This is a genomic window from Streptomyces sp. NPDC057002 (assembly GCF_042673825.1).
Classification (GTDB): domain Bacteria; phylum Actinomycetota; class Actinomycetes; order Streptomycetales; family Streptomycetaceae; genus Streptomyces.
On record NZ_JBHURZ010000008.1, the window covers coordinates 402,574 to 459,357 of the forward strand.

General features: G+C 70.1%; 52 protein-coding genes and 1 tRNA gene (1 of these 53 only partly in view). 17 read left to right on the forward strand and 36 right to left on the reverse strand.

The window, feature by feature from the left end:
- Positions 1-294: 294 nt before the first annotated feature.
- Both meaB and ACFT32_RS34985 read right to left on the reverse strand, forming a co-directional pair.
- Positions 295-1,251 (reverse strand): methylmalonyl Co-A mutase-associated GTPase MeaB, encoded by a 957-nt coding sequence (gene meaB / locus ACFT32_RS34980; protein ID WP_382497435.1) that lies wholly within the window; start codon positions 1,249-1,251, stop codon positions 295-297.
- Positions 1,252-1,321: 70 nt separating this feature from the next.
- Positions 1,322-2,521: an acetyl-CoA C-acetyltransferase gene (locus ACFT32_RS34985; RefSeq protein ID WP_382497284.1), complete on the reverse strand. Its 1,200-nt coding sequence runs from the start codon at positions 2,519-2,521 to the stop codon at positions 1,322-1,324.
- A gap of 148 nt (positions 2,522-2,669) precedes the next feature.
- Here ACFT32_RS34985 and mce point away from each other — a divergent pair, with 148 nt between their 5' ends.
- The 7 genes from mce to ACFT32_RS35020 all read left to right on the forward strand — a co-directional run bounded on the left by mce (position 2,670) and on the right by ACFT32_RS35020 (position 12,648).
- On the forward strand, positions 2,670-3,110 hold the full coding sequence (mce, locus tag ACFT32_RS34990; protein WP_367320744.1) for a methylmalonyl-CoA epimerase: 441 nt from the start codon (positions 2,670-2,672) through the stop codon (positions 3,108-3,110).
- Positions 3,111-3,320: 210 nt separating this feature from the next.
- Positions 3,321-7,235: a polarized growth protein Scy gene (scy, locus tag ACFT32_RS34995; RefSeq protein WP_382497286.1), complete on the forward strand. Its 3,915-nt coding sequence runs from the start codon at positions 3,321-3,323 to the stop codon at positions 7,233-7,235.
- Positions 7,236-7,465: 230 nt separating this feature from the next.
- Positions 7,466-8,401: a cellulose-binding protein gene (locus tag ACFT32_RS35000; protein WP_189723252.1), complete on the forward strand. Its 936-nt coding sequence runs from the start codon at positions 7,466-7,468 to the stop codon at positions 8,399-8,401.
- Positions 8,402-8,486: 85 nt separating this feature from the next.
- On the forward strand, positions 8,487-9,449 hold the full coding sequence (locus ACFT32_RS35005) for an ABC transporter ATP-binding protein (RefSeq protein WP_382497289.1): 963 nt from the start codon (positions 8,487-8,489) through the stop codon (positions 9,447-9,449).
- Between the two features lie 2 nt (positions 9,450-9,451).
- Entirely contained in the window at positions 9,452-10,222 is a 771-nt protein-coding gene (locus ACFT32_RS35010; protein ID WP_382497290.1) for an ABC transporter permease, read from the forward strand.
- Positions 10,223-10,375: 153 nt separating this feature from the next.
- Positions 10,376-11,716, forward strand: a complete 1,341-nt coding sequence (locus tag ACFT32_RS35015) for an ABC transporter ATP-binding protein (protein WP_382497292.1) — start codon at positions 10,376-10,378, stop codon at positions 11,714-11,716.
- A complete protein-coding gene (locus tag ACFT32_RS35020) occupies positions 11,713-12,648 on the forward strand; it encodes an ABC transporter permease (protein WP_382497294.1) in 936 nt (311 codons plus the stop codon). Before ACFT32_RS35015 ends, ACFT32_RS35020 begins: the two co-directional genes overlap by 4 nt.
- Before the next feature lie 6 nt (positions 12,649-12,654).
- Here the strand turns inward: ACFT32_RS35020 and ACFT32_RS35025 are convergent, their stop codons facing one another.
- Positions 12,655-12,987 carry an ATP/GTP-binding protein gene (locus ACFT32_RS35025; RefSeq protein WP_382497296.1) on the reverse strand — a complete coding sequence of 111 codons (333 nt, stop codon included), beginning with the start codon at positions 12,985-12,987 and terminating at the stop codon, positions 12,655-12,657.
- A gap of 252 nt (positions 12,988-13,239) precedes the next feature.
- Between ACFT32_RS35025 and ACFT32_RS35030 the strand changes: the two genes are divergently transcribed.
- Positions 13,240-14,268 (forward strand): LLM class flavin-dependent oxidoreductase, encoded by a 1,029-nt coding sequence (locus ACFT32_RS35030; protein WP_382497298.1) that lies wholly within the window; start codon positions 13,240-13,242, stop codon positions 14,266-14,268.
- Between the two features lie 84 nt (positions 14,269-14,352).
- On the opposite strand, the gene ACFT32_RS35035 is transcribed toward ACFT32_RS35030, so the two are convergent.
- Positions 14,353-14,745, reverse strand: coding sequence for an SCO5389 family protein (locus ACFT32_RS35035; protein ID WP_382497300.1), 393 nt, complete (start codon positions 14,743-14,745; stop codon positions 14,353-14,355).
- A 253-nt stretch (positions 14,746-14,998) separates the two neighbouring features.
- On the opposite strand from ACFT32_RS35035, the gene nucS reads away from it, so the two are divergent.
- A complete protein-coding gene (gene nucS, locus ACFT32_RS35040; protein ID WP_184590411.1) occupies positions 14,999-15,670 on the forward strand; it encodes an endonuclease NucS in 672 nt (223 codons plus the stop codon).
- Between the two features lie 83 nt (positions 15,671-15,753).
- On the opposite strand, the gene ACFT32_RS35045 is transcribed toward nucS, so the two are convergent.
- The 4 genes from ACFT32_RS35045 to ACFT32_RS35060 all read right to left on the reverse strand — a co-directional run bounded on the left by ACFT32_RS35045 (position 15,754) and on the right by ACFT32_RS35060 (position 20,621).
- Positions 15,754-18,261: an ATP-binding protein gene (locus ACFT32_RS35045; protein ID WP_382497302.1), complete on the reverse strand. Its 2,508-nt coding sequence runs from the start codon at positions 18,259-18,261 to the stop codon at positions 15,754-15,756.
- 268 nt (positions 18,262-18,529) lie between these two features.
- Positions 18,530-18,853 (reverse strand): STAS domain-containing protein, encoded by a 324-nt coding sequence (locus tag ACFT32_RS35050; RefSeq protein WP_003993003.1) that lies wholly within the window; start codon positions 18,851-18,853, stop codon positions 18,530-18,532.
- A 149-nt stretch (positions 18,854-19,002) separates the two neighbouring features.
- Positions 19,003-19,851, reverse strand: coding sequence for a 3-hydroxyacyl-CoA dehydrogenase family protein (locus ACFT32_RS35055; protein ID WP_382497304.1), 849 nt, complete (start codon positions 19,849-19,851; stop codon positions 19,003-19,005).
- A gap of 128 nt (positions 19,852-19,979) precedes the next feature.
- Positions 19,980-20,621, reverse strand: coding sequence for a TetR/AcrR family transcriptional regulator (locus tag ACFT32_RS35060; protein ID WP_382497306.1), 642 nt, complete (start codon positions 20,619-20,621; stop codon positions 19,980-19,982).
- Positions 20,622-20,730: 109 nt separating this feature from the next.
- On the opposite strand from ACFT32_RS35060, the gene ACFT32_RS35065 reads away from it, so the two are divergent.
- Genes ACFT32_RS35065 through ACFT32_RS35075 form a run of 3 tightly spaced genes read left to right on the forward strand, consistent with a single transcriptional unit; the run spans position 20,731 to position 22,875 of the window.
- Entirely contained in the window at positions 20,731-21,513 is a 783-nt protein-coding gene (locus ACFT32_RS35065) for an ATP-binding cassette domain-containing protein (protein ID WP_382497308.1), read from the forward strand.
- Positions 21,514-21,539: 26 nt separating this feature from the next.
- Positions 21,540-22,289, forward strand: coding sequence for an ABC transporter permease (locus ACFT32_RS35070; RefSeq protein ID WP_382497310.1), 750 nt, complete (start codon positions 21,540-21,542; stop codon positions 22,287-22,289).
- Between the two features lie 13 nt (positions 22,290-22,302).
- The gene (locus ACFT32_RS35075) at positions 22,303-22,875 is read left to right on the forward strand and encodes a cob(I)yrinic acid a,c-diamide adenosyltransferase (RefSeq protein ID WP_382497312.1); all 573 of its coding nucleotides are present in this window, start codon (positions 22,303-22,305) and stop codon (positions 22,873-22,875) included.
- On the opposite strand, the gene ACFT32_RS35080 is transcribed toward ACFT32_RS35075, so the two are convergent.
- Positions 22,872-23,060, reverse strand: coding sequence for a DUF5708 family protein (locus ACFT32_RS35080; protein ID WP_382497314.1), 189 nt, complete (start codon positions 23,058-23,060; stop codon positions 22,872-22,874). The genes ACFT32_RS35075 and ACFT32_RS35080 overlap by 4 nt on opposite strands.
- Positions 23,057-23,641, reverse strand: a complete 585-nt coding sequence (locus ACFT32_RS35085; protein ID WP_382497316.1) for a hypothetical protein — start codon at positions 23,639-23,641, stop codon at positions 23,057-23,059. Before ACFT32_RS35085 ends, ACFT32_RS35080 begins: the two co-directional genes overlap by 4 nt.
- Before the next feature lie 152 nt (positions 23,642-23,793).
- Here ACFT32_RS35085 and ACFT32_RS35090 point away from each other — a divergent pair, with 152 nt between their 5' ends.
- From ACFT32_RS35090 to ACFT32_RS35100, 3 genes are all read left to right on the forward strand, one after another.
- Positions 23,794-24,987, forward strand: a complete 1,194-nt coding sequence (locus tag ACFT32_RS35090; protein WP_382497318.1) for a sensor histidine kinase — start codon at positions 23,794-23,796, stop codon at positions 24,985-24,987.
- A complete protein-coding gene (locus ACFT32_RS35095) occupies positions 24,984-25,634 on the forward strand; it encodes a response regulator (RefSeq protein WP_382497320.1) in 651 nt (216 codons plus the stop codon). Before ACFT32_RS35090 ends, ACFT32_RS35095 begins: the two co-directional genes overlap by 4 nt.
- A gap of 123 nt (positions 25,635-25,757) precedes the next feature.
- Positions 25,758-27,581: a glycosyl hydrolase family 18 protein gene (locus ACFT32_RS35100; RefSeq protein WP_382497322.1), complete on the forward strand. Its 1,824-nt coding sequence runs from the start codon at positions 25,758-25,760 to the stop codon at positions 27,579-27,581.
- A 14-nt stretch (positions 27,582-27,595) separates the two neighbouring features.
- Here ACFT32_RS35100 and ACFT32_RS35105 read toward each other — a convergent pair whose 3' ends face one another.
- The 26 genes from ACFT32_RS35105 to ACFT32_RS35230 all read right to left on the reverse strand — a co-directional run bounded on the left by ACFT32_RS35105 (position 27,596) and on the right by ACFT32_RS35230 (position 55,548).
- Positions 27,596-28,042, reverse strand: coding sequence for a DUF2550 domain-containing protein (locus ACFT32_RS35105; RefSeq protein ID WP_382497324.1), 447 nt, complete (start codon positions 28,040-28,042; stop codon positions 27,596-27,598).
- A gap of 130 nt (positions 28,043-28,172) precedes the next feature.
- Entirely contained in the window at positions 28,173-28,550 is a 378-nt protein-coding gene (locus ACFT32_RS35110) for a F0F1 ATP synthase subunit epsilon (protein ID WP_184590438.1), read from the reverse strand.
- Between the two features lie 116 nt (positions 28,551-28,666).
- Positions 28,667-30,103, reverse strand: coding sequence for a F0F1 ATP synthase subunit beta (gene atpD, locus ACFT32_RS35115; protein ID WP_382497326.1), 1,437 nt, complete (start codon positions 30,101-30,103; stop codon positions 28,667-28,669).
- Positions 30,104-30,105: 2 nt separating this feature from the next.
- Entirely contained in the window at positions 30,106-31,044 is a 939-nt protein-coding gene (locus ACFT32_RS35120) for a F0F1 ATP synthase subunit gamma (protein ID WP_382497328.1), read from the reverse strand.
- A 20-nt stretch (positions 31,045-31,064) separates the two neighbouring features.
- Complete coding sequence (atpA, locus tag ACFT32_RS35125; RefSeq protein ID WP_382497330.1) at positions 31,065-32,654, reverse strand: F0F1 ATP synthase subunit alpha; 1,590 nt, start codon at positions 32,652-32,654, stop codon at positions 31,065-31,067.
- Positions 32,655-32,777: 123 nt separating this feature from the next.
- Positions 32,778-33,593: a F0F1 ATP synthase subunit delta gene (locus ACFT32_RS35130; protein ID WP_382497332.1), complete on the reverse strand. Its 816-nt coding sequence runs from the start codon at positions 33,591-33,593 to the stop codon at positions 32,778-32,780.
- Positions 33,590-34,138, reverse strand: a complete 549-nt coding sequence (locus ACFT32_RS35135) for a F0F1 ATP synthase subunit B (protein ID WP_382497334.1) — start codon at positions 34,136-34,138, stop codon at positions 33,590-33,592. The genes ACFT32_RS35130 and ACFT32_RS35135 overlap by 4 nt, the downstream gene beginning before the upstream one ends.
- A gap of 38 nt (positions 34,139-34,176) precedes the next feature.
- On the reverse strand, positions 34,177-34,416 hold the full coding sequence (locus ACFT32_RS35140; protein WP_030246434.1) for an ATP synthase subunit C: 240 nt from the start codon (positions 34,414-34,416) through the stop codon (positions 34,177-34,179).
- A 68-nt stretch (positions 34,417-34,484) separates the two neighbouring features.
- On the reverse strand, positions 34,485-35,252 hold the full coding sequence (atpB, locus tag ACFT32_RS35145; RefSeq protein WP_382497437.1) for a F0F1 ATP synthase subunit A: 768 nt from the start codon (positions 35,250-35,252) through the stop codon (positions 34,485-34,487).
- A gap of 273 nt (positions 35,253-35,525) precedes the next feature.
- On the reverse strand, positions 35,526-35,963 hold the full coding sequence (locus ACFT32_RS35150) for a hypothetical protein (RefSeq protein ID WP_382497336.1): 438 nt from the start codon (positions 35,961-35,963) through the stop codon (positions 35,526-35,528).
- 297 nt (positions 35,964-36,260) lie between these two features.
- Positions 36,261-37,580 (reverse strand): MraY family glycosyltransferase, encoded by a 1,320-nt coding sequence (locus ACFT32_RS35155; protein WP_382497338.1) that lies wholly within the window; start codon positions 37,578-37,580, stop codon positions 36,261-36,263.
- Positions 37,581-37,709: 129 nt separating this feature from the next.
- Positions 37,710-38,948 (reverse strand): serine hydroxymethyltransferase, encoded by a 1,239-nt coding sequence (gene glyA / locus ACFT32_RS35160; protein ID WP_382497340.1) that lies wholly within the window; start codon positions 38,946-38,948, stop codon positions 37,710-37,712.
- Between the two features lie 71 nt (positions 38,949-39,019).
- A complete protein-coding gene (locus tag ACFT32_RS35165) occupies positions 39,020-39,700 on the reverse strand; it encodes a protein-tyrosine-phosphatase (protein ID WP_382497342.1) in 681 nt (226 codons plus the stop codon).
- On the reverse strand, positions 39,697-40,344 hold the full coding sequence (locus ACFT32_RS35170; protein WP_193480933.1) for an L-threonylcarbamoyladenylate synthase: 648 nt from the start codon (positions 40,342-40,344) through the stop codon (positions 39,697-39,699). The genes ACFT32_RS35165 and ACFT32_RS35170 overlap by 4 nt, the downstream gene beginning before the upstream one ends.
- Positions 40,345-40,414: 70 nt before the next feature.
- On the reverse strand, positions 40,415-41,260 hold the full coding sequence (gene prmC, locus ACFT32_RS35175) for a peptide chain release factor N(5)-glutamine methyltransferase (RefSeq protein ID WP_311127758.1): 846 nt from the start codon (positions 41,258-41,260) through the stop codon (positions 40,415-40,417).
- A gap of 33 nt (positions 41,261-41,293) precedes the next feature.
- Entirely contained in the window at positions 41,294-42,370 is a 1,077-nt protein-coding gene (prfA, locus tag ACFT32_RS35180; RefSeq protein WP_382497345.1) for a peptide chain release factor 1, read from the reverse strand.
- A 106-nt stretch (positions 42,371-42,476) separates the two neighbouring features.
- A complete protein-coding gene (gene rpmE / locus ACFT32_RS35185) occupies positions 42,477-42,698 on the reverse strand; it encodes a 50S ribosomal protein L31 (RefSeq protein WP_003992975.1) in 222 nt (73 codons plus the stop codon).
- A 170-nt stretch (positions 42,699-42,868) separates the two neighbouring features.
- On the reverse strand, positions 42,869-44,002 hold the full coding sequence (locus ACFT32_RS35190) for an LCP family protein (protein WP_382497347.1): 1,134 nt from the start codon (positions 44,000-44,002) through the stop codon (positions 42,869-42,871).
- 210 nt (positions 44,003-44,212) lie between these two features.
- Positions 44,213-46,000 carry a trypsin-like serine protease gene (locus ACFT32_RS35195; protein WP_382497439.1) on the reverse strand — a complete coding sequence of 596 codons (1,788 nt, stop codon included), beginning with the start codon at positions 45,998-46,000 and terminating at the stop codon, positions 44,213-44,215.
- Positions 46,001-46,130: 130 nt separating this feature from the next.
- Entirely contained in the window at positions 46,131-48,155 is a 2,025-nt protein-coding gene (rho, locus tag ACFT32_RS35200) for a transcription termination factor Rho (protein ID WP_382497349.1), read from the reverse strand.
- A gap of 402 nt (positions 48,156-48,557) precedes the next feature.
- Positions 48,558-49,487 carry a homoserine kinase gene (gene thrB, locus ACFT32_RS35205; RefSeq protein ID WP_382497351.1) on the reverse strand — a complete coding sequence of 310 codons (930 nt, stop codon included), beginning with the start codon at positions 49,485-49,487 and terminating at the stop codon, positions 48,558-48,560.
- 340 nt (positions 49,488-49,827) lie between these two features.
- Positions 49,828-50,886, reverse strand: coding sequence for a threonine synthase (gene thrC / locus ACFT32_RS35210; RefSeq protein WP_382497353.1), 1,059 nt, complete (start codon positions 50,884-50,886; stop codon positions 49,828-49,830).
- Positions 50,887-50,892: 6 nt separating this feature from the next.
- Complete coding sequence (locus ACFT32_RS35215) at positions 50,893-52,185, reverse strand: homoserine dehydrogenase (protein ID WP_382497355.1); 1,293 nt, start codon at positions 52,183-52,185, stop codon at positions 50,893-50,895.
- 157 nt (positions 52,186-52,342) lie between these two features.
- On the reverse strand, positions 52,343-53,734 hold the full coding sequence (gene lysA / locus ACFT32_RS35220) for a diaminopimelate decarboxylase (protein WP_382497357.1): 1,392 nt from the start codon (positions 53,732-53,734) through the stop codon (positions 52,343-52,345).
- An 11-nt stretch (positions 53,735-53,745) separates the two neighbouring features.
- A complete protein-coding gene (nrtL, locus tag ACFT32_RS35225; RefSeq protein WP_382497359.1) occupies positions 53,746-54,930 on the reverse strand; it encodes an ArgS-related anticodon-binding protein NrtL in 1,185 nt (394 codons plus the stop codon).
- Positions 54,931-55,035: 105 nt separating this feature from the next.
- Positions 55,036-55,548: a response regulator gene (locus ACFT32_RS35230; RefSeq protein WP_382497360.1), complete on the reverse strand. Its 513-nt coding sequence runs from the start codon at positions 55,546-55,548 to the stop codon at positions 55,036-55,038.
- A 116-nt stretch (positions 55,549-55,664) separates the two neighbouring features.
- Here ACFT32_RS35230 and ACFT32_RS35235 point away from each other — a divergent pair.
- Positions 55,665-55,736 (forward strand) — tRNA-Arg (locus ACFT32_RS35235).
- Positions 55,737-56,079: 343 nt separating this feature from the next.
- Positions 56,080-56,784, forward strand: partial view of a pentapeptide repeat-containing protein gene (locus tag ACFT32_RS35240; protein ID WP_382497362.1) — the 5' portion only. 468 nt of this gene lie beyond the right edge of the window; the window shows 705 of its 1,173 coding nt (coding positions 1-705); it begins with the start codon at positions 56,080-56,082; the stop codon falls past the right edge of the window.

The window sequence follows — 56,784 nt, forward strand, 5'->3', positions numbered from 1 at the left end:
GGCTGGCGCCCGTAGCCAGCGCCCGCAGCCGCTGAGCGGGGCGTGCGAGCGCAGGTGGGCCGCACGGCGCTGAGCCGAACGCGCCCGCACCCGCCGGCTCACGCAAGGGGACGTGTCGGGGGGTGTCCGCCCGCAGCGGTTGTCGCGTCAACGAACAGTCAGTCGGCGTCCAACCCCGTCGCGACGTTCCGAGGACGGACACCCCCCGGCGCGGCCCCGACCCACCACCCGGCGATAGGCGCTACGCGCACCCCCACCACACCCGCACAGGCGCCGCAGGCACCCGCCCGCCGCTCAGCCCTCCGTCAACCCCGCCACCAGCTCATCAGCCGCCCGATAAGGATCCAGTTCCCCGGCCACGATCCGCTCGGCCAACGCCCCCAGCCGCCGGTCACCGTGCAGATCCCCGATCCGCTCCCGCAACGCCGTCACCGCGATCGTCTCGACCTCCCGCGCCGCCCGGGCCGCCCGCCGCTCCGCGAGAACCCCCCGCTCCTCCATCCAGGCACGGTGCTTCTCCAGCGCCTCGACGACCTCGTCCGTGCCCTCCCCCCGCGCGGCGACCGTCTTCACGATCGGCGGACGCCAGTCACCCGGCCCCCGCGACTCCCCGAGCCCCAGCATGTGGTTCAGCTCGCGGGCCGTCGCATCGGCCCCGTCCCGGTCCGCCTTGTTCACGACGTACACGTCACCGATCTCCAGGATCCCGGCCTTGGCCGCCTGGATCCCGTCCCCCATCCCGGGCGCCAGCAGCACCACGGACGTGTCCGCCTGCGAGGCGATCTCCACCTCGGACTGCCCGACCCCCACCGTCTCGACGAGGACGACGTCACAGCCCGCCGCGTCCAGCACCCGGATCGCCTGCGGCGCGGCCCACGCGAGCCCGCCCAGATGCCCCCGCGTCGCCATCGAACGGATGTACACCCCGGGATCCGACGCGTGCTCGGACATCCGCACCCGGTCCCCGAGCAGCGCCCCGCCCGAGAAGGGGGACGACGGGTCGACGGCGAGCACGCCGACCCGCTTCCCCTGCTTGCGATACGCCGTCACCAGCGCCGACGTGGACGTGGACTTGCCGACCCCGGGCGACCCGGTCAGCCCGACCACATACGCCCCACCCGTCAGCGGCGCCAACGCCGCCATGACCTCCCGCAGCTGCGGAGACGCCCCCTCCACCAGGGAGATCAACCGGGCCACGGCCCGCGGCCGGCCCTCCCTGGCCTGGGCGACCAGCGTGGAGACGTCCTGCATCACAGCTCCGTTCATGTCCTGAAGGCGAAGGCAAAGGCGAAGGCAAAGGCGAAGTGCCAAAACCCGCTGCTCAGCCCTTCGGCACCCGCACGATCAGCGCGTCACCCTGACCACCACCACCGCACAGCGCCGCCGCACCCACGCCACCGCCCCGCCGCTTCAGCTCCAGCGCGAGATGCAGCACGAGACGCGCACCGGACATCCCGATCGGGTGACCCAGGGCGATGGCACCACCGTTGACATTCACCTTTTCGGTGGACACCCCAAGATCCTTCATTGACTGCACGGCCACCGCCGCGAACGCCTCGTTGATCTCGACGAGATCGAGATCCTCGACGCCCAGCCCCTCCTTCTTCAGCGCGTGCAGGATCGCGTTGGACGGCTGGGACTGCAGCGAGTTGTCCGGACCGGCCACGTTCCCGTGCGCCCCGATCTCGGCGATCCACTCCAGGCCGAGCTCCTGGGCCTTGGCCTTGCTCATCACCACGACGGCCGCCGCGCCGTCGGAGATCTGCGACGCCGAGCCGGCGGTGATCGTGCCGTCCTTGGCGAACGCCGGACGGAGCTTCCCGAGGGACTCGGCAGTCGTGTCGCCCCGGATGCCCTCGTCCTTGCTGAACAGCACCGGGTCGCCCTTGCGCTGCGGGATCTCGACCGGCGTGATCTCGGCGTCGAACAGGCCGTTCTTCTGCGCGGCCGCGGCCCGCTGGTGCGACTGCGCGGCGATCTCGTCCTGCTCGGGCCGGCCGATGCCCAGCCGGGTGTTGTGCTTCTCCGTCGACTCGCCCATGGCGACGTTCTCGAAGGAGTCGGTCAGCCCGTCGTAGGCCATGGCGTCGATCATCTCGACGGCGCCGTACTTGAAGCCCTCACGGGACTTGGGGAGCAGATGCGGGGCGTTGGTCATGGACTCCTGGCCGCCGGCGACGACCACGTCGAACTCACCCGCGCGGATCAGCTGGTCGGCCAGCGCGATCGCGTCCAGGCCCGACAGACACACCTTGTTGATCGTCAGCGCGGGCACGTTCATCGGGATGCCGGCCTTGACCGCGGCCTGGCGCGCCGGGATCTGCCCCGCCCCGGCCTGGAGCACCTGCCCCATGATCACGTACTGCACCTGGTCGCCGCCGATTCCCGCACGGTCGAGGGCGGCCTTGATCGCGAAGCCGCCGAGGTCGGCTCCGGAGAAGGACTTGAGCGATCCGAGCAACCGTCCCATGGGCGTACGCGCCCCCGAGACGATCACCGAGCTGGTCGTTGCAGAAGACATGAGCCGCAATCCCCTTACCGGCTGCACAGCCGAGGAGTGAACGAGGGTTTACTTCGAATGTACTGACCGGTACTCCACCCCGTCATCGGGCTGTCGGTGTGATCGCGCGCACGTTGCGTAACCACCTCCGGAGCGCTGCACTGAATCCATGCTGACGCGAATCGACCACATCGGAATCGCCTGTTTCGACCTCGACAAGACCGTCGAGTTCTACCGTGCCACCTACGGCTTCGAGGTGTTCCACTCCGAGGTCAACGAGGAGCAGGGCGTGCGCGAGGCCATGCTCAAGATCAACGATACGTCCGACGGCGGCGCCTCGTACCTGCAGCTTCTCGAACCCACCCGCCCGGACTCCACCGTCGCGAAGTGGCTCGACAAGAACGGCGAGGGCGTCCACCACATCGCTTTCGGTACGGCGGATGTGGACGGAGAGGCAGCCGACATCCGCGACAAGGGCGTACGCGTGCTGTACGAAGAGCCGCGACGCGGTTCCATGGGGTCACGGATCACCTTCCTGCACCCCAAGGACTGTCATGGCGTACTGACAGAACTGGTCACTTCGGCGCCTGTTGAGTCACCTGAGCACTGACCCTCGTACATAAGGGCCGGTAGGGTTGGGTGCGGTCACCGCTCAATCTGCGGCGACCGCATTCCGGGGTCCGGGTTTCGGGGGACGAGCGTCGGGGCAGCAGCCCATGCTCCGCCGATGATCTGACACCATTCCCCGGGGGCCCCGTTCGGCGGATGGACGGAGCTCGTTTGGAGAGAGTTGCGACCAGGGGACGGATGGGACCGCGCAGTGCGGGGCTACGAGAGCCAGGAGCGAGAGCCGGCGGCTGACGTCGACCACCTCTCTCGGTTCGAAGCCGAGATGAAGCGGCTGAAGACCGAGCGGGAAAAGGCGATCCAGCACGCCGAGGACCTCGGCTACCAGGTCGAGGTGCTGCGTGCCAAGCTGCACGAGGCACGGCGCACCATCATGTCCCGGCCCTCCTTCGAGGGGGGCGACATCGGCTGGCAGGCCGAGCAGTTGCTGCGCAACGCTCAGATGCAGGCCGACCAGATCCGGACGGACGCCGACCGTGAGCTGAGCGAGGCGCGGGCGCAGACCCAGCGGATCCTCCAGGAGCACGCCGAGCAGGCGGCCCGGCTCCAGTCGGAGCTGCACCAGGAGGCGGTGACCCGCCGCCAGCAGCTCGACCAGGAGCTGGCCGAGCGCCGCCAGACGGTCGAGTCGCACGTCAACGAGAACGTGGCCTGGGCCGAGCAGCTGCGGGCCCGCACCGAGCAGCAGGCCCGGCGCCTGCTGGAGGAGTCCCGGGCCGAGGCCGAGCAGGCCATGGCCACGGCCCGCGCGGAGGCCGAGCGGCTGGCCGGCGAGGCCCGGCAGCGGCTGACGAACTCGGCCGAGGAGGCCCGGGCCGAGGCCGAGCAGATCCTTCGGCGTGCCCGCACGGACGCCGAGCGGCTCCTCAACGCGGCCTCCTCGCAGGCCCAGGAGGCCACGGACCACGCCGAGCAGCTGCGGACGTCCACCGCCACCGAGTCGGAGTCCGCGCGCCGCGAGGCCACGGAGCTGAGCAAGGCCGCCGAGCAGCGGATGGCCGAGGCCGAGGAGGCGCTGCGCAAGGCGCAGACCGAGTCGGAGAAGCTGGTCACGGAGGCCAAGGAGGCCGCCGCCAAGGCCCTGTCGAGTGCCGAGTCCGCGAACGAGACGCGTACGCGCACCGCCAAGGAGCAGGTCGCCCGGCTGGTGCAGGAGGCCACGAAGGAGGCCGAGAACACCAAGTCCGAGGCCGAGCAGCTCGTCGCCGACGCCCGTGCCGAGGCCGAGAAGATCGTCGCGGAGGCCTCCGAGAACGCCCGTACGTCCACCGCCGAGGAGACCGCGACCCAGCTGTCCAAGGCGGCCAGGACCGCCGAGGAGGTCCTCAACAAGGCGTCCGAGGACGCCAAGAAGACCACCAAGGCCGCGGCCGAGGAGGCCGAGCGGATCCGCTCGGAGGCCGAGGCCGAGGCGGACCGGCTGCGCGCCGAGGCGCACGACATCGCCGAGGAGCTCAAGGGCACGGCGAAGGACGACACCAAGGAGTACCGCGCCAAGACGGTCGAGCTGCAGGAGGAGGCCCGCCGGCTGCGCGGCGACGCCGAGCAGCTGCGGGCGGACGCCGTCGAAGAGGGCGAGAAGATCCGTGCCGAGGCCCGCAAGGAGGCCGTGGCGCAGATCGAGGAGGCGGCGAGGTCCGCCGAGGAGCTGCTCGCCAAGGCCAAGGCGGACGCGGACGAGCTGCGCACGAACGCCCAGGGGGACAGCGAGAAGGTCCGCACCGAGGCCATCGAGCGGGCGACGACGCTGCGCAGGCAGGCCGAGGAGACCCTTCAGCGCACCCGGCAGGAGGCCGAGCGGCACCGCGAGGAGGTCGTCGAGCAGGCCGAGGGCCTCAAGGCGGACGCCGAGCGCGCGGCGGTGGAGCTGCACGAGGAGACCGAGCGCGCCATAGAGGCCCGCCGCGAGGAGGCCGCCGGGGAGCTGACGCGGCTCCAGACGGAGGCCGAGGAGCGGCTGACGGCCGCCGAGCAGGCGCTGTCGGACGCCCGTGAGGAGGCCGACCGGATCCGCCGCGAGGCCTCCGAGGAGAACGAGCGGCTGCGTGCCGAGGCCGCGGAGCGGATCCGTACGCTCCAGCAGCAGGCCGAGACGGAGGCCGAGCGGCTGCGCGACGAGGCCGCTTCCGACGCGTCCGCGTCGCGTGCCGAGGGCGAGGCCGTCGCCGTACGCCTGCGCTCGGAGGCTTCGAACGAGGCCGAGCGGCTGAAGTCGGAGGCGCAGGAGAGCGCCGACCGGATGCGCGCGGAGGCACAGGCCGCCGCCGAGCGGCTCGGCACGGAGGCGTCCGAGACGCTGGCCGCCGCCCAGGAGGAGGCCAATCGCCGGCGCCGCGAGGCCGAGGAGCTGCTCGGCAGCGCCCGGCAGGAGGCCGACCAGGAGCGCGAGCGGGCCCGCGAGCAGAGCGAGGAGCTGCTGGCCTCGGCGCGCAAGCGCGTGGAGGAGGCGCAGGCCGAGGCCGTACGGCTGGTCGAGGAGGCGGACCGGCGGGCCACGGAGATGGTGTCGGCCGCCGAGCAGCACGCCCAGCAGGTACGAGACTCCGTCGCGGGGCTGCACGAGCAGGCGCAGGACGAGATCGCCGGGCTGCGCAGCGCCGCCGAGCACGTCGCGGACCGCACGCGGCGGGAGGCCCAGGAGGAGGCGGACCGGGTCCGCACCGACGCCTACGCGGAGCGGGAGCGGGCGAGCGAGGACGCCGGCCGGCTGCGGCGCGAGGCGCACGAGGAGACCGAGGCCGCCAAGGCCCTCGCCGAGCGCACGATGTCCGAGGCGATCTCCGAGGCGGAGCGCATCCGTACGGAGGTCTCCGAGCATGCCCAGCGGGCGCGCACGGAGGCGTCGGACGCCATCGCCGAGGCCGAGCAGAACGCCTCGCGCACCCGGGCGGACGCCCGTGAGGACGCCAACCGCATCCGGTCGGACGCGGCGACGCAGGCGGACACCCTCATCACCGAGGCGCGCAACGAGGCGGAGCGGCTCACGACCGAGACGGTCACCGAGACGGACCGGCTGCGGATGGAGACGGTCGCCGAGGCCGAGCGGGTCCGCACCGAATCCCTGAACGAGGCCGAGCGGGTCCGCGCCGATTCGGTCGCCAAGGCCGACCAGCTGGTCGGGGAGGCCACCGGCGAGGCGGAGCGGCTGCGGGCCGAGGCCGCCGAGACGGTCGGCTCGGCGCAGCAGCACGCCGAGCGGGTGCGCAGCGAGGCCGGCCGCGTCAAGGCCGAGGCCGAGGCGGAGGCGGAGCGGCTCGTCGCCACCGCGCGCGAGGAGGCCGACCGCACGCTGGACGAGGTCCGCAAGGACGCCAACAAGCGGCGCTCCGAGGCGGCCGAGCAGGTCGACAAGCTCATCACGGAGACCACGGCCGAGGCCGACAAGCTGCTGAGCGAGGCGCAGCAGCAGGCGCACAAGACCACGGCGGAGGCCGAGTCGCAGGCCGACACGATGGTGGGCGCGGCCCGCACGGAGGCCGACCGGCTGGTGTCCGAGTCGACGGTCGAGGGCAACTCGCTGGTGGAGAAGGCCCGTACGGACGCGGACGAGCTGCTGGTCGGCGCGCGTCGGGACGCCACGCAGATCAGGGAGCGCGCCGAGGAGCTGCGCGACCGCATCACGGGTGAGATCGAGGAGCTGCACGAGCGGGCCCGCCGGGAGTCGGCCGAGACGATGAAGTCGGCGGGCGACCGCTGCGACGCGCTCGTCAAGGCCGCCGAGGAGCAGCTCGCGAAGGCGCAGGCGAAGTCGAAGGAGATCGTCTCGGAGGCCAACTCCGAGGCGGGCAAGGTCCGTATCGCCGCGGTGAAGAAGGCCGAGGGGCTGCTCAAGGAGGCCGAGCAGAAGAAGTCCACGCTGGTCCGGGAGGCCGAGGAGCTCAAGGCCGAGGCGATCCGCGAGGCGAAGCGCACGGTCGAGGAGGGCAAGCGCGAGCTGGAGGTCCTGGTCCGCCGCCGCGAGGACATCAACGCCGAGATCTCGCGTGTCCAGGACGTCCTGGAGGCGCTGGAGTCCTTCGAGGCACCGGCCGGGGGCAAGGACAACGGAGTCAAGGCGGGCGCGACGGTCGGCGCACCCCGTTCGGGTGGCAAGTCCTCGGAGAGCTAGGGCCGTCGGGCGGCCCGTGCCACACTTGGACGGACGCTTCGGGCATGGCTGCGCGGGGGTGTTGGGGCGCCCCTGCGGGGCTTTGACCGAGTTTTGGCAAGCCCTCTGCCGCTTAGCCACCCAAAAGGGGTCTCATTTTCCAGATCAAACGCGCATCCGCTCGATGACACACCGTTTCGGCCCCTAGGATTCCACCTATCACCTCACCGGTCTCATTCGACAGGAACCCCATGAGCGACACTTCCCCCTACGGCTTCGAGCTTGTGCGGCGTGGATACGACCGCGCTCAGGTGGACGAACGTATCTCCAAGCTCGTCTCCGACCGTGACAGCGCTCTCGCCCGCATCACCGCTCTGGAAAAGCGCATCGAAGAGCTCCACCTCGAGACGCAGAACGCCCAGGCCCAGGTCACCGACGCCGAGCCGTCGTACGCGGGTCTCGGTGCGCGCGTGGAGAAGATTCTCCGCCTCGCCGAGGAGGAGGCGAAGGACCTGCGCGAGGAGGCCCGGCGGGCGGCCGAGCAGCACCGTGAGCTCGCCGAGTCGGCGGCCCAGCAGGTGCGCAACGACGCCGAGGCGTACTCGTCGGAGCGCAAGGCCAAGGCCGAGGACGAGGGCCTGCGGATCGTCGAGAAGGCCAAGAGTGACGCCTCCCAGCTGCGTTCCGAGGCGCAGAAGGACGCGCAGTCGAAGCGCGAGGAGGCGGACGCCCTCTTCGAGGAGACCCGCGCCAAGGCCGCGCAGGCGGCCGCGGACTTCGAGACGAACCTCGCCAAGCGCCGGGAGCAGTCCGAGCGCGACCTGGCGTCCCGTCAGGCCAAGGCCGAGAAGCGCCTCGCCGAGATCGAGCACCGCGCCGAGCAGCTGCGCCTGGAGGCGGAGAAGCTGCGCACGGATGCCGAGCGCCGCGCCCGCCAGACGGTGGAGACGGCCCAGCGCCAGGCCGAGGACATCGTGGCCGACGCCAACGCCAAGGCCGACCGCATCCGTTCGGAATCCGAGCGCGAGCTGGCCGCCCTCACCAACCGCCGCGACAGCATCAACGCCCAGCTGACGAACGTCCGCGAGATGCTCGCGACGCTCACGGGCGCCGCGGTCGCCGCCGCCGGTACGCCGGCCGAGGACGAGCCGATCTCCCGTGGGGTCCCGGCCCAGCAGTCCCGGTAACACCGGGGCATACGGAGTCTGAATCTCCGCAAAGCCCTCTGCCGCTCGGGTGGCAGAGGGCTTTGTCACGTTCTAGCGTGGCGGCATGATTGAGCTCGAGGGGCTGACCAAGCGTTACGGCGAGAAGGTGGCGGTCAACAACCTGTCCTTCACCGTCAGACCAGGCATCGTCACCGGCTTTCTCGGGCCCAACGGCGCGGGGAAGTCCACAACCATGCGGATGATCCTCGGTCTTGACCACCCCACCGCCGGCGACGTCCGTATCGACGGCAAGCACTACCAGCAGCTCAAGGACCCGCTGACGTACATCGGCGCCCTGCTGGAGGCGAAGGCCTGGCACGGCGGGCGCACCGCCTACAACCACCTGCTGTGCCTCGCACAGAGCAACGGCATTCCGAGCGGCCGGGTGCGGGAGGTGCTGGAGACGGTCGGGCTGACGGCGGTCGCGAAGAAGAAGACCAAGGGCTTCTCCATGGGCATGGGGCAGCGGCTCGGCATCGCGGCCGCGCTGCTCGGCGACCCGCGGATCCTGATGTTCGACGAGCCGGTCAACGGCCTCGACCCCGAGGGCATCCACTGGATCCGCACCCTGATGAAGTCGCTGGCCGCGCAGGGCCGGACCGTGTTCGTCTCCTCCCATCTGATGAGCGAGATGGCCCTGACGGCCGAGCACCTCGTCGTCATCGGGCAGGGGCGGCTGCTGGCGGACACCTCCATGGCCGACTTCATCGCGCGCAACTCACGGTCGTACGTCCGGGTCCGCAGCCCGCAGCGGGAGCGGCTGCTCGATGTGCTGCACCAGGCCGGGATCGTGGCCGTGGAGAGCGGTGACGGGGTGCTGGAGGTGGACGGCGGCAAGGCCGAGCACGTCGGCGAGCTGGCGGCGCAGCACGGCCTGACGCTGCACGAGCTGAGCCCGCAACAGGCCTCGCTGGAGGAGGCGTTCATGCAGCTGACCGCGGAGTCGGTGGAGTACCACGCACACAGCGAGACGAGCCCTCAGCCGCCACAGCAGCAGCAGTGGGGCGACGGCTGGAAGAGGGGCTGAGCATGGCGACGACCCAGGTCGTACGGTCGGAGTGGACCAAGATCCGGTCAGTGGCGTCCACGGTGTGGACGCTCTCGCTGGTGGTGGTCGTGACGGTCGCCCTCGGCATGCTGATCTCGGCGCTGTCGAAGAACGAGTTCGACAGCATGAACGCGCAGGCCCGGGCGGAGTTCGATCCGACGTTCATCAGTTTCGCGGGTATGAGCCTCGGCCAGCTCGCGATGATCGTGTTCGGCGTGCTGGTGGTGTCGAACGAGTACAGCACCGGAATGATCCGCACCTCGCTGGCCGCCGTACCGCAGCGCGGCTCCTTCCTGTTCAGCAAGATCGCGGTGGCCACGGGGCTGGCCTTGCTGGTCGGGCTCGTCACCAGCTTCGCCGCGTTCTTCCTCGGGCAGGCGATGCTCGGCGAGCACGCGGCGGAGATCGGTGACCAGGGTGTGCTGCGGGCCGTCTTCGGCGGCGGCCTCTACATGGCCCTGATCGCGATGTTCTCCATGGGCGTCGCCGCGATGCTGCGCTCGCCGATGCTGTCGCTGGGCATCCTGATGCCGTTCTTCTTCCTGATCTCCAACATCCTCGGCAATGTCGACGCGACGAAGAAGGTCGGCCGGTTCCTGCCCGACCAGGCCGGCAGCAAGATCATGCAGGTGGTCACGCCGATCGACGACGACACCCCGTACGGGCCCTGGGGCGGCCTCGGGATCATGGGGCTGTGGGTGCTCGCGGCCCTGATCGGCGGGTACGTGCTGCTGAAGAAGCGCGACGCCTAGGCTGGACAGAGTCCGGGTGGGGAGGCTGTCGGGCCCCTTCGGGGCCCCACCCTTTACTTTGATTTGGGCGGAACCGTCAGCGCCTCGATATCCTCCTAACCCTTACGGGGGGCGTGTGCCCCGCTGTCCTGAACCTTGCGATGGGTGCGGAGCATGATCGAAGCAGTCGGCCTGACGAAGCGCTACGGCGACAAGACCGCTGTGTACAACCTTTCCTTCCAGGTGCGGCCCGGAGCCGTCACCGGCTTCCTCGGGCCGAACGGCTCGGGCAAGTCGACGACGATGCGGATGATCCTCGGCCTGGACAACCCGACGGCCGGGCAGGTGACGATCGGGGGCTATCCGTACCGCAAGCTGCCCAACGCCCCCCGCCAGGTCGGCGCCCTGCTGGACGCCAAGGCCGTGCACGGCGGCCGGGCGGCCCGCAACCACCTGCTCTGCCTGGCCCAGCTGTCCGGCATCCCGGCCCGGCGCGTGGACGAGGTGCTCGGCGTCGTCGGCCTGCAGGACGTCGCCAGGAAGCGGTCCAAGGGCTTCTCCCTCGGTATGGGGCAGCGGCTCGGCATCGCCGCCGCGCTGCTCGGCGACCCGCAGGTGCTGCTGTTCGACGAGCCGGTCAACGGCCTCGACCCCGAGGGCATCCTCTGGGTGCGCAACCTGATGAAGGCGCTGGCGGCGGAGGGCCGTACGGTCTTCGTCTCCTCCCATCTGATGAGCGAGATGGCGCTGACCGCCGACCACCTCATCGTGATCGGGCGCGGACAGCTGCTCGCCGACATGAGCATCACCGACTTCATCTCCGCGAACTCCGCGGACTTCGCGCGGGTCCGCACGCCCGACACCGAGCCGCAGCAGCGCGAGAAGCTGTCGGCCGCGCTCACCGAGTCGGGCGGGCACGTGCTGCCCGAGCAGGACGGCGCGCTGCGAGTGACCGGGCTGCCCCTCCCCCGCATCAGCGACATCGCGCACAACGCCGACGTACGGCTGTGGGAGCTGTCGCCGCACCAGGCCTCGCTGGAGGAGGCGTACATGCGGATGACGCAGGGCGCCGTCGACTACCGCTCGACCATCGACCAGAAGGAAGGCCTCCAGCAGCCCCTGCCGCCCGGCGCGCAGCCGCCGATGCCGGTGCCGGGGCAGGGCCAGCCGGACTGGTACGCCCCGCCGCCGCCCCAGCAGGGCGGGCAGCCGCTCCCGATGCCGCCGCAGGGCGCACCGGGTCAGGCTCCGGCGGGCCCGTACGGGGCTCACGGGACTCCCGGCGCGCCCGGGTCCGCTCCGGGCGCCCCCGGCAGCTCCGGCGCGGGAGCACCCAACCCGTACGCCCAGCCCGCGCCCCAGGCGCCGCAGGCTCCCCCGCAGGCCCCCGCTCAGCCCGCCGCCGCTCCGGCCGCGCAGGCTGCCGCACAGCCGTCCATGCCCCCGCAGGCGCCCGCCGCCGCGCCGGCTCCCGCCCCGACCTCCGACCTGACCAAGCCCGAGGACGCCCGATGAGCAGCCCCCAGCCCCAGACACCGCAGGCCGCGCCCGGCTGGCAGGCGGCGGCACCCGGTACCGCGCTTCCCGGCTCCGGCCCTGCTCACCCCGCCTCCGGCCCTGCTTACCCCGCCTCCGGCTCGGCGTACCCCGGCTACACCTCCCCGATCCCGGTCGTGCGCACGCACCTCGGGCACGCCATCGCCTCGGAGTGGACGAAGATCAGGTCGGTGCGCTCCACCATGTGGACGCTCGGCGTGTTCGTCCTGCTCGTCGTCGGCATCGGCCTGCTGACCGGCTTGGTGGTGGCGAACTCCGACCCGGCCCTGTCCGGCGAGAGCCCGCTCGGCCTCGGCTTCTTCGGGCTGCTGCTGGGCAGCATGTGCCTCATCACGCTGGGCGTGCTGACCACGGCCTCGGAGTACGGCACCGGCATGGTCCGCACCACGATGGTCGCGTGTCCGAGCCGCGGCCGGGTGCTGGCGGCGAAGGCCATCGTGTTCTTCCTGGTCGCCTTCGTCGTGACGCTGGTGTCCTCGTCCCTCGTCGCCTTCCTGCACGTCGCCATGCTGGAGGGCGACGGCGCCAAGTCCCCCACCGGCGGGGAGTGGCTGAAGGCCACGGTCGGCATGTCGGCCTACGTCGCGCTGCTGGGCCTGCTCTCGCTCGCCGTCGGCTCGATCATCCGGCACTCGGCGGGCGCCATCACCATCATGATCGGCGCCGTGCTCGCCCCGCTGGTGATCGCGCTGTTCATGTTCTCGGAGTCGCTGCGGGCCGTGCGCGACGCGCTGTTCGAGTACTCCATCCCGAACCAGCTGAGCATCTTCTACGCCAACTCCCTCAGCGAGTCCGGCCCGTCCGGCTGGGACCCGCTGTGGATCATCCTCGCCGCGACGGCCGTCGCGTTCGCCGCCGCCTTCGCGCTGCTGGAGAAGCGGGACGTCTGAGTTCCCTCAGAATCTGGGCGAGTTACGGGACCGCCGCACCCCCGGGGTGCGGCGGTCCCGCGCGTTCCAGCAGGCCTTGTGCCAGTGCCGGCGGTCGTCGACGCCCATGTGCTCGGACCAGGCCACCACGTGCGGCACACCGTCGGGAATCAGCTGGTCGCAGCCGGGACAGCGGTACGACTTGCCCTGCGCGCTCGCGCCGGCCACATGCCGCACGCTCCAGTTCTCGCCCTGCCAGTTCTCCGAGGACTGCCAGCCGCCGTAGCGTCCGGGGCTGTCGTCCTCGGCGCTCCGGCCGGACGGACCGGCATCCTTGGGTCGGTTACGACGCGGGGACACGGGACACCTCTCGGGGATATACAGGGAGCACGAGCCGTGTCCAGCCTACGCGGCGCGGACGAGGGTACGCGTACGGCACCAATCGCGACAAGTCCCTCGCCGGGCGAGGCGGGTGCTCCCCCGGCCCGCAGCGGAACGCCCCATTCTGCAGACAATCCGCAAAATACTCCGCCCGGCCGTGTCCTCGGCACGTGTCAGACGGTTATGCCCTGTGGGGGAGCTCCGTGTCGGAGCCAAGGAAGCAGGAAAGCAATGCACGTTGGAAGTTTCGTGTTGGCGGCCCAGTTCCCCGGTCAGGGCGAGGGAGAGGCGCTGCACCGCGCGGTCCGCTCGGCCGAGGTGGCCGAGGAGTCGGGGCTCGACGCGGTCTGGCTGGCCGAGCACCACTTCGTGCCGTACGGCACCTGTCCGTCGGCCATCACCCTGGCCGCCTTACTGCTCGGCCGCACCCGCCGCATCCGGGTCGGTACGGCGGTGAGTGTCCTGCCCACCGCCCACCCCGTGGCCCTCGGCGAACAGGCCGCGCTGCTGCACCACACGAGCGGCGGCCGGTTCACGCTGGGTGTCGGGCGCGGTGGCCCGTGGGTGGACCTGGAGGTGTTCGGCGCGGGCCTCGAGGCGTACGAGAAGGGGTTCCCGGAGGCTCTCGACCTCCTGGACCGCTGGCTGCGCGAACCGTCCGTGGCGGCCGAGGGGGAGCGCTTCCGCTTCCGTGAAGTCCCGGTGGTCCCCCGGCCGTCGGAGGCCCTGACCGACGTCCAGGGGCCCGAGCTGGTCGTCGCCTGCACCTCCCCGGCGAGCGTGCGGCTGGCCGCCGAACGCGGTCTCTCGATGCTGCTCGGGATGCATGTGGGGGACGAGGAGAAAGCCGAGATGGTCGCCCTGTGGCGGCAGCACGCGCGGGCGTGCGGCCGGCCCGCCGAGGAGATCCTCGGCGCGTCCCATGTGTCGGCCGGCGTCTGCCAGATCGCGGACCGGCGTGTCGACGCGGCGGAGACGCTGCTGAAGGCGATGCCGGGCTGGCTGAAGCAGGGCCTGGAGGCGCATGTCACGGTCGACGGGCGCACACGCCGGATGCGCGACCCGCTGGCGTACACCGAACTGCTCTGCGGGCTGCACCCGGTGGGGACGCCGCGGCTGTGCGCCGACCGGCTGGCGGCGACCAGCGAGCGGACCGGCATCTCCCGCTTCGCCCTGCTCGTCGAGGGCTCCGGGGACCTGGCGGCGACCGAGGAGAACGTACGGCGGCTGGGGACCGAGGTACTCCCCCAACTCGTCTGAGAGCGCGGTGAATTCCTGGGGGCTTGCCGCTCCGGTACAGAAACGCACCTCCCGCGTACGGAGCGGCAAGCAAGCGGCGCCGCGTCAGCAGTCCCGGAACTCGGGTGACTGGTTCAGCACCTGGCTGCGGACCGAGGTGAAGCGGTTCAGCTTCTCGTCGACCGAGGAGTCAAGCGGGAACACGGCTACCCGGTGGCAGTTCTGGAAAGCCAGCCGCACACCGAAGTGCCGTTGCAGCGCGCCGCGTATCGCGTCACTCGCAAGCGCACGCAGCAACTGACCGCGTGCCCGCTCGTCCGGCGGAGGCGTCTGGTTGTCGGCGAACGCACCGCCGTCCACCTTCAGCTGGGCCACCAGGGAGCTGATCATCTCCCACGCATAGGGCAGGGAGGTCCGGACGCAGTCGACGAATTCCGCTTCGTCGACCTCGCCTCGCTCGGCCTGTTCGAGTAGGGCCGGTGAGACGTCGAGCGACATGAGTTCTCCTCTCGCACCCCCGGCGAGCGGGGGTTGCCGGACAGATAGGGGAGGTTCGCGATACCGGACACGCTGCGTACACACCTCGCGACCTCCCGTTCATACGGTAAGCAACCGACGGTGACGGCACCAGGAGAATGCGCAGATGAGACACTCTCAATGAGCACACCCTGCACACAATCGGCCATTACCGAACACGTGTTTTCCAGGGCGAATCGCGTCGGCAGGCGCCCGTCGAGTAGCGTTGCCGACCATGCGTCTCGTCATTGCCCGCTGTTCCGTGGACTACGCCGGGCGGCTCACCGCCCACCTTCCCTCGGCCCCGCGCCTGATCCTGGTGAAGGCGGACGGCAGCGTCTCGATCCACGCCGACGACCGGGCCTACAAGCCCCTGAACTGGATGTCGCCGCCCTGCACGCTGAAGGAGGGCACCGGCGAGGAAGAGGGCGTCTGGACCGTCATCAACAAGGCGGGCGAGAAGCTCATCATCACGATGGAGGAGGTTCTCCACGACTCCTCGCACGAACTGGGCGTGGATCCCGGCCTGATCAAGGACGGCGTGGAAGCGCACCTTCAGGAGCTGCTCGCCGATCGCATCGAGACACTCGGCGACGGCTACACCCTGATCCGCCGCGAGTACCCGACGGCCATCGGGCCGGTGGACATCCTGTGTCGGGACGCCGACGGCAAGACCGTCGCGGTGGAGATCAAGCGGCGCGGTGAGATCGACGGCGTGGAGCAGCTGACGCGCTATCTGGAGCTGCTGAACCGCGACCCCCATCTCGCGCCGGTCCGCGGCGTCTTCGCCGCCCAGGAGATCAAGCCCCAGGCCCGCGTCCTCGCGACGGACCGGGGCATCGGCTGCCAGGTCCTCGACTACGACGCGATGCGCGGCATCGAGGACGACAAGCTGCGGCTGTTCTGACCGCCCCTGTCTCTGACCATCCCGACTGACGAAGAGGGCCGGGTCCGCGGAAAGCGGACCCGGCCCTGCTGTGTGTACGGGTGTCAGATCACCTGGTCCGAGCTGCTGGGCGTGCCCGGGCCGCTGCTCTGGGACGCGCTCGCGCTGGTGCTCGTGGGGGCGCTCGGCGCCGGGCCGCTGGCCGAGTCGGAGGTGGACGGGCTGGTCGTCGGCGGAGTGGTCGGCGTGGGCGTACCGGGGTCCGTCGGGGTCGGCGTCGGCGAGGTCGGCGTCGGGCTGGACGGCGGCTTGGTCGGTGACGACGGCGGCTTGGTCGGGGTGGTCGGGGGCTTCGACGAAGTAGGAGGCTTCGAGGACGTCGGCGGCTTGGACGTCGACGCCGGGTCGCTCGGATCCTGCGAACCGCTCGGTTCGTCCGTCGGAGTCGGATCGTCCGACGTGCCGGGCGTGCCGTCCGGTCCCGGGTCGGTCGGGCGGCTGGTCGCCGCGCCCGTGTCGCCGCCGCCCTCGTTCGCCGCCGGGTCGGCGCCCAGGCTGCCGTCGCCCAGGCCCTGGCTGGCCGAGGGGTTGACGCCGACCTGGTCGGAGGGCGGGTTGCGGTCCTTGTCGGAGGTGGCGCCGAGGGTCACCACCGTGCCGAGCACGGCGACGAGCAGGGCACCGGCGCCAGCGGCCACGAGGTTGCGACGGGCCAGGCCCTTGAGGCCGCCCCGGGCCTTGTGCGAGGACGCGGGCGAGCTCTGGTGGGTGACCACGGTCGGCGAGGAGGGCTGCTGGAGCGTCGGGAAGGCCGCCGGAACACCGCCGGCCGGGGACGCCGACTCCTCGTACCGGGCGTCGGGCACCTCCTCCCCCGCGGTCGGCCCGAGCCCGACCGGGGTGCCCGAGCGGTCGGAGACCAGGGCGAGGGCGCGACGGCCGGCGACGGTGCCGCGCTTGTCGGACAGGGCGCCGCGCAGGCCGATGGAGGCCTCAAGTTCGGCCCGGGCCCGGTCGAGCCGGCCGCCGCACAGGGCGAGGATTCCGAGCTCGTGGCGGAAGTAGGCCTCCTCGGCGACGTCCCCGGCGAGCCGGGCGGCCTCGGCGCCGGCCCGCAGGGCCCGTTCCCAGGCGCTCCAGTGCAGTCCGGCGGCGAACGCGGGGGCGGCGGTGCGGGCCAGGTGGACGGCCGCGCTCTCCTCGCCCTCGGCGGGGGGCCGGGTGAGGGGCCCGAGGACGGCCAGGGCCGCGAGGACGGCGTCGGACTCGGCGCACACGCGCTCCGGGGTGACCGAGGGGTGTCCGGCCCACCAGGAGTAGTGCTGGGCGGCGCTGCGGGCGCCGGCCTCGGCCTCGTCGCCGTATCCGGCGGCCTCCAGCTGGGCCGGTACGCCCGCGGCGAGCCGGTAGCGGGAGCCGACCGGGGAGACCAGACCGCAGCCGGCCAGTTCGCCGAGGGCCGCGTCCGCGTGGGTGTCGCCGACCAGGGCGGGCAGATGCGCCTGGTGCGGGACCTCGCCGCCGAGGGCGACGGCGAAGCGCAGGGTGGCGCGGGCGGAGGCGCTCAGCCGGGAGGCGAGCAGCGGGGCGGGGGCGGCGGCCTCGCCGAGCGAGGGCAGCGGTACGTCGTCCCCGTCGGCGGCGTCGTACGCCTCGGCCGGGGGCGCGTCCTCGAAGACGCCGAACTCGTCGACGGCGCTCGTCCCGGCGCGCAGATGGTCGCGCTGCCGCAGCAGTGCGCCTGCCTGGACGAAGCGCAGCGGGAGGCCCTCGGACTCGAACCAGAGGTCACCCGCCCAGTTGGACTCCTCCTCGGTGAGGGACCGGCCGACGGCGTGCTCCAGCAGGTCGAGTCCGGCCGCGCGGTCCAGGCCACCGAGGGCGACCTCCTCGACGGCGGAGCCTGCGGAGGGAGCGGGCACGTCCGGGGTGGCGCCGAGCAGGAAGGCGCACTCGGGGGTCGCCTCCAGCAGCTCGTCGAGCGCGGCGCCGCCGAACTCGATGTCGTCGAGGACGACGACCGCGCCGATCTGACGGAGGTGGGTGAGCAGTTCGTCCTGGTCCGGGCGGTACAGGGGGGCGCTGAAGACGGCACGGAAGAGCTCGTACCGCAGGTCGCCGGAGGTGCGGCCGAAGCCGTTGAGGCGGACGACGCCGTCGGGGGCGAGGTCCGAGCAGTCCTCGGCGACGAGGTCGAGGAGGCGGGTGCGGCCCGAGCCGGCGGGTCCGGTGAGACGGACTGAGCGGCCGCGGGCGAGCAGGCGCACCAGTCGCTCGCGTTCGTCCTGGCGGGCCAGCAGGGGCAGGGCGGGACGCGCGGGGCCGGGCGGGACGGGCGGCCGGGCCGCGCGCTCGGCCTCGGCGCGTTCGGCCGTGGTGAGCTTCACGGGCCGGGCGGGCCGTTCGGCGGGCGGGCAGGCCTCTATCTCGCTGCCGTCGACGGGGTTGACCGTCAGCAGGAAGTCGCCGGCGACGAGCCGCACCGTGCGGGCGAGCGCCGGCGCGTGCTGCGCGAAGTCGGGTGTGAGGGAGTCCCGGGGCGGGCGCTGGCGCGGCCCCTGGCCGTCGCCCTCGTGGCCGTACTCCTCGGGTCCCGGGGTGTTCGGGTCCATAAGTCAAGCCCCCCAAAAGCGGGTGTGTGCTGTGAAAGCCCCTCCCGGCCTTGCTGCACACCGCGCTGTCGCTTCTGGTCCGGGCCCGCTCGAAGGGTGGCAAGGCAGCGGGCAGCCGAACCCTAAACCATTCGCACAGTATCTACGACAGTCCGGGGTACCGCGGCGTCCGAGACGTCACGGTCTCGTGAGGATTGTGCTCGTCGCACGATTCGACAAGGTCCGTCCGGGTCTCCCCGGTCGCCCGGTTCACACCCGTACTCCGGCGTCACACGCGGGGCAGTGTCTCCACCCCGATGCCCCCTTCGATCGCCAGGATCCGGTGCAGGCGGGTGGCCACCAGCAGGCGCTGCATCTGCGGCGGTACACCGCGCAGCACCAGGCGCCGGCCGCAGCGGCCGGCCCGCCGGTGGGCTCCCATGATCACGCCCAGTCCGGTGGCGTCCCAGGAGTCCAGTTCGGACAGGTCGAGCACGAGGTCGCCGACTCCGTCGTCGACGGCCGAGTGCAGGACCGTACGGGCGTCCGCCGCGCTCCGGACGTCGAGGCGGCCCCCGACGACCAGCTCGGCGTGGTCGCCCCTGATGTGCATATGCGCTCCCCGTGCGTGCGTCTCGTGCTCCGCGTTCTGATGCCGGTGATGCAACCTCTGACTGTGTGGAGGCGGCAGAGGTTGCTTCCTGTAAGCGAACCGATACCGAATTCACCCGGGGGTGTGATGCCCCCGGGGCATGTGCGGTTTCAGTGCTTGTAGAAGCCCTGCCCGCTCTTGCGTCCGATGTCACCGGCGTCAACCATCCGGCGCATCAGCTCGGGAGCCGCGAACTTCTCGTCCTGGGACTCGGTGTAGATGTTGCTGGTGGCGTGCAGCAGGATGTCGACGCCCGTCAGGTCCGCCGTCGCCAGCGGTCCCATGGCGTGGCCGAAGCCCAGCTTGCAGGCGAGGTCGATGTCCTCGGCGCTCGCCACGCCCGACTCCTGCAGCTTCGCGGCCTCGACGACCAGGGCGCAGATGAGACGGGTCGTCACGAAGCCGGCCACGTCGCGGTTGACGACGATGCAGGTCTTGCCGACCGACTCGGCGAACTCCCGGGCCTTGGCGAGGGTTTCGTCGCTGGTCTTGTAGCCGCGGACCAGTTCGCACAGCTGCATCATCGGCACCGGCGAGAAGAAGTGCGCGCCGACGACCCGCTCGGGGCGCTCCGTCGCGGCCGCGATCTTGGTGATCGGGATGGCGGAGGTGTTGGAGGCGAGGATCGCCTCGTCCTTCACGAGCTTGTCGAGCGTGCGGAAGATCTCGTGCTTGATCTCGAGCTTCTCGAAGACGGCCTCGACGACGACGTCCGCGTCGGCCACGGCGTCCAGGTCGGTGGTGGCGGTGATCCGGGCGAGGGCGGCGTCGGCGTCGTGCGCCTCCAGCTTGCCCTTGGCGACGAACTTGTCGTACGAGGCCTTGATTCCGTCGGTGCCCCGCTTCAGCGCCTCGTCCGTGACGTCGCGCAGGACCACGTCCCAGCCCGCCTGTGCCGATACCTGGGCGATGCCGGCTCCCATGAGGCCGGCTCCGATGACGGCGAGCTTCCCTGCCACGTTACGACTCCCTGCTGACACGGCTCTTATGTATGCCTCTCGGGCGGACACTAGCGCTCGTGAGGCGCTGTGTGACCGCTAAGTAACGCGCGTCACGTCTCACATGACGGACATCACACCGGGCAGGGTCATGCGGCGCCTCGTACGGCGTAGTTGAGCACGTTCTCGCTCAACAGCTCCTCGATGTCGTCGAGGAGGACGAGCATCTCTCGTGATACTTCGTCCGGGTTGCGCCCCTTGACCATCTCGCGGCCGACGGCGGCGAAGACGGTGCCGTGGATCCAGCAGATCTGACCGGCGATCAGCCCCGGCAGCGGGTCGCCGTCACCGGCGCCGGTCTCCTCGCGGAGGGTCGCCTCCAGGTTGTCCTGGACCTCCTGCTGGATGCTCCACAGCCGGGAGCGCAGCGGCGGCGCCTCGTCGATGCAGCGCATGAAGCGGTCGTAGCCCTCGATGAGGCCCATCCGGGGCGAGACGGCCTCGGTCTCGGCGCGCAGCTCGCGCAGCACCGCCCGGGTGGCCGACTCTCCCGTGTCCCGGCCGCGCACCCAGCGGGAGAGGCGGTCGACGACGCCCTGGGAGCGGTCGAAGAAGAGGTCCTCCTTGGCCGGGAAGTAGTTGTAGACGGTGTTCACGGAGACGTCGGCCGCCTCCGCCACCTCCGCGATCGTCACCGTCACGAACCCGTGCTCCAGGAACAGCCCGGTGGCGATGTCCGAGATGCGCTGCCTGGTCTCGCGCTTCTTCCGCTCCCTGAGCCCTTCAGCCATGTCCGAATCCTAGCTTCCCTGGGGACTCCCAAAACTTGGAGTCATTGCAAACTTTAAGAGACTCTGTTTTTCTGTAGCCATGAAGAACAGGGGCATGGAGAACAGGGGCATGGCGATCATCAGTACGGCCGGACTGGCCCGTACCTTCCGGACGAAGCGCGGCCCGGTCGAGGCCGTGCGCGGCATCGACCTGACCGTCCGCGAGGGCGAGATCCTCGGCTTCCTCGGCCCGAACGGCGCCGGCAAGACGACGACCCTGCGGATGCTGACGACCCTGCTGGAGCCGACCGGCGGGGCCGCCACCGTCGCGGGCCACGACCTGGCGACCGATCCGACGGGGGTACGGCGGGCCTGCGGCTACGTCGCGCAGTCCGGCGGGGTCGACCCGCAGATCACCGTGCGGGAGGAACTGGTCACCCAGGGGCGCCTGTACCGCCTGACCAGGGCGCGCGCCGCCGAGCGCGCCGAGGAGCTGGCCCGCGACCTTGGCCTCACCGAACTGCTCGACCGCAAGTGCGCCGCGCTCTCCGGCGGACAGCGGCGGCGCCTGGACATCGCGATGGCGCTCACCCACCGCCCGAAGGTGCTGTTCCTCGACGAGCCGACGACCGGCCTCGACCCCGGCAGCCGTGCCGACCTGTGGGACCTGGTGCGCCGGCTGCGCGACGAGCACGGCACGACCGTCTTCCTGACCACCCACTACCTCGACGAGGCCGACGCGCTCTCCGACCGGCTGGTCGTCGTCGACCAGGGCGTGGTGGTCGCCGAGGGCACCCCGACCGCGCTGAAGCTCCGGTACGGCGGCTCGCTCGACGCCTCGCTCCAGGACACCTTCCTCGCCATCACCGGCCGCAGCGCAGCACCCGCCGACCAGACCCCCGTCACCGTCTGAGAACCAGAGGACACAGAGGACCCCCGATGCTGTTGCACGACACCGCGCTCGTCTACGGGCGCTATCTCCGCCAGTCCCTGCGCTCCCGATTCGCACTGCTCTTCGGCGTCCTGATGCCGCTGCTGTACCTGCTGTTCTTCGGCCCTCTGCTCACGGACCTGCCGCTGGGCGAGCGGGGCAGCTCCTGGCAGGTGCTCGTCCCCGGCCTGCTGCTCCAACTGGGCCTGTTCGGGGCGTCGTTCGCCGGCTTCTCGATCATCATCGAGAAGGGTCACGGGGTGGTCGAACGCATGCGTGTCACCCCGGTCAGCCGACTGGCCCTGCTGCTCGGCCGGGTGCTGCGGGACGCCACGGTGTTCGTCTTCCAGGCGGTGCTGCTGGTGCTGGCGGCGATGGCGATGGGCCTGCGGGCCCCGCTGGCCGGCGTCTTGATCGGCTTCGGGTTCGTCGCCCTGCTCTCGCTCTCGCTGGCCTCGCTGTCGTACGCGCTGGCGATGAAGCTGAGCACCCCGCAGAGCTTCGGCCCGGCGATCAACGCGCTGACCATGCCGTCCATGCTCCTGTCCGGCCTGATGCTGCCGATGACGCTGGGCCCGGCCTGGCTGGACGTCCTGTCGCACCTCATGCCGTTCCGCTATCTGGTGGACGCGGTGCGGGACGCCTACGTCGGCAGCTACGCGACGGCGCCCATGCTGTACGGCGTCCTGGTGGCCGTCGGCCTCACGGCTCTGTCCGTGACAGTGGGCACACGCGTGTTCCGAACCGCCGGAGCGTAACTACGCTGGCCACATGGTCAATCTGACGCGCATCTACACCAGGACCGGCGACCAGGGCACCACCGCCCTCGGTGACATGAGCAGGGTCGCCAAGACCGACCTCAGGATCTCCGCGTACGCCGACGCCAACGAGGCGAACGCGGCGATCGGCGCTGCGATCGCCCTGGGCGGCCTGGACGAGGAGGTCGTCAAGGTCCTCACCCGTGTGCAGAACGACCTGTTCGACGTGGGCGCGGACCTGTCGACGCCGGTGGTGGAGAACCCGGAGTTCCCGCCGCTGCGGGTCGAGCAGTTCTACATCGACAAGCTCGAAGCCGACTGCGACCGCTTCAACGAGCGGCTGGAGAAGCTGCGGTCCTTCATCCTTCCGGGCGGCACCCCGGGCGCGGCCCTGCTCCACCAGGCCTGCACGGTCGTACGCCGGGCGGAGCGCTCGACGTGGGCCGCCCTGGAGGTGCACGGCGAGACGATGAACCCCCTGACGGCGACCTACCTCAACCGCGCCTCCGACCTGCTGTTCATCCTCGCGAGGACGGCGAACAAGCAGGTCGGAGACGTGTTGTGGGTGCCGGGCGGAGAGCGCTAGGTTCTCCCCCGCGCGGCGTGGTAGAGGCCGTTGGCGGAGAGGACCCCGCCGACGATCATCATCACGATGCCGACCTTGGTGAGGGTGACGACGGGGACGTCCACGTCTCCGGTGAAGCGCCACAGCAGCAGGCCGATCAGGAAGGTGACGACGCCTTCGGTCAGATACTGCTTCGCCTTGGTCATGACTGGATCCTCTCCTTCGATGTGCTGACGGTGGTGTCCTGCTCCCCGGCGGAGGGCTTGCGCGGCCAGACGAAGTAGCTCAGCGCGATCAGGCCGTGGATGCCGGCCGCGCGCCAGGCCGTAGAGCGCCAGCTCTCCAGGGAGGTGACGCGGCTCGGGTCGTCCACGTACCAGATGGCGCCCTGGAGCAGCACGGTCGCGACGACCGCGCCGACCAGCGTGCCCAGCCAGATCCTGGCCTCGTGGCGCGCGCGGGCCATGCCGTCGCGCGGAGGCCGCTGCGGAGGCGGGGCACCGCCGAACCGGTGGGCCGCGTGGCCGTCGAGCCACTTCACCGTGCGGTGGCCGTGCCCGACGGTGTAGCCGATGTACAGCGCGGCCAGGCCGTGCGTCCAGTTCGGGTCGGCACCGTTCTTCAGGTCCAGCGCGGTGGCGACCAGCAGGACGACCTCCAGCAGCGGCTCGCAGAGCAGCAGCGCCAGGCCGGTGCGCGGCATCTTCAGCAGGTAGCGGGCGCCCAGTCCGGCGGCCAGCAGTACCCAGAAGCCGATCTCGCAGGCGGCGATCAGTGCGACGATCACGGTTCGCTCCTCTCGGTCACCTTCAAGGCTCCCGGTCGGTGCGGCCGGAATCGTCGTCGCGACTGACGAACCCGCGGTACATCGAAAGATGCAGCCAGGGACCCTACGCGGGGATCACGCACGAGGCGCCACGGCCGTGTTGGGATGGAGTCATGGCCGTACGACTCCCCCGCCCACGCCGCTTCGACGTCCACATCGCGCTGGGCGGGCTGCTCGGCGGGCTGCTGCTGTGGGGCGTCGGTCTGGCCACCCGGCCGCACACCGAGGTGTACGTGCTCCTGCCGGGCCGCTGGCCGGTGCTGCTGCCGCTCTTCGTCATGGCCGGCTGCGAGCTGCTGCGCCGCGCCGCCCCGCGCACCGCCCTGCTCACCGGCACGGCCGCGATCGTCCTGGACACCCTCACGCAGGGCAACCTGGTCACGATCCTGATGTACACCGACCTGATGTACGCGGCCGTCCTGTACGGCACGCCCTCCTCGGCCCGCCGCATTCCGCGGATCACCGGGCTGCTCTCGGTGATCGGGGCCGTGGTGCCGTTCGCCCTGTGGCGCGAGCCCGAGGCGCTGCTGATCGGTGTGGTCACGGGCATCGTGGCCTTCGGTCCCGCCGCCACCGGTCTGATCGTCCGCAACCACCGCGACGCGGCCGAGTCCGCCCGGCTGCGCGCCGAGCAGACCGCGCTGCTCGCCGAGATGGACCGCACCCAGGCGGTGACCGCCGAACGTGCCCGGATGGCCCGCGAACTGCACGACATGGTCGCCAACCACCTGTCCGCGATCGCCATCCACTCCACGGCCGCCCTCTCCCTCGACGACCCGAAGACCTCCCAGGACGCCCTGGTCGTCATCCGCGAGAACAGCGTGGAGGGGCTCTCGGAGATGCGGCGGCTGATCGGCATCCTGCGCGACAGCAGCGGTGACCTGGAACCGGCCGCGGCCCCGACGCTCGACGGTCTCGGCTCGCTGGTGGAGGGCGCCCGCGCCAACGGCCTCGACGTCACGCTGGACACCGGCCAGGGCGAGGTGCCGGCCCCCGTCGAACTCGCCGCCTACCGGATCGTGCAGGAGTCGCTGACCAACGTCCTCAAGCACGCCGCGTCGGGACGGGTCGCCGTGTCCCTCGCCCAGCGGGACGGCTCGCTCGTCGTCACCGTGACCAGCCCGTACGGTGACCGGGACGCTCCCCGCGCGCCCGGTTCCGGCGCCGGTCTGGTCGGTATGCGCGAGCGGGTGGCGCTGCTGGGCGGCACGTTCGAGGCCGGCCCCGAGGACTCGCCGGACGGCAAGATCTGGGCCGTACGCGCCACACTTCCCGTCAACGACACCGTCGAAGGAGACACCGCATGAGCCGGCCCGTCCGGGTCCTCGTCGCCGAGGACCAGTCCGCCGTCCGCGCCGGACTGGTCCTCATCCTGCGCAGTGCGCCCGACATCGAGGTGGTCGGCGAGGCGGCGGACGGCGAGCAGGCGGTGGCGCTGGCCCGCGAGCTGCGGCCTGACCTGGTGCTGATGGACGTTCAGATGCCGCGCCTGGACGGCGTGTCGGCGACCCGCCAGGTCGTCACGGAAGGGCTCGCCGATGTGCTGGTGCTGACGACCTTCGACCTCGACGAGTACGTCTTCGGGGCGCTGCGGGCGGGCGCGTCCGGCTTCCTGCTGAAGAACACCGAGGCCAGGCAGCTGCTGGAGGCCGTACGGACGGTCGCGCGCGGGGAAGGGCTGATCTCCCCCGCGGTCACACGGCGGCTGATCGCGGAGTTCGCCGCGAAGCCGACCCGGGAGTCCACGGCCGATCCGGCCGTCCTGGACCGGCTGACCCGGCGCGAGCGCGAGGTGCTGTCCTGCCTCGGCCAGGGCCTGTCCAACGCGGACATCGCCGACCGGCTCGACATGGCCGAAGCGACCGTGAAGACCCATGTCAGCAGGCTGCTGGCGAAGCTGGAGCTGCGCAGCCGGGTGCAAGCGGCGGTGCTGGCACAGGAGTTGGGTATCTGACCCGACCGTGGGGAGTGGTGGTCCAGACCTATTGACCGGTGGTCCAGACCTTTCTATTCTCACCGCACCATGAGGGACGTGAGGCTCAGTCACGCCCCGACCACCCCACAAGGGAGGCGCAGCATGCGCTTCAGACACAGAGCCGCGGCAGGGTTCGCGACCCTGTTGCTCCCGCTGGCCGGTCTCGTCGGCCTCGCGAGCCCCGCCGAGGCCGCGACATCCGCGACCGCCACCTACGCCAAGACCCAGGACTGGGGCTCCGGCTTCGAGGGCAAGTGGACGGTGAAGAACACCGGCACGACCGCCCTCAGCTCCTGGACCGTCGAATGGGACTTCCCCTCCGGTACGTCCGTCACCTCCGCCTGGGACGCCGACGTCACCTCCTCCGGCACCCACTGGACCGCCAAGAACAAGTCCTGGAACGGCACCCTCGCCCCCGGCGCCTCCGTCTCCTTCGGCTTCAACGGCACCGGCTCCGGCTCCCCCGCGAACTGCAAGCTGAACAGCGGCAGCTGTGACGGCGGCACCACCGAACCCGGCGACAACGCACCCAGCGCCCCCGGCACGCCCAGCGCCTCGGACATCACCAACACCTCGGTGAAGCTGTCCTGGAGCGCCGCCACCGACGACAAGGGCATCAAGAACTACGACGTCCTGCGCGACGGCGCCAAGGTCGCCACCGTGACGACCACGTCGTACACGAACACCGGCCTCACCGCCGGCACCGACTACTCCTACACCGTGCAGGCCCGCGACACCGCCGACCAGACCGGCCCGGTCAGCGGCGCCCGAGCGGTGCGCACCACCGGCGGTACCACCGAGCCTCCCACCGGCGACAAGGTCAAGCTCGGCTACTTCACCGAGTGGGGCGTCTACGGCCGCAACTACCACGTCAAGAACCTGGTGTCCTCGGGCTCGGCCCCGAAGATCACCCACATCAACTACGCGTTCGGCAACGTCAAGAACGGTCAGTGCACCGTCGACGACACCTACGCCGCCTACGACAAGGCCTACACCGCCGACCAGTCCGTCAGCGGCACCGCCGACACCTGGGACCAGCCGCTGCGCGGCAACTTCAACCAGCTGCGCCAGCTGAAGGCCAAGTACCCGCACATCAAGGTGCTGTACTCCTTCGGCGGCTGGACCTACTCGGGCGGCTTCGGCCAGGCCGCGCAGAACGCCGCCGCGTTCGCCAAGTCCTGCAAGGCCGTCGTCGAGGACCCGCGCTGGGCCGACGTCTTCGACGGCATCGACATCGACTGGGAGTACCCCAACGCCTGCGGTCTGACCTGCGACACCTCAGGACCTGCGGCCTTCAGGAACCTGATGTCCGCGCTGCGCGCCGAGTTCGGCTCGAACTATCTGGTCACCGCGGCCATCACCGCCGACGGCTCCTCCGGCGGCAAGATCGACGCGGCCGACTACGGCGGCGCAGCGCAGTACCTCGACTGGTACAACGTGATGACGTACGACTACTTCGGCGCCTTCGACAAGGACGGCCCGACCGCCCCGCACTCCCCGCTCACCTCGTACCCCGGCATCCCCCAGGCCGGCTTCAACTCGGCCGACGCGATCGCCAAGCTGAAGGCGAAGGGCGTCCCGTCCGCCAAGCTGCTCCTCGGCATCGGCTTCTACGGCCGCGGCTGGACCGGCGTCACCCAGTCGGCACCGGGCGGAACGGCGACCGGCGCGGCTCCCGGCACGTATGAGGCGGGCATCGAGGACTACAAGGTCCTCAAGAACTCCTGCCCGGTCACGGGCACCGTCGCGGGCACGGCGTACGCCCACTGCGGCAGCAACTGGTGGTCGTACGACACCCCGTCGACCATCGCCGGAAAGATGAGCTGGGCCAAGAACCAGGGCCTCGGCGGCGCGTTCTTCTGGGAGTTCAGCGGCGACACCGGCAACGGAGAGCTGGTGACAGCGATCAACAACGGCCTGTCGTAAGACAGTTCGGCGAGTTACGCCACGTTGACACGCTGACCGGGCGGGGCTGCCTCAAGCCACGCGAGGAAACCGGTCAGCGCGTCTTCGCTCATCGCGAGTTCGAGACGCGAGCCCCGGTGCAGACAGGCCAGGATCACATGGTCGGAGAGCAGCGCCAGCTCCTCCTCGCCCTCAGGGACCCGGCGGCCGGCCACCTCGATCGCGGAACGCTCCAGGATGCGGCGCGGGCGCGGCGAGTACGAGAAGACGCGGTACCACTCGACACGGTCGCCGTTGTACCGGGCCACCCCGTACGCCCACCCTTTGCCGTTGGTGTCGCCCTGCTCCGGGACGCCCCAGCGCAGGCTGGCGTCGAACGTGCCGCCCGAACGCTGGATGAGCCGGCGGCGCAGACCGAAGACGAACAGTCCCACCACCACGAGCGCCACCACGATTCCGCACACAGTCAGAGCGAGGACCATCGACACCGACCTCCTCGTCTCCTAGGTAACGGAACGGAAAAAACTCCCACATCTGCCTCAGCCGCGACCGGGTCCGGATCTCTCCGGTACCCAGCCGCGGCTGAGTGACGACTTCACACGGCGGACAGGGTCAGCGCGCCGCCGTGGCCGCACGCAGACGGACGTCCGCACGGCGCTGGGCGTCCGCGTCGTCCTCCGCCTTCGCGCGCTCGAGCTCCTGCTCAGCGCGCTGGACATCGATCTCGTCCGACAGCTCGGCGACTTCGGCGAGCAGCGAGAGCTTGTCGTCCGCGAACGAGATGAAACCGCCGTGGACCGCGGCGACGACCGTCCCGCCATCGCTCGTGCGGATGGTCACCGGGCCCGACTCCAGCACACCGAGCAGCGGCTGGTGACCGGGCATGACGCCGATGTCGCCGGACGTGGTGCGCGCGACGACCAGGGTGGCCTGGCCGGACCAGACCTCACGGTCGGCGGCGACCAGCGCGACGTGCAGCTCAGCAGCCAAGGTGGCTCCTCGGGTCACCACCCGGCGGTAGTGCCGGGTGTTGGTTACAAGTCTAGTAGGCGTGGCAGAGGGGGCGGGACGAACCCCGCCCCCTCATGACTCGAGCGCGGCTCGGGTCAGGAGACGCCCAGCTCCTTGGCGTTGTTCTTCAGGTCCTCGAGACCACCGCACATGAAGAACGCCTGCTCCGGGAAGTGGTCGTACTCGCCGTCGCAGATCGCGTTGAACGCGGCGATCGACTCGTCCAGCGGCACGTCCGAACCGTCCACACCGGTGAACTGCTTGGCGGCGTGGGTGTTCTGGGACAGGAAGCGCTCCACGCGACGGGCGCGGTGGACAACGAGCTTGTCCTCCTCGCCGAGCTCGTCGATACCGAGGATCGCGATGATGTCCTGCAGGTCCTTGTACTTCTGCAGGATGCTCTTCACGCGCATCGCGGCGTTGTAGTGGTCCGCCGCGATGTACCGCGGGTCGAGGATGCGGGACGTCGAGTCCAGCGGGTCCACGGCCGGGTAGATGCCCTTCTCGGAGATCGGACGGGAGAGCACCGTCGTCGCGTCGAGGTGGGCGAAGGTGGTGGCCGGGGCCGGGTCGGTCAGGTCGTCCGCGGGGACGTAGATCGCCTGCATCGAGGTGATCGAGTGACCACGGGTCGAGGTGATGCGCTCCTGCAGGGTGCCCATCTCGTCGGCCAGGTTCGGCTGGTAGCCCACCGCGGAGGGCATACGGCCGAGCAGGGTCGACACCTCGGAACCGGCCTGGGTGAAGCGGAAGATGTTGTCGATGAAGAACAGCACGTCCTGCTTCTGGACGTCACGGAAGTACTCCGCCATCGTCAGGCCGGCCAGGGCCACGCGCAGACGGGTGCCCGGGGGCTCGTCCATCTGGCCGAAGACCAGGGCGGTCTTGTCCAGAACGCCGGACTCTTCCATCTCCGCGATGAGGTCGTTGCCCTCACGGGTGCGCTCACCGACGCCCGCGAAGACGGAGACGCCCTCGTGGAGGTTGGCGACACGCATGATCATTTCCTGGATCAGCACGGTCTTGCCGACACCGGCACCACCGAACAGACCGATCTTGCCGCCCTTGACGTACGGGGTGAGCAGGTCGACGACCTTCAGGCCCGTCTCGAACATCTCGGTCTTCGACTCGAGCTGGTCGAACGCGGGGGCCTTGCGGTGGATGGACCAGCGCTCGCCCTCGTACTCCTCGTCGGTGTTCAGCACCTCACCGAGGGTGTTGAACACCTTGCCCTTGGTGAAGTCGCCGACCGGGACGGAGATGCCCACGCCGGTGTTGATCACCGGGGCCTGGCGGACCAGACCGTCGGTGGGCTGCATGGAGATCGCGCGGACCAGGCCGTCACCCAGGTGCTGGGCGACCTCGAGGGTCAGCGTCTTCTTCTCGCCCGCCTTCGCCGGGTCGGCGACCTCGACGTGAAGGGCGTTGTAGATGTCCGGCATCGCGTCGACGGGGAACTCCACGTCGACGACCGGGCCGATGACCCGCGCGACGCGGCCCGTCGCCGTGGCCGTCTCAACAGTGGTGGTCATTTTCAGTCACTCCCCGCGGTCGCGTCGGCCAGGGCACTGGCACCACCGACGATCTCGCTGATTTCCTGGGTGATTTCGGCCTGGCGGGCCTGGTTGGCAAGCCGGGTGAGGTTCTCGATGAGATCACCGGCGTTGTCGGTTGCCGACTTCATCGCGCGCCGCGTGGCGGCGTGCTTCGAGGCGGCCGACTGGAGCAGCGCGTTGTAGATGCGGCTCTCCACGTAACGCGGCAGCAGGGCGTCCAGGACGTCCTCCGCCGAGGGCTCGAAGTCGAACAGCGGAAGGATCTCGCCCTTGGGCTTGCCCGCCGCGTCAGCGGCAGATGTATCCGTTTCCGCGACCTCTTCGAGGCTGAGCGGCAGCAGCCGCGCCTCGACAGCCGTCTGCGTCATCATCGACACGAACTCGGTGTAGACGATGTGGAGCTCGTCCACGCCGCCCTCGGCCGTCTCCGTCTCGATCGCCTCGATCAGCGGGGCCGCGACCTTCTTGGCGTCCGCGTACGAGGGCTCGTCGGTGAAGCCCGTGAACGACTCCGCGACCTTGCGCTCGCGGAAGTTGTAGTGGGCGAGACCGCGGCGGCCGACGATGTAGTTGACGACCTCCTTGCCCTCACCCTCGAGCTGCGCGGTGAGCTTCTCCGCGGCCTTGATGGCGTTGGAGTTGAAGGCGCCGGCCAGACCGCGGTCGCTCGTGAGGAGCAGGACCGCGACGCGGGTCGGGTTCTCCGCCTCCGTGGTCAGCGGGTGCTTGGTGTTCGAACCGGTGGCGACCGCGCTGACCGCGCGGGTGAGCTCGGTCGCATACGGGGTGGAGGCCGCCACCTTGCGCTGCGCCTTGACGACGCGCGAGGCGGCGATCATCTCCATCGCCTTCGTGATCTTCTTGGTCGCGGAGACGGATCGGATGCGACGCTTGTAGACCCGGAGCTGGGCTCCCATGAGTCAGGTCCCTTCCGTCGTCACTTACCGGCAGCCGGGGTGTCCTCGCCGAGCAGCTTGCCGTCGGAGGTCTCGAACTGCTTCTTGAACTCCGCGATGGCGTCGGCCATGGCCTGGAGGGTGTCGTCCGACATCTTGCCGCCCTCGCGGATGGAGGTCAGCAGGCCCTGCTCCTTGCGGTGCAGGTACTCCAGCAGCTCCTTCTCGAAGCGGCGGATGTCGACGACCGGGACCTCGTCCATCTTGCCGGTGGTGCCGGCCCAGATGGAGACGACCTGGTCCTCGGTGGCCATCGGCTGGTACTGCGGCTGCTTCAGCAGCTCGACCATGCGCTGACCACGCTCGAGCTGCGACTTCGACGCGGCGTCCAGGTCGGAACCGAAGGCGGCGAACGCCTCCAGCTCACGGAACTGGGCGAGGTCCACGCGGAGGCGGCCGGACACCTGACGGATCGCCCTGTGCTGGGCGGAACCACCGACTCGGGAGACGGAGATACCGACGTTCAGCGCGGGGCGCTGACCGGCGTTGAACAGGTCCGACTCCAGGAAGCACTGGCCGTCGGTGATGGAGATGACGTTGGTCGGGATGAACGCCGAGACGTCGTTGGCCTTGGTCTCGACGATCGGCAGACCGGTCATCGAGCCGGCGCCCATCTCGTCGGAGAGCTTGGCGCAGCGCTCCAGCAGACGGGAGTGCAGGTAGAAGACGTCACCCGGGTAGGCCTCACGGCCCGGCGGGCGGCGCAGCAGCAGCGACACGGCACGGTAGGCGTCGGCCTGCTTCGACAGGTCGTCGAAGATGATGAGGACGTGCTTGCCCTCGTACATCCACTGCTGACCGATGGCCGAACCGGTGTACGGCGCCAGGTACTTGAAGCCGGCCGGGTCGGACGCCGGGGCGGCGACGATGGTCGTGTACTCCAGCGCGCCGGCCTCCTCCAGAGCGCCGCGCACACCGGCGATGGTGGAGCCCTTCTGGCCGATGGCGACGTAGATGCAGCGGACCTGCTTCTCCGGGTCGCCCGAGCGCCAGTTGTCGCGCTGGTTGATGATCGTGTCGACGGCCAGGGCGGTCTTGCCGGTCTGGCGGTCACCGATGATCAGCTGACGCTGGCCACGGCCGATCGGGGTCATGGTGTCGACGGCCTTGTAGCCGGTCTCCATCGGCTGGTGGACCGACTTGCGGTCCATGACCGTGGGGGCCTGCAGCTCCAGGGCACGGCGGCCCTGGGTCTCGATCTCGCCGAGGCCGTCGATCGGGGCGCCGAGGGGGTCGACCACACGGCCGAGGTAGCCCTCGCCGACCGCTACGGAGAGAACCTCACCGGTACGCGAGACCGGCTGCCCCTCCTCGATGCCGCTGAACTCACCGAGGACGATGGCACCGATCTCGCGCTCCTCGAGGTTGAGGGCGAGGCCGAGGGTGCCGTCCTCGAACTTCAGCAGCTCGTTGGCCATGGCCGAGGGCAGACCCTCGACCTTCGCGATGCCGTCACCGGCAAAGGTGACCGTACCGACCTCCTCGCGCGAGGCCGCGTCCGGCTTGTACGCCTGGACGAAGTTCTCCAGCGCGTCCCGGATCTCCTCCGGCCGGATCGTGAGCTCCGCCATCTGGGTTCCCTGCTCTCCTTGTTGGGCCCGAAGTTTCTTTGGGGGTCTGGGGGCGACCCCCAGGATTCTTCTGCACGGCCCAACCAGGGCCGTCGTAAGTACGTGGTGCTATTGAGTTGCTGCTCAGCTCGCCAGACGGCGGCTCGCGTCCTCCAGCCGGTCCGCGAGGGAGCCGTTGATGACCTCGTCGCCGACCTGCACCCGGATTCCGCCGAGGACCTCGGGGTCCACGTCCAGGTTGAGGTGCATCTGACGGCCGTAGATCGTCGCGAGGGCGGCACCCAGGCGCCGCTTCTGCGGGTCGCTCAGCGGCACCGCCGAGGTGACGATGGCCACCATGCGGTCCCGGCGCTCGGCGGCGAGCTTGGACAGGGACTCCAGTCCCGACTCCAGGCTACGTCCCCGCGGCGCGGTCACAAGGCGCGTCACCAGACGCTCGGTGGCCGACTGCGCCCTGCCTCCGAGCAGGCTGCGCAGCAGCTCGCTCTTGGCCGAGGTGGTGGCCTTCCGGTCGGTCAGCGCGGCACGCAGCCCGGTGCTGCCGGAGACGATCCGGCCGAACCGGAACAGCTCGTCCTCGACGTCGTCGAGCTTGCCGGCCTTCTGCGCGGCGGTGAGGTCGGCGGTGTCGGCCAGCTGCTCCAGCGCGTCCACCAGGTCGCGCGACTGCGACCAGCGGGAGCGCACCATGCCGGCGACCAGGTCGGCGGCCGGGCCGCTGACCTGGGTGCCGAGGAGACGCTGGGCCAGCTCGGCCTTCGCCTCGCCGTCCTGCGCCGGGTCGGTGAGGACCCGACGCAGCGATACCTCGCGGTGGAGCAGAGCGGTGACGGCGGCCAGCTCGTCGGCGAGCGAGCCCGCGTCGACGGACGTGGAGTCCGTCAGCGCGTCGAGACGCTCTCGTGCGGCTGCCAGGGCCTCGCGGCTCGCTCCGTTCATCGCCCGGCCTCGGCCTTCTCCTCGAGGTCGTCGAGGAACCGGTCGATCACGCGGCTCTGGCGGGCGTGGTCCTCGAGGGACTCCCCGACGAGCTTGCCGGCCAGGTCGGTGGCGAGCTTGCCGACGTCCTGACGCAGCGCGGACGCGGCGGCCTTGCGGTCTGCCTCGATCTGCGAGTGACCGGCGGCGACGATCTCCTCGCGCTGACGCTGGCCCTCGGCCCGCATCTCGGCGATGAGCGTGGCGCCCTGCTCCTGCGCCTCCTGGCGCAGACGCGCGGCCTCGTGCCGGGCCTCGGCGAGCTGTGCCTTGTACTGCTCAAGGACGCTCTGGGCCTCGACCTTCATGGTCTCGGCCTCTTCGATACCGCCTTCGATCGCCGCGCGGCGCTCCTCCAGAACCTTGTTGATGTTCGGAAGCAGCTTCTTCCAGAAGAAGAAGAACACGATGGCGAAGGCGATGGTGCCGACGAGCAGCTCGGGGCCCGGAGGAATGAGCGGGTTCTGCTCTTCCTCGGCCGCCAGCTGCACCAGGTTGGCGATCACATCAGTGCCTTTCGTCTATGCCTGTCGGTAGGGAATCTTTAGTCAATACCGAAGACGAACGGCATGACGATGCCGATGAGGGCGAGCGCCTCACAGAACGCGAAGCCCAGGATCTGGTTGGCACGGATCAGGCCGGCGGCCTCGGGCTGGCGGGCGAGGGCCTGGGTGCCGTTGCCGAAGATGATGCCGACGCCGATGCCGGGGCCGATAGCCGAGAGGCCGTAACCGACGGAACCGATGGAACCGGAGACAGCGGCAAGGGTCTCAGTGGCAGCCATGCTGAATCTTCCTTCTCTTAACGGACCGGTGGGGGTTGGCCACCGGACGACCGGGGGTGGGGTGGGGCTCAGTGATGCTCAGCGAGAGCGCCCTGGATGTACGTGCAGGCGAGGAGTACGAAGACGTACGCCTGGACGGCCTGCACGAAAAGCTCGAAGCCGATCATGGCGATGGTCATCACGAAGGAGACACCGGCCGCCGGGACCATCCAGCTGTTCAGCAGGTACCAGGACGCGACGGTGAACATGACCAGCATCAGGTGGCCGGCGAACATGTTGGCGAAGAGTCGCACCGCGTGCGTGAACGGCCGGACGAGCAGGTTCGAGAAGAACTCGATGACCATCACGAGCGGCAGCACCGGGCCGAGCGACTTGTCGTAGCCGGTGACGTTCTTGAAGAACCCGACGAAGCCGTGCCGCTTGAAGGTCAGCGAGACCCAGGTCACGTAGACGATCGCGGCCAGGACCGCCGGGAACGCGATGATCGACGACACCGGGAACTGCGCCAGCGGGATCACGGACCAGATGTTCATGATCCAGATGAAGAAGAACAGCGAGACCATGAACGGGACGTACTTCTCGCCCTCGCGCTTGCCGAGCGTCTCGTAGACGATGCCGCGGCGGACGAAGTCGTAGCCGGCCTCACCGACCATCTGCAGCTTGCCCGGCACCACCTTGGCTTTGCCGAAGGCCGCATAGAAGAAGCCGATGACGAGGACGGTGGTGATGAGCGCGAGCAGCATCACCTTGTTGAACTCGAACCCCCCGACCGTGGCGATCGGCTTGAAGAGGAACGAGTGCAGGCCCGGTGCCGGAAAACCACACCCGTCGGACATGATCCGACAGCTCCAGTCAAAGGCGAGCTGGGTCTGGTCAGCACTCACCGGGGGCTCCTTCGGCGTGACGCATGGGTACGGCAACCTCGTTGTGTCGGCGCGGCGCGCAGCCGCGGATCGGCACTGGACTGGTGTTACGGATGTGAGGGCGGCTTTGGGGCATCGAGCCTCGCGTTCGAGCAGGCGTCAGCTCAGATGCCCGCGCCCGCGATGCCGCAGTTGGCACCGGACGATAGCAGGAGTTCTCCGTGCTCTTTATCGCGCCCCTACTCGTCACGACGATGACCCGGTCTTCTCGGGCTTCTCGCTCTTCTCGGAGTCCGGGTCGATGTAGAAGATCTTGGCCTTCATATGCGCACGAGCCTGCGCGGCCATCCACACGACGGTCGCGACGACGATGCCTACGGCGAACGTCTTCGCGTTGAAGAGAGAGGTGTCCTTGAAGAGGGCCACGAAGATCAGGAGCAGCAGGAGCTGAGCCATATAAAGCATCAGCCCCATGGCCTGGAACAACTGCGGGAGCGTTTTTGCCGTCCACTGCAGAACGTACAGACCGACCCCCATGAAGAGGATGGCGAGCAGGGTGCCGACGGCCGCTCCGATGGCTCCCTTGCCTCCGGCCACCACGCCGCTGACGGCGACCGCTACCGCACCGGCAGCCGCTGTGGGCACAGCGCACTGCAAGAGGTTCCGGGCGTCATTGGACGGCATGGCGGCAACTCCGCTTTCGCAGGGGGCAGGGGTGTCGTCATGGACGAGCGTAGTCCCGGGCTGAGTGGAGTCCTCACGCCAATGGACCGTCGCACTGCGGTCCTTCGGCTCTATCCGGGGGTTCTCGTGAACCGTATCACAAACTATTTGATGCAGTCTTTACCTGGGGGTGTGCGAGCAGTCACACATGAGAGTGAAGCTGCGCGTCTGTGCAAGAACGGCGTCGACTTGTCTGGTATTGGGGCGCTTCGCTCCCCCATCACAACCCCACGACTTGGCAATGCTCTAGTCAGATTCTTACCTTGTCCCGGCCTTGCGCCGGTCGGCCAGACGCGAACGGGGGCCGATGGCGGTCGCCCCGTTGACACCGGAGACCCCGGAGACCCCTGACACGGCCGCCGCCGCGGACGCCGGCGTCGAGGCCTCGGGTGCCAGCGCGGCGACCGAGACACGGCGCCGGTAGCGCGGCGGCACGAAGCGCTCCATCCAGCGCGGGGCGCGCGGCGTGAAGCGCGGCAGCAGAAGCAGCAGGAGGCCGATCGCGCTGAGGAACACGACGCCGAGCACGATCCACATGGACGCCGAGTTGACCGAGTAGGCGAGCGCCCCGAAGGCGATCAGCGCCGACCAGAAGTACATGATCAGCACCGCGCGGCTGTGCGAGTGGCCGATCTCCAGCAGGCGGTGGTGCAGGTGGCCGCGGTCGGCGGCGAACGGCGACTGGCCCTTCCACGTGCGCCGCACGATGGCCAGGATCAGGTCGGCGGCAGGGATCGCGATGATCGTCAACGGCATCAGCAGGGGGATGAAGACGGGAAGCATCGCGTGGGTCGTTTCCCGGTCACCGCCGAGGTTGACGTTGAGTGCCTCGACGTCCAACTGGCCGGTGACGGACACGGCACTCGCCGCAAGGACCAGACCGATCAGCATGGACCCGGAGTCGCCCATGAAGATGCGGGCTGGGTGCATGTTGTGCGGCAGGAAGCCGAGGCACATCCCCATGAGCACCGCGGAGAACAAGGTCGCGGGGGCAGCCGCCTCGGCACCGTAGCCGTACCAGATCCGGTAGGTGTACAGGAAGAACGCCGCTGCGGCGATGCACACCATCCCTGCCGCCAAGCCGTCCAAGCCGTCGACGAAGTTGACCGCGTTGATGGTGACGACCACGAGAGCCACGGTGAGCAGGTTGCCCTGCCACGGAGTGACGGACACCGTTCCGACGCCGGGGACGGGCAGCCACAGAATGGTCAGGCCCTGCAGGATCATGACGCCGGCCGCGATCATCTGGCCGCCCAGCTTGATCAGGGCGCCCAGCTCGAACTTGTCGTCCAGCACACCGATCAGCCAGATCAGCGCCGCCCCGGACAGCAGCGCCCGGGGTTCGTTCGATGTCTCGAAGACCTGGCTGAGGTTGGTCAGATGGTCGGCGACCAGCAGACCGGCGCACAGGCCGAAGAACATCGCGATCCCGCCGAGCCGCGGAGTAGGTTCCCGGTGCACATCACGTGCCCGGATCTCCGGCATCGCTCCGGCCACGATCGCGAATTTCCGTACCGGCCCTGTCAGCAGATACGTCACCGCGGCCGTGATGCAGAGCGTCAGCAGGTATTCACGCACGGGCTTCCCCACAGGTCTCGCTGGCCATCACAGCCCCACACCCTAGCGATGCGCGCATATGGGTGGGGACTTCCGGGTAGCGACGATGGTTGCACGAGTGGCTGTGCACCCCGGTGCGTCTACCCCCACTCAGCGCGGATACGGCGGAAATCCACCGGCCAGCTCCCGCACTTCTTCACGTGCCCTCGCGGTCTCGGTCACGCCCCTGAGCACCCCCGCGAGCAGCTTGGCGATCCTCGCCATCTCGGCTTCTCCCATTCCCTGCGTGGTGACCGCGGCCGTGCCCAGCCTGAGGCCCCGGGCGTCGCCGTGAGGAAGCGCACAGCAGTCCAGGACCAGGCCGGCCGCGGCGAGACGGCCGCGGGCGGTGCGTCCGTCGACGCCCAGGGGTGCCGGGTCGGCGGTGATGAGATGGGTGTCGGTGCCACCGGTGGTGACGACCAGGCCCTCGGCGGCCAGCCGGGCCGCGAGAACCCTCGCATTGGCGACCACCTGATGGGCGTACGCGACGAACGCCGGTGTTGCCGCCTCCCCGAACGCGACCGCCTTGGCGGCGATGGTGTGCATCTGCGCGCCGCCCTGTGTGAAAGGAAACACGGCCCGGTCCACCCGCTCGGCCAGCTCCGCGCGGCACAGGATCATGCCGCCGCGCGGGCCGCGCAGCACCTTGTGGGTGGTCGCGCAGACGATGTCCGCGTACGGCACCGGGTTCGGCGCCGCTCTCCCGGCGACGAGCCCGATGGGGTGCGCGGCGTCCGCGACGAGGTAGGCGCCCGCCTCGTCGGCGACCTCGCGGAAGAACGCGTAGTCGATGTGCCGGGGATAGGCGATCGAACCGCACACGATCGCCTTGGGCCGGCGCGTCCGGGCCAGGGTGCGCACCTGCTCGTGGTCTATGAACCCGGACTCGGCCTCCACGCCGTAGCCGGCGAAGTCGAACCAGCGGCCGGAGAAGTTGGCGGGCGAGCCGTGGGTGAGGTGGCCGCCGTGGGGCAGGCCGAGGGCGAGGACGGTGTCGCCGGGGCGGAGCAGGGCGGCGTAGGCGGCCAGCACCGCCGAAGAGCCCGAGTGCGGCTGGACGTTGACGTGGTCGGCGCCGAACAGGGCCCTGGCCCGGTCCACGGCGAGGCGCTCGGCGACATCGGCGATCTCGCAGCCGCCGTGGTGCCGAGCCCCCGGGTAGCCCTCGGCGTACTTGTTGGCCAGCGGCGAGCCGAGGGCCGCCAGCACGGCCGGCGAGGTGAAGTTCTCGGCGGCGATCAGCTGGAGCGTCGTCGACTGCCGCTCCCGCTCCGCGAGCAGCACGTCGGCGAGCTCGGGGTCCTGGTGGCGCAGGACGTCGGCCTCGATGGCAGGGGTGACCGTCATGATGGGCTCCGGGCGGCGTCGACGGTGACGTACGTCCAATGTAGGCCCGGTGCCCCCGGGGCGCTCGGCTGCTACGCCTTTGCGGGGACACCCGTGAGGGCCGTGACCACCGGATCGAGTGCCTGGTGTATCTCGTCCCCGATGGACCGGAAGAACGTCAGGGGCGCCCCGTACGGGTCGTACACCTCGTCCGCCTCGGCGTTCGGCGCCAGGAGCCACCCGCGTAGAGCCGCCGCGGCACGCACCAGCGCACGCGCGCGGATGACCACACCCTCCTCCAGAGGCGGCAGGGTCGCCGGGTCGATGGCCTTCACCAGACGGGTGAACTCCTTGAGCGTGAAGGTCCGCAGGCCCGCCGAGTGCCCCATCGAGATGACCTGCGCCCGGTGGTCCCGGGTGGCGGTCAGCACCAGATCGGCGCGGATCACGTGCTCGTCGAGCAGTTCACGCCCGGTGAAGCCGGAGGCGTCCGCGCCGAAGTCGGCGAGGACGGTCTCCGCGTGCGACTCCATGGGCGCGCCCTCGTGGCCCCAGGTGCCCGCGCTCTCCACGATCAGCCCGCCGCCCAGGATCCCCAGCCGCTCCCGCACGGCATGACGGGTCAGCCGCTCGGTGATGGGCGAGCGGCACACATTGCCGGTACTGACGTGGAGGATGCGGAAGCTGTCACGCGGAAGCCCCACGAACGTCGTCGTGATCTCCGCCGCGCTTTCCCCGTTGCCTATGCCACGCCCCGCTCCAGGGGCCGTCAATTCGCCACCTCGAGGTCGGGTACGACCTTTCGGAGCTCGTCCGCGGAGATCGCGCCCGCGCGCAGCAGCAGCGGCACCTCACGGGTCACGTCAACGATCGACGACGGCACGTTGCCGGGGGTCGGGCCGCCGTCGAGGTAGACGGAGACGGAGTCGCCGAGCATCTCCTGCGCGGCGTCGCAGTCCTCCGGCGCCGGGTGGCCGGTGAGGTTGGCGGACGACACGGCCATCGGGCCGACCTCGGTGAGCAGCTCGATGGCGACCGGGTGCAGCGGCATGCGCACGGCGACGGTGCCACGGGTGTCCCCGAGGTCCCACTGGAGGGACGGCTGGTGCTTGGCGACGAGAGTGAGGGCGCCCGGCCAGAAGGCGTCGACGAGCTCCCAGGCCAGCTCGGAGAAGTCCGTGACGAGCCCGTGCAGGGTGTTCGGGGAGCCGATGAGGACCGGGGTGGGCATGTTGCGGCCCCGGCCCTTCGCGTCCAGCAGGTCGGCGACGGCCTCCGAGGAGAACGCGTCGGCGCCGATGCCGTACACCGTGTCCGTCGGCAGCACCACGAGCTCGCCACGGCGGACGGCGGACGCTGCCTCACGCAGACCGGTCACGCGGTCGGTCGCGTCGTTGGTGTCGTATCGCCGTGCCATCTTTAGCTGGCCTCCTCGTACACGTGCTGCTGGGATGAAGACTGCGAAGACTGTGGGGTGATCGGGGTGCTCACGGAAGCGCCTTGCGGGCCGTGGCGAAACGCGGGCGCTTGTTGAGGTCCGGATGGTCGGCCGCGTCGGCCCAGCCCCGCTCCTCGGTGAAGATCCACGGCACCTGTCCGCCCTGGGTGTCGGCGTGCTCCACGACCACGACGCCGCCGGGGCGCAGCAGCCGGTGCGCGGTGCGTTCCAGGCCGCGGATGAGGTCGAGGCCGTCCTCGCCGGAGAAGAGGGCCAGGTCGGGGTCGTAGTCCCGCGCCTCCGGAGCGACGTACTCCCACTCGGTGAGCGGGATGTACGGCGGGTTGGTGATGACCAGGTCGACCTGGCCGTCCAGGTCCGGGAAGGCCGTCAGGGCGTCTCCCTGGCGCAGCTCGACCCTGGAGCCCTCCACGTTCTTGCGGGTCCACCGCAGGGCGTCCTCGGACAGCTCCACGGCGTACACCCGCGAGCGCGGCACCTCCTGGGCGAGGGCGAGCGCGATGGCGCCGGAGCCGGTGCACAGGTCGACGATGCACGGCTCTACGACGTCCATGGCCCGTACGGCGTCTATGGCCCAGCCGACCACGGACTCGGTCTCGGGGCGCGGCACGAACACCCCGGGGCCCACCTGGAGTTCCAGGTACCGGAAGTAGGCCCGCCCGGTGATGTGCTGGAGCGGCTCGCGGGCCTCGCGGCGGGCGATGACCTCCCAGTAACGGGCGTCGAAGTCGGAGTCCTTGACGGAGTGCAGCTCGCCGCGCTTGACGCCGTGTACGAACGCGGCGAGTTCCTCCGCGTCGGTGCGCGGCGAGGGCACGCCGGCGTCGGCGAGCCGCTGGGTGGCCTGGGCCACCTCCGCGAGCAGCAGGTTCACGCAAGTCCTCCGGTACTCAGTACTCCTACGTGCTTATGCAGCGGCCAGCTTGGCCGCCGAGTCCGCGTCGACACAGGCCTGGATCACCGCGGCGAGGTCGCCGTCCAGGACCTGGTCCAGGTTGTACGCCTTGAAGCCGACGCGGTGGTCCGAGATGCGGTTCTCCGGGAAGTTGTACGTGCGGATCTTCTCGGAGCGGTCGACGGTGCGGACCTGGCTGCGGCGGGCGTCGGCGGCCTCCCTCTCCGCCTCCTCCTGCGCCGCGGCAAGCAGCCTCGAGCGCAGGATACGCAGTGCCTGCTCCTTGTTCTGCAGCTGGCTCTTCTCGTTCTGACAGGAGGCGACGACTCCGGTGGGAATGTGCGTGATGCGCACGGCGGAGTCGGTGGTGTTGACGGACTGTCCGCCCGGCCCCGAGGAGCGGTAGACGTCGATCCGGAGGTCGTTGGGGTTGATCTCCACGTCGACCTCCTCGGCCTCCGGGGTGACCAGCACACCGGCGGCGGAGGTGTGGATACGGCCCTGGGACTCCGTGGCCGGCACCCGCTGCACGCGGTGCACGCCCCCCTCGTACTTCAGCCGCGCCCAGACGCCCTGCCCGGGCTCGGTGGCGCCCTGGCCGCCCTTGGTCTTCACGGCGACCTGGACGTCCTTGTAGCCGCCCAGCTCGGACTCGGTGGCGTCGATGATCTCGGTCTTCCAGCCGACCCGCTCGGCGTAGCGCAGATACATGCGCAGCAGGTCGCCGGCGAACAGCGCCGACTCGTCGCCGCCCGCGCCGGCCTTGATCTCGAGGATGACGTCCTTGTCGTCACTGGGGTCGCGCGGGACGAGGAGAAGGCGCAGCTTCTCCGTGAGCTCCTCGCGCCGCCGCTCCAGGTCCTTGACCTCGGCCGCGAAGTCGGGGTCGTCGGCGGCCAGTTCGCGCGCGGTCTCGGCGTCGTCGCCCGTCTGCGTCCAGGAGCGGTACGTGGCGACGATCGGGGTGAGCTCGGCGTAACGCTTGTTCAGCTTGCGCGCGTTGGCCTGGTCGGAGTGCACCGACGGGTCGGCGAGCTTCTTCTCCAGGTCGGCGTGCTCGGCGACGAGTTCCTCGACGGCCTCGAACATCTTGGGCTCCTGTGTACGGACGGGGGTGAAGGGCGGGCGACCAAAAACGCCGGTCCCGGAGCGCCCGGTGAGGGGGCGCGTCCGTGGACCGGCGAATTGAGGCTCGCTACTTCTTGGAGCCGGCGGCCTTGCCGAAGCGGGCCTCGAAGCGGGCCACACGGCCACCGGTGTCGAGGATCTTCTGCTTGCCCGTGTAGAACGGGTGGCACTCGGAGCAGACGTCGGCACGGATGGTGCCGGACTCGATGGTGCTGCGAGTGGTGAACGACGCGCCGCAGGTGCAGCTGACCTGCGTCTCGACGTACTCGGGGTGGATGTCGCGCTTCAAGGTGTCTCCTAGGTTCGGGAGGGCGCCGGGTCGCTGCCGCGGGGTGCGGGGGCGTGAACCGGAGCCGACGTACCAGTCTGCCAGGACTGGGGCCATCCCCCAAAACCGGGGGTTGCCGTTGTTTGTTCCCTGCGGGCCGGATTGGGTTGCTCGCGCAGTTCCCCGCGCCCCTAAGAGGACGACACCACGCCGTTCGCTTCACCGGTTGCCGAGCCCTTGGTCGCGCTCTTCGGGATCGGCTTGTCGTGTTCCAGGGCCTTCCAGATCTGGTCGGCCTGCTTTTCCTGGAGGAGGACTCGGTTGGGGTCGGCGGGGTCGTAGGCGACCGGCATCGTGACCATGTTCATGTTCGACGGGGTGATGCCCTTGAGGCCGTTCGCGAAGGACGCGAGCTTGTTGACCGAGCCGAGGTCGGAGTCGGCCGTCACCGTCTTGGTCGCGGTTTCCGCGAGGTCGTAGAGCTTCTTCGGGTTGGAGAAGACGCCGACGTCCTTGACCTGGTTGAGCAGGGCCTTGATGAAGGCCTGCTGGAGCTGGATGCGGCCCAGGTCGGAGCCGTCGCCCACGCCGTGCCGGGTGCGGACCAGGCCGAGGGCCTGCTCGCCGTCGAGTCTGTGGGTGCCCGCCTTCAGCTTCAGGTGGCTGTCGGGGTCGTCGATGCGCTTCGTCGTGGTCACCTCGACGCCGCCGAGGTCGTCGATGAGCGTCTGGAAGCCGGCGAAGTCGACCTCCAGGTAGTGGTCCATGCGCAGATCGGTGATCGACTCGACGGTCTTCACGGCGCAGGCGGCCCCGCCCGTGGAGTACGCGGAGTTGAACATCACGCCGTTCGCGGCGGGGTACTGCTTGCCCTTGGTGTCCGTGCAGGAGGGCCGGTCGATGAGGGTGTCACGCGGGATGGAGACCACGCTGGCCTTCTTGTGGCCCTTGTTGACGTGCACGATCATCGCCGTGTCGGAGCGGGCGCTGCCGTCGTCGGTGCCGCCGCCGAGCTTCTTGTTGCCGCCGGCGCGGGTGTCGGAGCCGAGGACGAGGATGTTCTCGGAGCCGTTGTCGGCCTTCTTGGGCCGGTCGGTGCCGAGGGCCTGGTCGATGTCGACGCTCTTGAGGTTGCCGTTGAGCTTGAAGTACACGTACCCCGCCCCGGTCCCGCCCAGGACGACGATGCCCGCCGCGGTCCAGGCCATGATCATCATGCCCTTGTGACGCTTGCGGGGCTTGCGGCGTCGGCCCTTGGCTCGGCGCGATCCGGTGGTGCCGGTCTCGCCCGGTATACCCGGACCCGGCGTGCTCTCGGCAGACATGTGCTCCTCGGCTCGTCTTCGGTCGATTACCCCCTGCGGTCGGTGCCAGGCGTACTCGGTCGGGGGACTGCCCCCTGGCACCATCGTCGCTCCGCCTGGTCAGACGGGGAAACTCGGGAAAGGGTTGCACAACGGACTGTGCCCACCGCGTGCGGCGGTGGGCACAGTCCGTGTTCGTCACAGCGGGGTGTATCCCGCTCACCTGCGGTTTCAGCCGAAGATGTCGTACTGCTTGAAATCGGTACCTACGGACTTTCTTGTGGCAAAGATCTCGCTGGTCGCCTTGCCGGTGCCCGGGTACAGATAGAGCGTGCCGCCGGGGGTGCGGGCCAGGAAGTCGGCCTTGCCGTCGCCGGTGATGTCGCCGGTCGCGTCGAAGGCGTTGTAGCCGCCCCAGGAGCGCACCTTGACCCGGGCCGAGAAGGCGCCGGAGCCGGACTTGCCGGTGCCCTTGTAGAGGTAGATGTGGCTGCCCGACTTGCTGCGGGCGATGAGGTCGGTCTTGCCATCGCCGGTGAAGTCGCCCTTGCCACGGACGGAGTTGTACTGGTTCCAGCCGGAGCCGGCCTTCACACGGGCCGCGAAGGTGCCGTTGCCGTTGCCCGGGTAGATCCACAGCACGCCCGCGGAGTCGACCGAGAGCAGGTCGGGCAGGTAGTCGCCGGTGACGTCACCGGGGGTGATGACGCGGGTGCGGGTCTTCCAGTTGTCGGCGATCTTCTTGGTGGACCAGGCGTTGTCGGCGAGCACGAAGTGGGTCCAGAAGAGGTCGCCGTCGCTGCTGCGCCGGTAGACCAGGTCCTGGTAGCCGTCGCGGTCGAGGTCGGTCTGCAGGACGACGTTGAAGCCGTTCCAGTTGCCCCAGGACTGGCGGGCGGCGAACGACGTGCCCTTGGAGTCCTTGGAGTAGCCGGTCTTGGTCGACGCGTTGCGCACCCACAGGTCGGCCTTGTGGTCACCGCTGATGTTGGTGTCGTCGACGCGCGGATAGGCGGCGCCGACGTAGGTGCTGACCTTGCTGAAGACGCTGTAGGCGCCCTTCGCGACGCAGTCGGTCACGCCCCAGGACACGACACCGACGATGCGGTTGTTGACGACCAGCGGGCCGCCCGAGTCGCCGTTGCAGGCGGAGGTGGTGCCCGAGTCACTGCCGGTGGCGGGCTTGCCCGCGCAGACCATGTGGCCCTTGACGAAGTCCCTGCCGTACGCGCCGGCGCAGGTGGTGTCGGACTGGAGGGGCAGCGTGGCCGTCTTCAGCCGCTCGGAGATGTCGTCGCTGGTGGAGCTGGTGCGGCCCCAGCCGTAGACCTTGGCGCTGGTGCCGGCCTTGTACGAGGCGGTGTCACCGGACGTCGTCATCCGGATCGTCTTGGCCTTGACCGGCTCGGGCAGGGTGAGCACCGCGATGTCGTTGTCGATGGTCGTCGCGTTGTACGACGGGTGGTTCCACTGCCGCCAGACGGCGGTGACGGTGCCGCCGTGCAGGTCGGTGCCGTCGGCCGAGGGCAGCTGGGCGGTGCCGGTGACGACGGCGCCGTTGGCGTTCCAGTCGTAGCCCTTGACGCAGTGCGCCGCGGTGAGGATCTTCGTCGGCGCGACGACGGCGCCGCCGCAGAAGAAGCCGATGTCGTCGCCGGTGCCGGACGTGCCCCGGTCGTCGAAGTAGTGGAGCTGCGCCATCCACGGGGCCGAGGTGATGGTGGTCTGGCTGCCGCCGATGACCTTCGGGTCGATACGGCCCTCGGTCGTGCTCGCGCTCAGCGACGCCTTGCTCGTCCTGCCGGCGGTGTCGTCGCCGGCCAGGGCGCCCGCGACGCGCTTCTCCAGCTCGGCGGGCGACGGCGAGCCGGTGGCGGGCTTGATCGTCGGTTGCGGCAGCGGGGTGGCCGCGCCGGCGGACGTCGTCAGCAGCGCGGCGGCCACGGCAGCCGCGACACCGGCCGCGGCCACGGGCAGTGCGATGCGTATCCGGCGTCTGTGGCGCCCGCCCCCAGGCATGGATGTACCCACGAATGTCCCCCCTCGGGATCACATGTTCGAAGAGCGTGATCCTACCTGCACACGAACACCACAAAGGGCCGCCCCCGTCCTGTTCCGGACGGGGGCGGCCCTTTCTGTCAGACGGTGCCTAGTCGCCGTTGCCCGGCATCGGCGTCGTCTTCTGGATCTGCATCAGGAACTCGGCGTTCGACTTCGTCTGCTTCATCTTGTCCAGGAGCAGCTCGATCGCCTGCTGCTGGTCGAGTGCGTGCAGCACACGGCGCAGCTTCCAGGTGATGGCGAGCTCGTCGCTGCCGAGCAGGATCTCTTCCTTACGGGTACCGGACGCGTCCACGTCCACCGCCGGGAAGATGCGCTTGTCGGCGAGCTTGCGGTCGAGCTTGAGCTCCGCGTTGCCGGTGCCCTTGAACTCCTCGAAGATCACCTCGTCCATGCGGGACCCGGTGTCCACCAGCGCGGTGGCGAGGATGGTCAGCGAGCCGCCGTCCTCGATGTTGCGGGCCGCACCGAAGAAGCGCTTCGGCGGGTACAGGGCGGTCGAGTCGACACCACCGGACAGGATGCGGCCGGAGGCGGGCGCGGCCAGGTTGTAGGCACGGCCCAGACGCGTGATGGAGTCCAGCAGGACGACCACGTCGTGCCCGAGCTCGACCAGCCGCTTGGCGCGCTCGATGGCGAGCTCGGCGACCGTCGTGTGGTCCTCGGCCGGGCGGTCGAAGGTCGAGGAGATGACCTCGCCCTTCACCGACCGCTGCATGTCGGTGACCTCTTCCGGACGCTCGTCGACCAGGACGACCATCAGGTGGCACTCGGGGTTGTTGTGCGTGATCGCGTTGGCGATCGCCTGCATGATCATGGTCTTGCCGGTCTTCGGCGGGGCCACGATCAGACCGCGCTGGCCCTTACCGATCGGCGACACGAGGTCGATGATGCGGGTGGTCAGCACGCCCGGGTCGGTCTCCAGGCGGAGCCGGTCCTGCGGGTACAGCGGCGTCAGCTTGTTGAACTCCGGCCGCCCGCGCCCGGATTCGGGCGCCATGCCGTTGACGGAGTCCAGGCGGACCAGCGCGTTGAACTTCTCGCGGCGCTCGCCCTCCTTCGGCTGACGGACGGCACCGGTGATGTGGTCACCCTTGCGCAGGCCGTTCTTACGGACCTGGGCGAGGGAGACGTACACGTCGTTCGGGCCGGGCAGGTAGCCGGACGTGCGGATGAAGGCGTAGTTGTCGAGGATGTCCAGGATGCCCGCGACGGGGATCAGGACGTCGTCCTCGGTGATCTGCGGCTCCTGCACGTCGTCGCGGCCGCGACGGCCACGGCGGTCACGGTAACGCCCGCGACGGCCACGGCGGCCGCCCTCGAAGTCGTCGTCGTCCTGCTGCTGCTGGCCGCGGTCCTGACGACCGCCACCGCCGCCCTGCTGCTGGCCCTGCTGCTGGCCGCGCTGGCCGCCCTGCTGGTCGTCGCCCTTGCCCCGGCCGCCGCGGTCACGGTCCCGGCCGCGGTCACGGCGGTCGCGGCGGCGGCCCTCGCCACCGTCGCCGTCGGACTTGGCGTCGCTCTGGGACTGCTGCTGCGACTGCTGCGCCGGCGCCTCGGCCTTGGCGTCGTTCTTCGCCTCGGCGGCGACCGTCTCGGCGGCGGAGGCCGGGGATCCGGCGTCGGCGGTGGCACGGCGACGGCGGCGCTCGGAGGGCTCGTCGTTGCTGGCGGGCTGGCCGGGAATCTCGATCTGCTGCTGGGCCACGGCCTTCTCGGCCTTGTCGGCCTTCTCGGCGGGGGCCTCGGAGGCCTGCTTCGCGTCCGCCTTCTTCTCCGCCTTCTCGGCGTTGTCCCCCGTACGGGTCCGGGAGGTGGCGCGGCGCTTCGGCTTGGTCTCGGCGGGGGCGTCGGCCTTCGCGGCCGGAGCGGCGCCGCCGGACGCCTGCGCCTCCTTGATGACCTCGATCAGCTGGCTCTTGCGCATACGCGCCGTGCCCTTGATGCCGAGGCCGGATGCGACCTGCTGCAGCTCGGCCAGCACCATGCCCTCGAGGCCGGTACCGCGGCGCCGCCGGGAGCCGGCACCGGCGGCAGGCGCGGAGGCGTCCGTGGCGGGCGCGGCAGCTGTCTCCTCGACACGTGCGCCCATCAGATCGGTGGTGTCGCTCACGAAGGGTCCTTCCCTGGAGCGGACGTCGGCCTGTCTGGCTCGGCGACCGGTTGTGCTGTCCGACTTCGGTCCGTGTGGTGTGAACCGTGCCGGGGCGGTGGTCCGCCTAAGCGGCGGAGGAATCTGGTGATGGCGCTTCCTTGAGCCGTGGCACCCAGTGTCAGTGTCACGCGGCGTGGTCGCACCGGTTCCGGAGCGTGCCCTGCGCCCCGCTCAGTGTCCGCGTACGGCGTACGGTCCGACGTACGAAACACAGTGCGGCTTGGGGGGCTCCCGGAAGAATGTCTGTCCCGGACGGGGACACGAGGCACCTCGCCATGGTGGGGTCGGGTGCAGACTTGAGGTTAACACTACCGGATCCAACAAACATTCCCCCTCTCCAAATCCGGCAACCGAGTGCTTTCAAAAGTCGCCGGGGGCCGCGAGCGGCAGAACGCTCGCGCCCTGTGCGTCGAGGCTCAGCCGGTTCGCGGCCCAGTCCGCGCCCGCCAGGGCCTCGACCTTGTCGGCGGTGCCCTCGTCGGTCAGCGCCATGACCGTCGGTCCGGCGCCGGAGATGACCGCCGGGACACCCTCGGCCCGCAGCCGCTCCACCAGCGCCGTGCTCTCGGGCATGGCGGGGGCGCGGTACTCCTGGTGCAGGCGGTCCTCGGTGGCGGGCAGCAGCAGTTCGGGGCGCCGTGTCAGGGCCTCGACGAGCAGGGCGGCCCGGCCCGCGTTGACGGCGGCGTCGATGTGCGGGACGGAGCGCGGGAGCAGCCCGCGCGCCGTCTCCGTCAGAACCGGCTTTCCGGGCACGAAAACCACCGGAACGATGGAATCGGCGGGCTCCATCCTGATCGCGCGGGCCGCTCCGCCCTCCATCCAGGAGAGGGTGAAGCCGCCCAGCAGACACGCCGCGACATTGTCGGGGTGGCCCTCGATCTCGGTGGCGAGCTCGAGCAGCGCGGTGTCGTCGAGCTTGGCGTCGGCGCCTATGGTCACGGCGCGGGCGGCGACGATCCCGGCGCAGATGGCGGCCGAGGAGGAGCCCAGGCCCCGGCCGTGCGGAATGCGGTTGGCGCAGACGATCTCCAGGCCGCGCGGCTGTCCGCCGAGCAGGTCGAAGGCCGTGCGCAGGGAACGGACGAGGAGGTGCTTCTCGTCGCGCGGGAGCGTCTCGCTGCCCTCACCCGCGATGTCGATGTGCAGCCCGGAGTCGGCCACCCGGACGACGACGTCGTCGTACAAGCCCAGCGCGAGGCCGAGGGCGTCGAAGCCCGGGCCGAGGTTGGCGCTGGTGGCGGGGACGCGCACCCGGACGGCGGCGGCGCGGAACGCTGGACCGGCCATCGCTCGATGACTCTCCTTGAGCTGCGTGATTGTCGAATGACGTTCGATGGACATTCGATGCGTACGAGAACCCTGGGGGCCGCTGCCGACCGGGATGGCCGGCCGCTGTCCCGGCCGCGGAGACGGCGCGGCACCGTGCTCTATGCGGAGGCATATGCGGCGGGCGGGTTCAGTACAGCCTATCGAAAGAAGGTTCTGTGGCGACATAGGGCGCACAGGAGGCGCACGATGCGTGTCGTATGAGCCCTGTGCACCCCCTGCGGGGTACCTCCCCGGGCAAGCGCCGTCTTACGCCGGACCGTGCCGAGCGCTACACCGGCGCTCGGCACGTCCGCGCAGGTCAGACGAGTCCGAGGCGCTCCGCCGCGGCCGCCGAGTCGACGGGGACGGTGACCGGCTGCGGGGCACCGGCGACGGCCCAGTCGGGGTCCTTCAGCCCGTTGCCGGTGACGGTGCACACGATCCGCTGCCCCGGGTCGACCTTGCCCTGCTCGGCCGCCTTCAGCAGACCGGCGACGGACGCGGCGGACGCGGGCTCGACGAAGACCCCCTCCTGGGAGGCCAACAGCCGGTAGGCGCGCAGGATCTCACGGTCCGTCACCTCGTCGATGAAGCCGCCCGACTCGTCCCGCGCGGCGATCGCGTGGTTCCACGAGGCCGGGTTGCCGATGCGGATGGCGGTGGCGACGGTCGACGGGTCCTTGACGATCTCGCCGCGCACGATCGGGGCGCTGCCGGAGGCCTGGAAGCCCCACATCCGGGGCGTCCGGGCGGCCACGCCGTCGGCGGCGTACTCCCTGTAGCCCTTCCAATAGGCCGTGATGTTGCCCGCGTTGCCCACCGGCAGGACGTGGATGTCGGGCGCGTCGCCCAGCATGTCCACGATCTCGAAGGCGGCCGTCTTCTGGCCCTCGATACGTACCGGGTTGACCGAATTGACCAGCGCGACGGGGTAGTTGTCGCTCAGAGCGCGCGCAAGGGTGAGGCAGTCGTCGAAGTTTCCGTCGACCTGCAGGATCTTCGCACCGTGCACGAGGGCCTGGCCCATCTTGCCGAGCGCGATCTTGCCGGTCGGCACGAGCACGGCGCAGACCATCCCGGCCCGCACGGCGTACGCGGCGGCGGAGGCCGACGTATTGCCGGTGGAGGCGCAGATGACGGCCTTCGCCCCCTCCTCCTTGGCCCGGGTGATGGCCATGGTCATACCGCGGTCCTTGAAGGACCCGGTGGGGTTCGCGCCCTCCACCTTCAGGTGGACCTCGCAGCCCGTGCGCTCGGAGAGCACCTGCGCGGGCACGAGCGGTGTGCCGCCCTCGCGGAGCGTCACGACCGGCGTGGTGTCGGATACCGGCAGCCGGTCCCGGTACTCCTCGATGATTCCGCGCCACTGGTGGGTCATTGCTGGTTACTCTCCTTCAACCCGCATGATGCTGGCGACACCACGCACGGTGTCGAGCTTGCGCAACGCCTCGACGGTCCCGGTGAGGGCGGCGTCGGACGCACGGTGCGTGACGACGACGAGGGAGGCCTCGCCGTCCTTCCCCGACTGGCGAACCGTATCGATCGAGACTCCGTGCTCGGCGAACACGGTCGCGACCTGGGCGAGAACACCCGGTTTGTCGGCCACGTCGAGGCTGATGTGGTAGCGCGTGACCACCTCGCCCATCGGCGACACCGGCAGGGCGGCGTAGGCGGATTCGCCCGGTCCGGTCGCGCCGCTGAGCCGGTTGCGGCAGACGGCGACGAGATCGCCGAGCACGGCGGAGGCGGTCGGGGAACCGCCCGCTCCGGGCCCGTAGAACATGAGCTGCCCGGCGGCGTCGGATTCGACGAACACGGCGTTGTAGGCGCCGCGGACGGAGGCCAGCGGGTGGCTCAGCGGGATCATGGCCGGGTGCACGCGCGCGGTGACGGACGCACCGTCCGCGGCCCGCTCGCAGATGGCGAGCAGCTTGATGGTGCAGCCCATCTCCCTGGCGGAGGCGAAGTCGGCGGCGGTGACCTCGGTCATGCCCTCGCGGTAGACGTCGTCGAGACGCACGCGCGTGTGGAAGGCGATGCCGGCGAGGATGGCGGCCTTGGCGGCGGCGTCGAAGCCCTCGACGTCGGCGGTGGGGTCGGCCTCCGCGTAACCCAGGGCGGTGGCCTCGTCGAGGGCCTCCTGGTAGCCGGCCCCGGTCGAGTCCATCTTGTCGAGGATGAAGTTGGTCGTGCCGTTGACGATGCCCATCACCCGGTTGATCTTGTCGCCGGCGAGGGACTCGCGCAGCGGCCGGATCAGCGGGATGGCACCGGCGACGGCGGCCTCGTAGTAGAGGTCCTTGTCGTGCTGCTCGGCGACGGCGTGCAGGGCGGCCCCGTCCTGGGCGAGCAGCGCCTTGTTGGCGGAGACGACGGAGGCGCCGTGCTCGAAGGCGGTGGTGATGAGGGTCCGGGCGGGCTCGATCCCGCCGATCACCTCCACCACGACATCAATGTCGCCGCGCTTGACGAGGGCGGTGGCGTCGGTGGTGACGAGGTCCTGGTCGATGCCTTCCCTGACCCGGTCGGGCCGCCGTACGGCCACGCCCGCGAGCTCCACGGGGGCGCCGATCCTGGCGGCGAGGTCGTCGGCGTGCGTCGTCATGATGCGCGCCACCTCTGAGCCGACCACTCCACAGCCCAGCAGCGCCACCTTCAGCGGACGCGTACGCATCATCCGACCTCGTTTCCTCATACCGTCTACGGTTGCACCAGTCTCACTCACCGGACGGGACTTTCTGCCCTTCGTCCGGATCGTGAGATATCTATTTCATTTGTACGGGGGTGGAAGACAGGAGATCTTCCACCCCTCGTCGGTCCGGCGTCGGTCCGGCTCAGCCGACGTCGAGACGCAGCAGGTCCTCCTCGGTCTCCCGGCGGACGATCACCCGGGCCTCTCCGTCGTGCACGGTGACGACCGGCGGCCGCATCATGTGGTTGTAGTTGCTGGCCATGGACCGGCAGTAGGCGCCCGTCGCCGGTACGGCGATGAGGTCACCCGGTGCCAGGTCGGCCGGCAGGAACGCGTCCTTGACCACGATGTCCCCGCTCTCGCAGTGCTTGCCGACGACACGGGCGAGCATCGGCCCGGCGTCGGAGGTGCGGGAGACGAGCGCGACGCTGTATTCGGCGTCGTACAGCGCGGTGCGGATGTTGTCCGACATGCCGCCGTCGACGGAGACGTAGGTCCGCAGCCCGTCGAGGGGCTTGATGGTGCCGACCTCGTAGAGCGTGAAGGCGGTCGGGCCGACGATGGCGCGTCCGGGCTCGACGGAGATACGCGGCGTGCGGAGGCGGGCGGCCTCGCACTCCCGCGTGACGATCTCGGTGAGCGCCTTGGCGATCTCGTGCGGCTCACGCGGGTCGTCGTCGCTGGTGTACGCGATACCGAGCCCGCCGCCGAGGTCGATCTCCGGCAGCTCGACACCGTGCTCGTCGCGGACGTCCTTGAGCAGCGAGACCACCCGGTGGGCGGCGACCTCGAACCCGGACATGTCGAAGATCTGCGAGCCGATGTGGCTGTGGATGCCGACGAGTTCGAGCCCGTCGAGCTGCAGGGCACGGCGTACGGCCTCGGCGGCGTGCCCGCCGGACAGCGGGATGCCGAACTTCTGGTCCTCGTGGGCGGTGGCGATGAACTCGTGCGTGTGGGCTTCCACACCGACGGTGATCCGGATCAGGACCTTCTGCCGCTTCCCGAGGCTCTGCGCGATGTGGGCGACCCGGGCGATCTCCTGGAAGGAGTCGAGCACGATGTGGCCCACGCCCGTCTCGACGGCCCTGGTGATCTCGTCGACGGACTTGTTGTTGCCGTGGAAGGCGATGCGGTCGGCGGGCATGCCGGCGGAGAGGGCGGTGGTCAGCTCGCCGCCGGAGCAGACGTCGACGTTCAGCCCTTCCTCGCGCAGCCAGCGCACGACGGCACGCGAGAGGAACGCCTTGCCGGCGTAGAAGACGTCGGCGTCGGCCCCGAAGGCGGTGCGCCACGCACGCGCGCGGGCCCGGAAGTCGGCCTCGTCGAGGACGTAGGCGGGGGTACCGAACTCCTCGGCGAGCTCCGTGACGGTGATGCCGCCGACGGTGACGACACCGTCCTCGTCCCGCGTGACGGTCTCGGCCCACACCTTGGGGTCCAGGGCGTTGAGGTCGGTGGGCGGGGCGGAGTAGTGGCCCTCGGGGAGGACATCGGCGTGACGGGGCCCGGCGGGGTGTGCGGAACGGCTCATATTCGTGTCTTTCAGAGGTGATCGGGTGCGTCGATGCCGAGCAGGGACAGGCCGCCGGCCAGCACCGTCCCGGCGGCTTCGGCGAGCGCGAGCCGGGCACGGTGGGCGGCCGAGGGTTTCTCCCCGCCTATGGGCAGCACGGCGGGGAGCAGCGGCAGCGTGGCGTCGGCGACGGTGACGAGGTGCCGGGCCAGGCGGTCGGGGCTGTGGTCGGTGGCGGCGGCCGTGAGGACACGGGGGTGGTCGCCGAGTGCGGCGATCAGCGGTGCCGTGTCGGGGGTGTGCGCTGGGCCGGGCTCGGGCCGGAAGCCGAGGTCGTCGGCGTTGCGCAGCAGGGCCCGGGTGCGGGCGTGGGCGTACCGGACGCGGAAGAGGGGGTTGGTCTCCCGCTGGACCAGATGATCGCCGGTGGTCCTGGGCCGGTCGTGCGCGGCGGGGTACAGCAGTGCCCAACGGGCGGCGTCCCGGCCGAGGGGAAGGGGGTCGGTGGGGGCGGGGACGGGGCGGATGGTGACGTCGGGGACGGGCAGGAGGGGGTGGGGCCCCAGGGAGGAGTGGGGCCCTCGGGAGGAGTGGGCGTCCACGCCGCCGGGATCCGCACCACCGGCGGCGGAGGAGATACAACCGGCGTCCGAACCCTCGCTGTCCACGCCCTCGTTGTGCACGCCCTTATCGTCCACGCCCTTGGTGTCCACACCGAGGACGGATTCCCACTCCGGCGCGGGCCGGCCGTCGTAGCTGATGCGGACGGAGTCGCCCTGGCTGCGCAGCAGACGGGCCGTGGCATCCGCGACCACGACGGCACGGACCTCGGCCGCGCACCGGAGCCGGACGATGTTCCCGCTGGGCCCCGCGGCGTGGCCGTAGCGCCGCCCGCGACGCAGGATCTCGTCGATCAGCGCGACGGAGGCGGCGCTTCCCAGGCTGAGGTTGAGGAACCCGGCACCGGTGACGACGACATCGGTGATGCGGTGGTCGTCGAGGAGACGCGCCCGCAGGATCTCGGCCACGCGCCGGGGCGGCTGCTCCGCCGCACGGGCCAGCCGGAGGGCGATGTTGGTGGCGTAATCACCGCAGCCCCCTGGCCCTGGCCGGGTGACCACGGCTCGCTCCGGCACGGTCACGCTGAGCTCGCCGTCGTCGACAGCGCGACGCACGGCGTGCAGCACGGTGCGGGAGAGCTCGACGGGGGTCACGGGCACAAGCGTATGGGAGGAGGGGGGTGGGTATGCGAACCGGTTTAGGGAGGGTCCGGGATGTGGACGCGGCTTCCCTGAGGAGGGCGAGCGGCCGCTCGTCACCTACGGTACGGCCGGCTGATCGACGGCATGCGCCTGGGCGGCATCACCCCCGCCATCGGGGCCACCACCGCCCTGCCCCTCCCGACGCCGGGCCCGCTCCATCAACTGCCGCACCATCCCGACCAGTTCGGCGGGCTCGAAGGGTTTGGCGAGGAAGGCATCGACGCCGACTTCGAGCCCGGCCTCGACCTCGTACTGGGTGCAGGCGCTGATGATGGCGAGGGGCAGGTCACGGGTCAGCGGATCTGTCCGCAGCCGAGCGGCGGTCCTGAGCCCGTCCAGCCGGGGCATGACGACGTCGAGGGTCACGACATCGGGCCGCACCTGATGAATGACATCAAGACACTCGGCACCATCGGCCGCGGTCACCACCTCCAGCCCCTCCAGCTCGAGGTTGACCCTGATCAACTGCCGGATGACCTTGTTGTCGTCCACAACAAGCACCCGACCCGACGCGCCTGGCACAACTCGAGAGTAGGTCGGCCCCGGCCACCGCGTCCGGGTTTTCCCCACTTCCACCCCGCACGGGCGACCCACACACCCGCCCCCGGCAGCGGAAACCCGTTGATGACCACCCCGAGGGAGCTGGTAGTGTTCTACCCGTCGCCGCGAGCAATCGCGCCGGACACGCCCCCGTAGCTCAGGGGATAGAGCAACGGCCTCCGGAGCCGTGTGCGCAGGTTCGAATCCTGCCGGGGGCACTCGCCTGGTCTGCGTTCAAAGTTGATTCGAGACCTGGGCGGATGCCGACAGAAGAGGGCGGGAGTCAGTCTCACTGACTCCCGCCCTCTCTCGTTGTCTCCCAGTGGTCGCGACACACCTCCGACACACCCTCCCGTGTGTCAGACGGTGGGATTAAGCAACTGTTCGGCGCGATGTCGGCTGATGCCACGGCTGCCACGCCGGAAGCATGAGGTATCTCGATAGCGGCGGGCGGGCTACAGCGAGCCCCTGCCTGACGCCCGCCGGGAAGCGCTTCGTCGTGAGTAGCCGTTTGGGTGCCGAAACGGTGCGGCGTGGGGACCGATCAGGTGTCATGGAAATGTGAACGGCAACCATGGCGACGAGCGGCTTCGCCGCTTGGCACGGCGCCATGCTGCCGGGCAGGTTCACGGCCGGAGCCGGCTTCGACGCCGACGCGCGAATTACGCGGCCAGCTCCGACCGTTTACAGGTACTGACCCTGGTCGCCTCTACACTTCCCGGCCTCGCCGCGGTCGCAGCGCTGCTGTTCACGTGGGTGGCGGTGGGCCAGGCGAATAAAGAACTCCGCATCGCGGAAGAGGGGCAGATCACGAACCGTTTCAATGCCGCGATTGGAAATCTGGGATCCAAGTCCCTTGATATACGACTGGGCGGCATTTACGCCTTGCAGCGAATTATGCAGGACTCAAGCCGGGACCAACCCACCATCGTGTCGGTGCTATCAGCCTACGTGCGTGACCATGCAGCGATACCCGTGACTCCCAAGGATGAGGATCTGACGGCGAATGCATCGACCGACATTCGGGCAGCAATGGCCGTGCTGGGCGGCAGACCTCCCGGCCTCGACGGGACCACCATCGTGGAATTACCCAATACGCACCTCACGGGCGTGAGCATGGTACGCCCGCCGTTGAGGAACGCTGCGCTGTCCGAGTCAGTTCTGGCCTATGCGGAACTCGATGGAGCGGACCTGACAGGAGCAGACCTCACTTACGCGGAACTCATCGGCGCAAACCTTATAGACTCTGACCTGGACCGAGCCCAC

What these genes read in the sequence shown, in the direction of transcription:
- ACFT32_RS35050 (WP_003993003.1), bottom strand. Translation starts at nt 18,853, where the DNA reads ATGCACATCAGGGGCGACCACGCCGAGCTGGTCGTCGGGGGCCGCCTC.
- ACFT32_RS35170 (WP_193480933.1), bottom strand. Translation starts at nt 40,344, where the DNA reads ATGGCACGGCGATACGACACCAACGACGCGACCGACCGCGTGACCGGT.
- ACFT32_RS35100 (WP_382497322.1), top strand. Translation starts at nt 25,758, where the DNA reads ATGCGCTTCAGACACAGAGCCGCGGCAGGGTTCGCGACCCTGTTGCTC.
- atpB (WP_382497437.1), bottom strand. Translation starts at nt 35,252, where the DNA reads ATGTCCGACGGGTGTGGTTTTCCGGCACCGGGCCTGCACTCGTTCCTC.
- ACFT32_RS35140 (WP_030246434.1), bottom strand. Translation starts at nt 34,416, where the DNA reads ATGGCTGCCACTGAGACCCTTGCCGCTGTCTCCGGTTCCATCGGTTCC.
- ACFT32_RS35195 (WP_382497439.1), bottom strand. Translation starts at nt 46,000, where the DNA reads ATGCCTGGGGGCGGGCGCCACAGACGCCGGATACGCATCGCACTGCCC.
- ACFT32_RS35065 (WP_382497308.1), top strand. Translation starts at nt 20,731, where the DNA reads ATGGCGATCATCAGTACGGCCGGACTGGCCCGTACCTTCCGGACGAAG.
- ACFT32_RS35090 (WP_382497318.1), top strand. Translation starts at nt 23,794, where the DNA reads ATGGCCGTACGACTCCCCCGCCCACGCCGCTTCGACGTCCACATCGCG.
- ACFT32_RS35070 (WP_382497310.1), top strand. Translation starts at nt 21,540, where the DNA reads ATGCTGTTGCACGACACCGCGCTCGTCTACGGGCGCTATCTCCGCCAG.
- lysA (WP_382497357.1), bottom strand. Translation starts at nt 53,734, where the DNA reads ATGAGCCGTTCCGCACACCCCGCCGGGCCCCGTCACGCCGATGTCCTC.
- glyA (WP_382497340.1), bottom strand. Translation starts at nt 38,948, where the DNA reads ATGACGGTCACCCCTGCCATCGAGGCCGACGTCCTGCGCCACCAGGAC.
- thrC (WP_382497353.1), bottom strand. Translation starts at nt 50,886, where the DNA reads ATGACCCACCAGTGGCGCGGAATCATCGAGGAGTACCGGGACCGGCTG.
- ACFT32_RS35005 (WP_382497289.1), top strand. Translation starts at nt 8,487, where the DNA reads ATGATTGAGCTCGAGGGGCTGACCAAGCGTTACGGCGAGAAGGTGGCG.
- meaB (WP_382497435.1), bottom strand. Translation starts at nt 1,251, where the DNA reads ATGCAGGACGTCTCCACGCTGGTCGCCCAGGCCAGGGAGGGCCGGCCG.
- ACFT32_RS35060 (WP_382497306.1), bottom strand. Translation starts at nt 20,621, where the DNA reads ATGGCTGAAGGGCTCAGGGAGCGGAAGAAGCGCGAGACCAGGCAGCGC.
- ACFT32_RS35150 (WP_382497336.1), bottom strand. Translation starts at nt 35,963, where the DNA reads ATGCCGTCCAATGACGCCCGGAACCTCTTGCAGTGCGCTGTGCCCACA.
- ACFT32_RS34985 (WP_382497284.1), bottom strand. Translation starts at nt 2,521, where the DNA reads ATGTCTTCTGCAACGACCAGCTCGGTGATCGTCTCGGGGGCGCGTACG.
- ACFT32_RS35015 (WP_382497292.1), top strand. Translation starts at nt 10,376, where the DNA reads ATGATCGAAGCAGTCGGCCTGACGAAGCGCTACGGCGACAAGACCGCT.
- ACFT32_RS35030 (WP_382497298.1), top strand. Translation starts at nt 13,240, where the DNA reads ATGCACGTTGGAAGTTTCGTGTTGGCGGCCCAGTTCCCCGGTCAGGGC.
- nucS (WP_184590411.1), top strand. Translation starts at nt 14,999, where the DNA reads ATGCGTCTCGTCATTGCCCGCTGTTCCGTGGACTACGCCGGGCGGCTC.
- atpA (WP_382497330.1), bottom strand. Translation starts at nt 32,654, where the DNA reads ATGGCGGAGCTCACGATCCGGCCGGAGGAGATCCGGGACGCGCTGGAG.
- ACFT32_RS35105 (WP_382497324.1), bottom strand. Translation starts at nt 28,042, where the DNA reads ATGGTCCTCGCTCTGACTGTGTGCGGAATCGTGGTGGCGCTCGTGGTG.
- ACFT32_RS35000 (WP_189723252.1), top strand. Translation starts at nt 7,466, where the DNA reads ATGAGCGACACTTCCCCCTACGGCTTCGAGCTTGTGCGGCGTGGATAC.
- ACFT32_RS35045 (WP_382497302.1), bottom strand. Translation starts at nt 18,261, where the DNA reads ATGGACCCGAACACCCCGGGACCCGAGGAGTACGGCCACGAGGGCGAC.
- ACFT32_RS35035 (WP_382497300.1), bottom strand. Translation starts at nt 14,745, where the DNA reads ATGTCGCTCGACGTCTCACCGGCCCTACTCGAACAGGCCGAGCGAGGC.
- atpD (WP_382497326.1), bottom strand. Translation starts at nt 30,103, where the DNA reads ATGACCACCACTGTTGAGACGGCCACGGCGACGGGCCGCGTCGCGCGG.
- ACFT32_RS35080 (WP_382497314.1), bottom strand. Translation starts at nt 23,060, where the DNA reads ATGACCAAGGCGAAGCAGTATCTGACCGAAGGCGTCGTCACCTTCCTG.
- prfA (WP_382497345.1), bottom strand. Translation starts at nt 42,370, where the DNA reads ATGTTCGAGGCCGTCGAGGAACTCGTCGCCGAGCACGCCGACCTGGAG.
- ACFT32_RS35215 (WP_382497355.1), bottom strand. Translation starts at nt 52,185, where the DNA reads ATGATGCGTACGCGTCCGCTGAAGGTGGCGCTGCTGGGCTGTGGAGTG.
- thrB (WP_382497351.1), bottom strand. Translation starts at nt 49,487, where the DNA reads ATGGCCGGTCCAGCGTTCCGCGCCGCCGCCGTCCGGGTGCGCGTCCCC.
- ACFT32_RS35130 (WP_382497332.1), bottom strand. Translation starts at nt 33,593, where the DNA reads ATGAACGGAGCGAGCCGCGAGGCCCTGGCAGCCGCACGAGAGCGTCTC.
- mce (WP_367320744.1), top strand. Translation starts at nt 2,670, where the DNA reads ATGCTGACGCGAATCGACCACATCGGAATCGCCTGTTTCGACCTCGAC.
- ACFT32_RS35075 (WP_382497312.1), top strand. Translation starts at nt 22,303, where the DNA reads ATGGTCAATCTGACGCGCATCTACACCAGGACCGGCGACCAGGGCACC.
- ACFT32_RS35190 (WP_382497347.1), bottom strand. Translation starts at nt 44,002, where the DNA reads ATGTCTGCCGAGAGCACGCCGGGTCCGGGTATACCGGGCGAGACCGGC.
- ACFT32_RS35010 (WP_382497290.1), top strand. Translation starts at nt 9,452, where the DNA reads ATGGCGACGACCCAGGTCGTACGGTCGGAGTGGACCAAGATCCGGTCA.
- ACFT32_RS35095 (WP_382497320.1), top strand. Translation starts at nt 24,984, where the DNA reads ATGAGCCGGCCCGTCCGGGTCCTCGTCGCCGAGGACCAGTCCGCCGTC.
- ACFT32_RS35020 (WP_382497294.1), top strand. Translation starts at nt 11,713, where the DNA reads ATGAGCAGCCCCCAGCCCCAGACACCGCAGGCCGCGCCCGGCTGGCAG.
- ACFT32_RS35120 (WP_382497328.1), bottom strand. Translation starts at nt 31,044, where the DNA reads ATGGGAGCCCAGCTCCGGGTCTACAAGCGTCGCATCCGATCCGTCTCC.